Origin of the sequence: Staphylococcus sp. FSL W8-1207, assembly GCF_038003745.1 — a bacterium.
In the GTDB taxonomy this organism is placed as follows: Bacteria; Bacillota; Bacilli; order Staphylococcales; family Staphylococcaceae; genus Staphylococcus; species Staphylococcus equorum.
In genome coordinates, this window is sequence record NZ_JBBOPU010000002.1 from 230,686 (window position 1) to 288,356 (window position 57,671).

The following is a 57,671-nucleotide window of genomic DNA, read 5'->3' on the forward strand; positions in this document are numbered from 1 at the left end:
ATAACGCTGTTGCAGCAGCAATTTTGGGACAATCAGAAGTATTTATTTCGTTGAAAAAGGAACTTGCTCATATTCCAAGTCAACGTCTTTATACTTTAACTGCTTCAGCAATGTCTACCGTGTCTGCATCTATTATCGGTGCTTACTTCGCGTTAATTGAACCACGTTTTGTTGTTACAGCAGTCGTGTTAAACCTCTTCGGTGGTTTCATTATTGCTTCTATCATCAACCCTTACAAAGTTGATCCAAAAGAAGATAAATTAATTCTTGAAGAAAGTGAAACAAATAAGCAATCCTTCTTCGAAATGTTAGGGGAATACATTTTAGATGGGTTTAAAGTAGCAGTCATCGTAGGCGCAATGTTAATTGGTTATATTGCTATTATTGCTTTACTAAATGGCTTAGTTAGTGCCATTTTCACTGGTATTTCAGGTGGTAGTATTACTTGGGACTTCCAAACACTAATCGGTTTCGTATTTGCACCATTCGCATTCTTTGTAGGTGTGCCATGGAATGAAGCTGTACAAGCTGGTTCTATTATGGCAACGAAATTATTATCAAATGAATTTGTAGCAATGCAAAGTCTAAGTGAAGTTAAAAACATGAGTGAACACGCAAAAGGTGTTATCTCAGTATTCGTAGTATCATTCGCAAACTTTAGTTCTATCGGTATTATCTCTGGCGCAATCAAATCGCTTAACAACGAAAAAGGCGATGTAGTAGCACGATTCGGTATAAAATTATTATTCGGTGCTACTTTAGTTTCATTTATTTCTGCAGCCATTGCAGGGTTCTTTATTTAAAATTTAATATAAAAAAGAGCGATAAGGTATCAACACCTTATCGCTCTTTTTTATACTTTTTCAATTACGGTCGGTTTAACAATCGCTTCAATGAAGTATTGTGTGACTCTATAATCATCCGTTAATTCAGGATGAAATGAAACTCCTAAATAACAGCCTTGTTGAACAGCTACAATTTTGTCACCCTCTGTGCTAAGTACACTAGCCTCACCATGCACACTTTCTATATGAGGAGCTCTAATAAATACACCTTCAATATCTTTGGCAATTCCTTTCACATCTAACTCACTTTCAAAGCTATCAACTTGTCGGCCAAAAGAATTCCTTTGAACAGTAATATTCAGTTTATCTAAATAACCTTCTTCGCCAACAATATTCGCTGCTAAGATAATTAAGCCAGCGCAAGTACCAAACATAGGTAATGTGGATTGTTGCAAAGCATCTTTGAATCCATATAGATTCATTAAGCGTCGTAAGGTAGTAGATTCTCCGCCTGGTATAATCAATCCATCAATGTCATCCAACTGTTCGATACGCTTAACTGCTACACCTTCATGACCACTTAGTGCAATATGACGTATATGTTCTCTCACAGCGCCTTGTAAGGCTAAAACACCAATTTTCATATTACCATCCACGCTCTTGCATACGCTCTTCTAATGATAACTCATTGATATCTAAGCCTTTCATTGCTGTGCCTAATTCTTTAGCTAGACGTCCAATTAGTTCGTAGTCTTGGTAATGTGTAGTTGCTTGTACAATTGCTTTAGCAAATTTTTCTGGATCTTCTGATTTAAAAATACCAGATCCTACAAATACTCCGTCTGCACCTAATTCCATCATTAAAGCAGCATCTTGAGGCGTTGCTACACCACCAGCTGCAAAATTAACTACTGGTAATTTACCATTTTCTTTAATAGATTTTAAAATTTCGTATGGTGCACCAATATTTTTAGCCTCAGTCATAATCTCATCGTCATGCATAACTGTTAAACGACTCACTTCTGAATTGACCTGACGCATATGTCTAACTGCTTCTACGATGTTCCCAGTACCTGGCTCACCTTTAGTACGTAACATTGCAGCACCTTCACCAACACGGCGTGCAGCTTCACCTAAGTTACGGCAACCACATACAAATGGTACAGTGAATGTATCTTTACGTAAATGATACTCTTCATCAGCTGGTGTTAATACTTCAGATTCATCGATATAGTCAACACCCATAGATTCTAATACACGAGCTTCAGTTATATGACCAATACGTCCTTTAGCCATAACTGGTATAGAAACAGCATTCATAACTTCTTCTACAATTTTAGGATTAGCCATACGTGCCACGCCACCTGCAGCTCTAATGTCAGAAGGCACGCGCTCTAATGCCATTACTGCAACAGCACCTGCATCCTCAGCTATCTTAGCTTGTTCAGCATTTACAACGTCCATAATGACGCCGCCCTTTTGCATTTCCGCCATTCCTCTTTTAACTCTTTCAGATCCAATTACTTTAGACATATTTACTTAACCCCTTTACTTAGTTGATTAAATTCATTTTAAAAGATAAACTGGTATTTAAAAAGGGACAATTATAGATTAATTTAGGAGGTCAGTTGTAATGACAAAAGAGCATTTATACATCAATCTATACGAGAATCTAAAAAAACAAATCATTGAAGGCCAATATAAATCAGGAGATAAATTTCCTTCAAAACGCGCGTTAGGGCAACATTTATCTGTAAGCAATACAACAATCGAACATGCTTATCAAATCCTATCAGATGAGGGGTACATATTCGCCAAGCCACGATCAGGCTATTTTGTATCTGACGTTGAAACTTTACCAATTATTACCAGAGAAATACATGCATCAAACACACATCATGAACAAAATAACGACAATCAAACTCAACAAACATATGAATTTGCCTTTAACTTATCAGAAATAGATGCAGAATACTTTCCTATGCAACAATTCAGAAAATATGCGCGCGATGCTTTTGAAGATAGCCAATTAAACTTACTACAACATGCAAATCCCAAAGGAGAATGGACATTACGCCAAGAAATAGCGCATTATTTATTTAATAGTAGAGGCGTAGCATGTCATCCAGAACAAATCATTATTGGTTCTTCTACAGAACAACTTATTAATTTAGTGACTGATATATTGAATAAAGGCCGCTTTTTAATTGAAAATCCTAGCTATCCACCCATCAAACAAGTTTTAGACAAAAAACAAATTACTTATCTTCAAGTACCTGTGAACAATACAGGAATTGAACTAGAATATTTCAACGAATCTAATAATAATATTGCTTATGTTACACCTTCTCATCAGTTCCCTACCGGCTATGTGATGAATTTAAAAAAGCGTACTCAACTTATTCATTGGGCACAGCAATTTGAAAATAGATACATTATTGAAGATGATTATGATTCGGAATTCCGTTACTTTGGAAAGCCTATTCCTGCATTACAAAGTTTAGATACAAAAGATAAAGTCATATATATTAGTACATTCTCAAAATCTTTATTCCCAAGTTGCAGAGTTGCCTACCTAGTATTACCTAAAAAATTGTTAAAATTATATAATACACTAGAAAATAAAGAAGGTAATACAGTGCCTTCACATATACAAAAAATGGTGGCAAGCTTCATGCAGTCAGGTAGTTTTGAGAGACATTTAAATAAAATGAGAAATGTTTATAGAGACAAACTTAAATTTATATTAGATGCACTCAAACCCTATGAAGAACAATTAGAAATTGATGGTACATTAGCAGGCATGCACTTTACACTAACTGTAAAAAATGGCTTGACTATGACGCAATGTTTAAAAAATGCAGAAGAAAACAAATTGAAAATTATTCCTTTTAGTAAATATGATAAATCACAACAATCTGTAAAATTCATTTTAGGTTTTGGTGGTATACCTTTTTCACAACTAGAAGGACATACCAATGCACTAATTCGTTCTCTGACAATTTTAAAGCATGACTAATATCTAAAGCACTATTTTCTTGCCAGCAAGATTAGTAGTGCTTATGCAAGTAAAGTATCATTTTTTAATTTATAAAGAACCACTTTTTCGCTTGCGAAATTAGTAGTTCTTATACAAGAGCACCAGCTTTTGTAATCCTTAAATTAAACTCATCTCTATCGGACCATCCTCTCTTTTTTGCGCATAAAAAAAGAGACCTCTCGGTCTCGGCTCATCGCATCCTATAATGCTGCCTGTAAAGCCCCACTTCTCAATTTATTGAGTCTAGTGAGACTTACAAATGAGTTAAAACTCATTTGTCTCTTTACCTACTCTTGCGAAACGTAAGTCGGCTACCATCGACGCTAAGAAGCTTTAAAGCACTACTTTCTTGCCTGCAAGATTAGTAGTGCTTATGCAAGAGCCACAGCTCTTGTAAACACTTAATATTTCCCTTACTCACTTACCGCTTGTAAGCTCGTCTCGTCTTTCGCTCAGTTCGTCAGCTTCTAAAGAACTACTTCTCAAAATCATTGGGATTAGTAGTTCTTACACATGAGCTTCAGCTTATGTGCTCATGGCTTAAACCAGCTATTTTTGGAAGTTAAGCTCCTTTTGCGCACAAAAAAAGAGACCTCTCGGTCTCGGCTCATCGCATCCTAAATGCTGCCTGGCAACGTCCTACTCTTGCGGAACGTAAGTCCGACTACCATCGGCGCTAAGGAGCTTAACTACTGTGTTCGGCATGGGAACAGGTGTGACCTCCTTGCCATTGTCACCAGACAATGAACTGTATAAAAAATTATACATTCAAAACTAGATAGTAAGTAAAATTTGATAATGCCAAACAAAACACTTTTAAATTTGATTAAGTCTTCGATCGATTAGTATTCGTCAGCTCCACATATCGCTATGCTTCCACCTCGAACCTATTAACCTCATCATCTTTGAGGGATCTTATAACCGAAGTTGGGAAATCTCATCTTGAGGGGGGCTTCATGCTTAGATGCTTTCAGCACTTATCCCGTCCATACATAGCTACCCAGCGATGCCGTTGGCACGACAACTGGTACACCAGAGGTATGTCCATCCCGGTCCTCTCGTACTAAGGACAGCTCCTCTCAAATTTCCTGCGCCCACGACGGATAGGGACCGAACTGTCTCACGACGTTCTGAACCCAGCTCGCGTACCGCTTTAATGGGCGAACAGCCCAACCCTTGGGACCGACTACAGCCCCAGGATGCGATGAGCCGACATCGAGGTGCCAAACCTCCCCGTCGATGTGAACTCTTGGGGGAGATAAGCCTGTTATCCCCGGGGTAGCTTTTATCCGTTGAGCGATGGCCCTTCCATGCGGAACCACCGGATCACTAAGTCCGTCTTTCGACCCTGCTCGACTTGTAAGTCTCGCAGTCAAGCTTCCTTATGCCTTTACACTCTATGAATGATTTCCAACCATTCTGAGGAAACCTTTGAGCGCCTCCGTTACTCTTTAGGAGGCGACCGCCCCAGTCAAACTGTCCATCTGACACTGTCTCCCACCATGATAAATGGTGCGGGTTAGAAATCCAACACAGCAAGGGTAGTATCCCACCAACGCCTCGACGTAAGCTGGCGCTCACGTTTCAAAGGCTCCTACCTATCCTGTACAAGTTGTACCGAATTTCAATATCAGACTACAGTAAAGCTCCACGGGGTCTTTCCGTCCTGTCGCGGGTAACCTGCATCTTCACAGGTACTATGATTTCACCGAGTCTCTCGTTGAGACAGTGCCCAAATCGTTACGCCTTTCGTGCGGGTCGGAACTTACCCGACAAGGAATTTCGCTACCTTAGGACCGTTATAGTTACGGCCGCCGTTTACTGGGGCTTCGATTCGTAGCTTCGCCGAAGCTAACCACTCCTCTTAACCTTCCAGCACCGGGCAGGCGTCAGCCCCTATACATCACCTTACGGTTTAGCAGAGACCTGTGTTTTTGATAAACAGTCGCTTGGGCCTATTCACTGCGGCTCTCCTGGGCGTTAACCCTAAAGAGCACCCCTTCTCCCGAAGTTACGGGGTCATTTTGCCGAGTTCCTTAACGAGAGTTCGCTCGCTCACCTTAGAATTCTCATCTTGACTACCTGTGTCGGTTTGCGGTACGGGCACCAAAATTCTAGCTAGAGGCTTTTCTTGGCAGTGTGAAATCAACGACTCGAGGAAACAATTTCCTCTCCCCATCACAACTTGACCTTAAGAGTGCCGGATTTGCCTAACACTCAGTCTCATTGCTTGGACGTACAATCCAATAGTACGCTTCGCCTATCCTACTGCGTCCCCCCATCGCTTAAAACGAAATTTGGTGGTACAGGAATATCAACCTGTTATCCATCGCCTACGCCTATCGGCCTCAGCTTAGGACCCGACTAACCCAGAGCGGACGAGCCTTCCTCTGGAAACCTTAGTCAATCGGTGGACGGGATTCTCACCCGTCTTTCGCTACTCACACCGGCATTCTCACTTCTAAGCGCTCCACATGTCCTTGCGATCATGCTTCAACGCCCTTAGAACGCTCTCCTACCACTGTCCTTACGGACAATCCACAGCTTCGGTAATATGTTTAGCCCCGGTACATTTTCGGCGCAGTGTCACTCGACTAGTGAGCTATTACGCACTCTTTAAATGATGGCTGCTTCTAAGCCAACATACTAGTTGTCTGGGCAACGCCACATCCTTTTCCACTTAACATATATTTTGGGACCTTAGCTGGTGGTCTGGGCTGTTTCCCTTTCGAACACGGACCTTATCACCCGCGTTCTAACTCCTAAGATAAAATTGATTGGCATTCGGAGTTTGTCTGAATTCGGTAACCCGATAAGGGCCCCTCGTCCAAACAGTGCTCTACCTCCAATAATCATTACTTAAGGCTAGCCCTAAAGCTATTTCGGAGAGAACCAGCTATCTCCAGGTTCGATTGGAATTTCTCCGCTACCCACAACTCATCCGCTCACTTTTCAACGTAAGTCGGTTCGGCCCTCCATTCAGTGTTACCTGAACTTCAGCCTGGTCATGGGTAGATCACCTGGTTTCGGGTCTACGACCAAATACTCAACGCCCTATTCAGACTCGCTTTCGCTACGGCTCCACATTAACTGCTTAACCTTGCATCAAATCGTAACTCGCCGGTTCATTCTACAAAAGGCACGCCATCACCCATTAACGGGCTCTGACTACTTGTAAGCACACGGTTTCAAGTTCTATTTCACTCCCCTTCCGGGGTACTTTTCACCTTTCCCTCACGGTACTGGTTCACTATCGGTCACTAGAGAGTATTTAGCCTTGGGAGATGGTCCTCCCGGATTCCGACGGAATTTCTCGTGTTCCGTCGTACTCAGGATCCACTCAAGAGTGAACAAACTTTCGACTACAGGATTATTACCTTCTTTGATTCATCTTTCCAGATGATTCGTCTAATTTGTTCTTTTGTAACTCCGTATAGAGTGTCCTACAACCCCAACAAGCAAGCTCGTTGGTTTGGGCTCTTCCCGTTTCGCTCGCCGCTACTCAGGGAATCGATTTTTCTTTCTCTTCCTGCGGGTACTAAGATGTTTCAGTTCCCCGCGTCTGCCTTCAGATATGCTATGTATTCACATATCGATAACACGACATAACTCGTGTTGGGTTTCCCCATTCGGAAATCTCTGGATCAAAGCTTACTTACAGCTCCCCAAAGCATATCGTCGTTAGTAACGTCCTTCGTAGGCTTCTAGTGCCAAGGCATCCACCGTGCGCCCTTAATAACTTAATCTTTTCGACCTTCAACACGATAAAATCGGTTGAAAACCTAAAATGTTATTAATCTGTGAGTGTTCTTTCGAACACTAGCGATTATTTCTATTTTTTTGAATTCAAGCTTTTTAAAACTCTAATTCACTCGGTTTTGCTTGGTAAAATCATAAATTTTACTTACATATCTAGTTTTCAATGTACAAATAAAAAATGGTGGGCCTAAGTGGACTCGAACCACCGACCTCACGCTTATCAGGCGTGCGCTCTAACCAGCTGAGCTATAGGCCCATTCATTTATAGAATACTCTAATGAGCATTCAAAACTGAATGCAATATGTCAATATCATTCCTCTTCATCTTCTCAAGGAAGATGTTCCGAATATATCCTTAGAAAGGAGGTGATCCAGCCGCACCTTCCGATACGGCTACCTTGTTACGACTTCACCCCAATCATTTGTCCCACCTTCGACGGCTAGCTCCATAAATGGTTACTCCACCGGCTTCGGGTGTTACAAACTCTCGTGGTGTGACGGGCGGTGTGTACAAGACCCGGGAACGTATTCACCGTAGCATGCTGATCTACGATTACTAGCGATTCCAGCTTCATGTAGTCGAGTTGCAGACTACAATCCGAACTGAGAACAACTTTATGGGATTTGCATGACCTCGCGGTTTAGCTGCCCTTTGTATTGTCCATTGTAGCACGTGTGTAGCCCAAATCATAAGGGGCATGATGATTTGACGTCATCCCCACCTTCCTCCGGTTTGTCACCGGCAGTCAACCTAGAGTGCCCAACTAAATGCTGGCAACTAAGTTTAAGGGTTGCGCTCGTTGCGGGACTTAACCCAACATCTCACGACACGAGCTGACGACAACCATGCACCACCTGTCACTTTGTCCCCCGAAGGGGAAGGCTCTATCTCTAGAGTTTTCAAAGGATGTCAAGATTTGGTAAGGTTCTTCGCGTTGCTTCGAATTAAACCACATGCTCCACCGCTTGTGCGGGTCCCCGTCAATTCCTTTGAGTTTCAACCTTGCGGTCGTACTCCCCAGGCGGAGTGCTTAATGCGTTAGCTGCAGCACTAAGGGGCGGAAACCCCCTAACACTTAGCACTCATCGTTTACGGCGTGGACTACCAGGGTATCTAATCCTGTTTGATCCCCACGCTTTCGCACATCAGCGTCAGTTACAGACCAGAAAGTCGCCTTCGCCACTGGTGTTCCTCCATATCTCTGCGCATTTCACCGCTACACATGGAATTCCACTTTCCTCTTCTGTACTCAAGTTTCCCAGTTTCCAATGACCCTCCACGGTTGAGCCGTGGGCTTTCACATCAGACTTAAGAAACCGCCTACGCGCGCTTTACGCCCAATAATTCCGGATAACGCTTGCCACCTACGTATTACCGCGGCTGCTGGCACGTAGTTAGCCGTGGCTTTCTGATTAGGTACCGTCAAGATGTGCACAGTTACTTACACATTTGTTCTTCCCTAATAACAGAGTTTTACGATCCGAAAACCTTCATCACTCACGCGGCGTTGCTCCGTCAGACTTTCGTCCATTGCGGAAGATTCCCTACTGCTGCCTCCCGTAGGAGTCTGGACCGTGTCTCAGTTCCAGTGTGGCCGATCACCCTCTCAGGTCGGCTACGTATCGTTGCCTTGGTAAGCCGTTACCTTACCAACTAGCTAATACGGCGCGGGTCCATCTATAAGTGATAGCAAAACCATCTTTTACTTTAGAACCATGCGGTTCCAAATGTTATCCGGCATTAGCTCCGGTTTCCCGAAGTTATTCCAGTCTTATAGGTAGGTTACCCACGTGTTACTCACCCGTCCGCCGCTAACTTCAAAGGAGCAAGCTCCTTATCCGTTCGCTCGACTTGCATGTATTAGGCACGCCGCCAGCGTTCATCCTGAGCCAGGATCAAACTCTCCATAAATGAATTATGATGTTTGATTAGCTCATAAAATACTAATTTGTGTGTTATCTCTAACACGTTTGAACCAACAATTTAATGTTGTGTTCGGAATTAACGTTGACATATTGCAATTCAGTTTTCAATGTTCATTTCTTAATCACAAGACTTAATTCTACAGGTTATGACTTAAAAAGTCAATAACTTTTCGAAATTAATTTTTGTTTTCTTTAATACTTCCATAAAAAAACGACCCAAAGGTCAAAATGGAATTGCCTGGCAACGTCCTACTCTTGCGGAACGTAAGTCCGACTACCATCGGCGCTAAGGAGCTTAACTACTGTGTTCGGCATGGGAACAGGTGTGACCTCCTTGCCATTGTCACCAGACAATGAACTGTATAAAAAATTATACATTCAAAACTAGATAGTAAGTAAAATTTGATAATGCCAAACAAAACACTTTTAAATTTGATTAAGTCTTCGATCGATTAGTATTCGTCAGCTCCACATATCGCTATGCTTCCACCTCGAACCTATTAACCTCATCATCTTTGAGGGATCTTATAACCGAAGTTGGGAAATCTCATCTTGAGGGGGGCTTCATGCTTAGATGCTTTCAGCACTTATCCCGTCCATACATAGCTACCCAGCGATGCCGTTGGCACGACAACTGGTACACCAGAGGTATGTCCATCCCGGTCCTCTCGTACTAAGGACAGCTCCTCTCAAATTTCCTGCGCCCACGACGGATAGGGACCGAACTGTCTCACGACGTTCTGAACCCAGCTCGCGTACCGCTTTAATGGGCGAACAGCCCAACCCTTGGGACCGACTACAGCCCCAGGATGCGATGAGCCGACATCGAGGTGCCAAACCTCCCCGTCGATGTGAACTCTTGGGGGAGATAAGCCTGTTATCCCCGGGGTAGCTTTTATCCGTTGAGCGATGGCCCTTCCATGCGGAACCACCGGATCACTAAGTCCGTCTTTCGACCCTGCTCGACTTGTAAGTCTCGCAGTCAAGCTTCCTTATGCCTTTACACTCTATGAATGATTTCCAACCATTCTGAGGAAACCTTTGAGCGCCTCCGTTACTCTTTAGGAGGCGACCGCCCCAGTCAAACTGTCCATCTGACACTGTCTCCCACCATGATAAATGGTGCGGGTTAGAAATCCAACACAGCAAGGGTAGTATCCCACCAACGCCTCGACGTAAGCTGGCGCTCACGTTTCAAAGGCTCCTACCTATCCTGTACAAGTTGTACCGAATTTCAATATCAGACTACAGTAAAGCTCCACGGGGTCTTTCCGTCCTGTCGCGGGTAACCTGCATCTTCACAGGTACTATGATTTCACCGAGTCTCTCGTTGAGACAGTGCCCAAATCGTTACGCCTTTCGTGCGGGTCGGAACTTACCCGACAAGGAATTTCGCTACCTTAGGACCGTTATAGTTACGGCCGCCGTTTACTGGGGCTTCGATTCGTAGCTTCGCCGAAGCTAACCACTCCTCTTAACCTTCCAGCACCGGGCAGGCGTCAGCCCCTATACATCACCTTACGGTTTAGCAGAGACCTGTGTTTTTGATAAACAGTCGCTTGGGCCTATTCACTGCGGCTCTCCTGGGCGTTAACCCTAAAGAGCACCCCTTCTCCCGAAGTTACGGGGTCATTTTGCCGAGTTCCTTAACGAGAGTTCGCTCGCTCACCTTAGAATTCTCATCTTGACTACCTGTGTCGGTTTGCGGTACGGGCACCAAAATTCTAGCTAGAGGCTTTTCTTGGCAGTGTGAAATCAACGACTCGAGGAAACAATTTCCTCTCCCCATCACAACTTGACCTTAAGAGTGCCGGATTTGCCTAACACTCAGTCTCATTGCTTGGACGTACAATCCAATAGTACGCTTCGCCTATCCTACTGCGTCCCCCCATCGCTTAAAACGAAATTTGGTGGTACAGGAATATCAACCTGTTATCCATCGCCTACGCCTATCGGCCTCAGCTTAGGACCCGACTAACCCAGAGCGGACGAGCCTTCCTCTGGAAACCTTAGTCAATCGGTGGACGGGATTCTCACCCGTCTTTCGCTACTCACACCGGCATTCTCACTTCTAAGCGCTCCACATGTCCTTGCGATCATGCTTCAACGCCCTTAGAACGCTCTCCTACCACTGTCCTTACGGACAATCCACAGCTTCGGTAATATGTTTAGCCCCGGTACATTTTCGGCGCAGTGTCACTCGACTAGTGAGCTATTACGCACTCTTTAAATGATGGCTGCTTCTAAGCCAACATACTAGTTGTCTGGGCAACGCCACATCCTTTTCCACTTAACATATATTTTGGGACCTTAGCTGGTGGTCTGGGCTGTTTCCCTTTCGAACACGGACCTTATCACCCGCGTTCTAACTCCTAAGATAAAATTGATTGGCATTCGGAGTTTGTCTGAATTCGGTAACCCGATAAGGGCCCCTCGTCCAAACAGTGCTCTACCTCCAATAATCATTACTTAAGGCTAGCCCTAAAGCTATTTCGGAGAGAACCAGCTATCTCCAGGTTCGATTGGAATTTCTCCGCTACCCACAACTCATCCGCTCACTTTTCAACGTAAGTCGGTTCGGCCCTCCATTCAGTGTTACCTGAACTTCAGCCTGGTCATGGGTAGATCACCTGGTTTCGGGTCTACGACCAAATACTCAACGCCCTATTCAGACTCGCTTTCGCTACGGCTCCACATTAACTGCTTAACCTTGCATCAAATCGTAACTCGCCGGTTCATTCTACAAAAGGCACGCCATCACCCATTAACGGGCTCTGACTACTTGTAAGCACACGGTTTCAAGTTCTATTTCACTCCCCTTCCGGGGTACTTTTCACCTTTCCCTCACGGTACTGGTTCACTATCGGTCACTAGAGAGTATTTAGCCTTGGGAGATGGTCCTCCCGGATTCCGACGGAATTTCTCGTGTTCCGTCGTACTCAGGATCCACTCAAGAGTGAACAAACTTTCGACTACAGGATTATTACCTTCTTTGATTCATCTTTCCAGATGATTCGTCTAATTTGTTCTTTTGTAACTCCGTATAGAGTGTCCTACAACCCCAACAAGCAAGCTCGTTGGTTTGGGCTCTTCCCGTTTCGCTCGCCGCTACTCAGGGAATCGATTTTTCTTTCTCTTCCTGCGGGTACTAAGATGTTTCAGTTCCCCGCGTCTGCCTTCAGATATGCTATGTATTCACATATCGATAACACGACATAACTCGTGTTGGGTTTCCCCATTCGGAAATCTCTGGATCAAAGCTTACTTACAGCTCCCCAAAGCATATCGTCGTTAGTAACGTCCTTCGTAGGCTTCTAGTGCCAAGGCATCCACCGTGCGCCCTTAATAACTTAATCTTTTCGACCTTCAACACGATAAAATCGGTTGAAAACCTAAAATGTTATTAATCTGTGAGTGTTCTTTCGAACACTAGCGATTATTTCTATTTTTTTGAATTCAAGCTTTTTAAAACTCTAATTCACTCGGTTTTGCTTGGTAAAATCATAAATTTTACTTACATATCTAGTTTTCAATGTACAAAATAACGCAATGAATACTCGTAATGAGCATTCAAAACTGAATGCAATATGTCAATATCATTCCTCTTCATCTTCTCAAGGAAGATGTTCCGAATATATCCTTAGAAAGGAGGTGATCCAGCCGCACCTTCCGATACGGCTACCTTGTTACGACTTCACCCCAATCATTTGTCCCACCTTCGACGGCTAGCTCCATAAATGGTTACTCCACCGGCTTCGGGTGTTACAAACTCTCGTGGTGTGACGGGCGGTGTGTACAAGACCCGGGAACGTATTCACCGTAGCATGCTGATCTACGATTACTAGCGATTCCAGCTTCATGTAGTCGAGTTGCAGACTACAATCCGAACTGAGAACAACTTTATGGGATTTGCATGACCTCGCGGTTTAGCTGCCCTTTGTATTGTCCATTGTAGCACGTGTGTAGCCCAAATCATAAGGGGCATGATGATTTGACGTCATCCCCACCTTCCTCCGGTTTGTCACCGGCAGTCAACCTAGAGTGCCCAACTAAATGCTGGCAACTAAGTTTAAGGGTTGCGCTCGTTGCGGGACTTAACCCAACATCTCACGACACGAGCTGACGACAACCATGCACCACCTGTCACTTTGTCCCCCGAAGGGGAAGGCTCTATCTCTAGAGTTTTCAAAGGATGTCAAGATTTGGTAAGGTTCTTCGCGTTGCTTCGAATTAAACCACATGCTCCACCGCTTGTGCGGGTCCCCGTCAATTCCTTTGAGTTTCAACCTTGCGGTCGTACTCCCCAGGCGGAGTGCTTAATGCGTTAGCTGCAGCACTAAGGGGCGGAAACCCCCTAACACTTAGCACTCATCGTTTACGGCGTGGACTACCAGGGTATCTAATCCTGTTTGATCCCCACGCTTTCGCACATCAGCGTCAGTTACAGACCAGAAAGTCGCCTTCGCCACTGGTGTTCCTCCATATCTCTGCGCATTTCACCGCTACACATGGAATTCCACTTTCCTCTTCTGTACTCAAGTTTCCCAGTTTCCAATGACCCTCCACGGTTGAGCCGTGGGCTTTCACATCAGACTTAAGAAACCGCCTACGCGCGCTTTACGCCCAATAATTCCGGATAACGCTTGCCACCTACGTATTACCGCGGCTGCTGGCACGTAGTTAGCCGTGGCTTTCTGATTAGGTACCGTCAAGATGTGCACAGTTACTTACACATTTGTTCTTCCCTAATAACAGAGTTTTACGATCCGAAAACCTTCATCACTCACGCGGCGTTGCTCCGTCAGACTTTCGTCCATTGCGGAAGATTCCCTACTGCTGCCTCCCGTAGGAGTCTGGACCGTGTCTCAGTTCCAGTGTGGCCGATCACCCTCTCAGGTCGGCTACGTATCGTTGCCTTGGTAAGCCGTTACCTTACCAACTAGCTAATACGGCGCGGGTCCATCTATAAGTGATAGCAAAACCATCTTTTACTTTAGAACCATGCGGTTCCAAATGTTATCCGGCATTAGCTCCGGTTTCCCGAAGTTATTCCAGTCTTATAGGTAGGTTACCCACGTGTTACTCACCCGTCCGCCGCTAACTTCAAAGGAGCAAGCTCCTTATCCGTTCGCTCGACTTGCATGTATTAGGCACGCCGCCAGCGTTCATCCTGAGCCAGGATCAAACTCTCCATAAATGAATTATGATGTTTGATTAGCTCATAAAATACTAATTTGTGTGTTATCTCTAACACGTTTGAACCAACAATTTAATGTTGTGTTCGGAATTAACGTTGACATATTGCAATTCAGTTTTCAATGTTCATTTAAATAATATGGTGGAGACTAGCGGGATCGAACCGCTGACCTCCTGCGTGCAAAGCAGGCGCTCTCCCATCTGAGCTAAGCCCCCATATAAATTTTAAAGAGTCGGGAAGACAGGATTCGAACCTGCGACCCCTTGGTCCCAAACCAAGTGCTCTACCAAGCTGAGCTACTTCCCGTACATAATTTAATTGATTAACACTTTTAAAGATGGTGCGCCCGACAGGGGTCGAACCTGTAACCTCTTGATTCGTAGTCAAGTACTCTATCCAGTTGAGCTACGGGCGCTATATTAAAAATGATGGTGCCGAGGACCGGAATCGAACCGGTACGGTGATCTCTCACCGCAGGATTTTAAGTCCTGTGCGTCTGCCAGTTCCGCCACCCCGGCAAAAATAATGGAGCAGAAGACGGGATTCGAACCCGCGACCCCGACCTTGGCAAGGTCGTATTCTACCGCTGAACTACTTCTGCAAATGAAACTGTATGAGCCATAGTGGGCTCGAACCACTGACCCTCTGATTAAAAGTCAGATGCTCTACCAACTGAGCTAATGGCTCATGAAATGGTGCCGGCCAGAGGACTTGAACCCCCAACCTACTGATTACAAGTCAGTTGCTCTACCAGTTGAGCTAGGCCGGCTATCATGAAGTGATGGAGAATGACGGGTTCGAACCGCCGACCCTCTGCTTGTAAGGCAGATGCTCTCCCAGCTGAGCTAATTCTCCACATAATTTTTAATAAAAGCCTGGCAACGTCCTACTCTTGCGGAACGTAAGTCCGACTACCATCGGCGCTAAAGAGCTTAACTACTGTGTTCGGCATGGGAACAGGTGTGACCTCTTTGCTATTGCCACCAGACAAATTAACTTACTCAATTAATAATACATTGTTTGTTAATCTTTTGCAATAGTCAATTTTACACTATCTTAAAGATTTGTTTACAAGACTTTTACTTGAGTTATGTATATAGTGCTTGTCGTTTTTGACGACTTTTATATATTAATTCATTTTCACTTTAATGTCAATGCTTTTCGAATATTTCTCGAAAAGAAATATTTTAAATGCTTATATATGTCTTGTTTCGTTTCCTTAACTCGACTTGAATAATCTTATCACATAGAATCTATCTTTACCATACCTTTTTTAGTATATTATTATATTTTAATAGCATTATAATACTTAATTGTATCTTATTACTAATTTAATTAATTTATTTAGTACTTAAACCCTCTATTCTCTCTTATTTTTAGTATCTCTATAGAGATACTAAAACAAAAAACAGACCATATATTACGTCTCACCAGTGTGAAATCGTAACATATGATCTAGTTTAAATGATTAAATCAATTATCTCTTAGTTTAAACCAAGCTTTAAATAATCTATTTTTGTTTCATATAAGGGAATAACAATACATCACGGATAGAAGCAGAATCAGTAAGTAACATTACTAATCTATCAATACCAATACCTAAACCACCTGTTGGAGGCATTCCGTACTCTAATGCTTCAATGAAATCTTCATCCATTTCGTGCGCTTCATCATTACCTTCTTCTTTTTCTACTAATTGCGCTTCAAATCTTGCTCTTTGATCAATAGGATCATTTAATTCTGTGAATGCATTACCGTGTTCTCTACCTACTATGAATAATTCAAAGCGATCCGTAAATCTTGGGTCCTCTGGATTTTTCTTAGCTAGTGGTGAGATTTCGATTGGGTGTCCATAAATAAACGTTGGTTGAATTAATGTTTCTTCAACTTTTTGCTCAAAGAACTCATTTAAGATATGACCATATTTCATATTATCTGTTATTTCAATGCCATGTTCTTTAGCTAATGATTTAGCTTCTTCATCAGTTTGCACCTCGAAGAAGTCCACACCTGTTTCTTCTTTAACAGCATCAGCCATATGAACTCGTTTCCAATCAGATTCTAAATCTATAATTTCTTCGCCATAGTTTACTTTAGCAGTACCAAGTACTTTTTCAGAAATATGTCTAATCATATTCTCAGTTATATCCATGATATCGTGATAGTCAGCATACGCTTCATATAATTCAATCATAGTGAATTCTGGATTATGTCTTGTTGATACGCCTTCGTTTCTAAAAACACGTCCAATTTCATAAACTTTTTCTAATCCACCTACGATTAAACGTTTCAAATGTAATTCAATTGCAATTCGCATATATAGTGTTGCGTCTAAAGCATTATGATGTGTTTCGAAAGGACGCGCAGCAGCTCCACCAGGAATTTGGTGCATCATAGGTGTTTCTACTTCTAAAAATCCTCTTTGATTTAAGTAATTACGCATTTCTTGTAATATCTTACTGCGGTTAATAAATGTTTGCGTGCTATCTTGATTTGTAATTAAGTCAAGGTAACGTTGACGATAACGCTGTTCGATATCTTGTAAACCGTGGAATTTATCAGGTAATGGACGTAATGCTTTAGTCAACAACGTGAATGTTTTAGCTTTAACAGACAATTCACCTGTATTCGTTTTGAACATTACACCTTCTATACCTACAATGTCTCCTAAGTCTGCAGAATTCCAAACTTCAAATTGTTCGTCTCCTACTTGGTCTTTTCTTACGTAAATTTGTATTTGACCAGTTAAATCTTGAACATGAGCAAATCCAGCTTTACCTTTTCCACGTTTAGTCATTAGACGACCGGCGATACTTACGTTGCTTTCATCTTCTTTGTCATGTAATTCTTCTTTTGTATATGCGTCCCAATCTTCATGCAATGGGGCAGCCGTAGAAGTACGTTCAAATTTTTGACCAAAAGGATCGATACCTAAATCGTATAATTCTTGTAATTTTTGGCGGCGGACTTGCATTTGGTCGTTCATTTCTTCTGACATTACTTTCTCTCCTTTATGCTTCTTGTTCTAATTTTTATTATTCTTTAGCTTCAATCTTCACTTGGAACGTTTGATAGTTATCTATCATTTGTTGTTCTGTTTATTTCAAAGCTTTTCTAGTCTTACCATATAGATACAGCACACATTAAACCCACACCCATTTTTAACTGTACGTTTAAATGTAACGTTATCTACATTAGCCATAGGAGCAAGAATTACTCTATTATATATCTATACGACTCCCGTTTTCCACATATTTTATAACTATAAACCTTTATACTCTTTGACTGAATCGTCTGCCGTTACTATACTTCCAATTTTTTTATTGGAATGAGGTTCTACACAATCTGATGCTATATCATTTAACGGTATAAGTACAAATGCACGCTCTAGCATACGTGGATGCGGAACGTTCAGATTTTCTTCATCAATAATATGATTACCAAACAATAAAATATCAACATCTAAAGTTCTAGGGCCCCAACGTATATCTCTTACTCGGTGTAACTGCTGTTCAGTATGGAGACACTCTTTTAATAAATCTTGTGGAGTTAAGGATGTATAAATTTCAATACATTGATTTAAAAATTGTGGTTGGTCGACATAACCTACTGGCTCTGTTTCATATATCGGGGATTTTTGCGTTACTTGAATGCCATCTGTATTATCTAATATACGGATTGCTTCATCAAGTTGTGACGCTCTTTCTCCAACATTACTTCCTAATCCTAAATAAGCATATTCCATTAGAGATTCTCCCTCACTATTTCAACGCCTACACCATCATAATGGCCAGGTATAGGTGGATTTTCTTTAGTGATTCTAACTTTCGTTTCCATTACACGATTATAGTGTGAATTTATACGTTTTGCAATACGTTCAGCTAGATGCTCTAATAAATTTACAGGCTTGCCTTCCATGATTGCTTTTACTTCTTCAAAAACTTCACCATAATGGACTGTATCTGTAACCTCATCAGATTGCCCAGCCATACTCAAATCAACTTTCATTGTGACATCGACAATAAATATTTGTCCAATTTCATTTTCAGCTGGCAGCGCACCATGATAACTATAGAATCTCATACCATTAAGAAATATTGTGTCGCTCATCGTCATTCTCCTTTAAATAGTCCATGCTTTGTCCTAATCGAACATTTAATGCGACATTATGAACTCTTACCGCTTTTACGCCTTTCATTATACCATACGCAGTAGTAGCTGCCGTACTTTCATCACGTTCGGTAGGCGTTGTTTCTGTACCTATCATTTCTTTTATGAACCTTTTTCTACTTGTTGCTAATAGCACTGGATAACCTGTAGCTACCAATTCATCTAAACGTGACATAACTTCTTTTTCTTCTTCACGTGTTTTGGCAAAGCCAATTCCTGGATCAATCCATACTTTATGTTGAGGTATACCTGCCATTTCCGCTTTATTTGCTTGTTTTAATAAATACAGCAACATCTCATCCACTACCGGTTCTGTTCTTTGACCATCTCCATTGTGCATGAGTACGATCTCACCATTGTATTTCGCTACTACATTGAAAATACGTTCATCATAGTGTCCTGCCCATTGATCATTAATCATCGTGGCACCTAATTTCATTGCAGCTTCTGCCACTTCACTTCGATAGGTATCTATAGATAGTTGTACATCTAATTCAGCCAACGCACTTACAACAGGGACAACGCGCTCCAACTCTTCCTCAACGCTTATCTCTTCAAAACCTGGACGGGTAGATATCCCACCAACATCTATAATATCTACACCTTCATCCATCATTTCTTTTGCTCTCTTAATCGCTTTTTCAACTGTATTATATTTACCACCATCAGAAAAAGAGTCAGGAGTTACATTTAATATGCCCATAATTTTTGTATGCGTCATAATTATTCTTCTTCCTTTCACTTTATAAATGATTTCTCTTATGTATTATATTTACTATTCTATAATAACGTTAATTTTCAATTTTTTCAGTAATCAAAACTTGAAATCACATATGCTAGTGTATTGTTTTTACTTTGCTTACTTATGTTTCTTTATGTATACACAAAAAAAACCGACTCACATGAATATGTGGCCGGTAATTGTTAAATATATATCATTTAGTCATCAAATGAATATAACGGTGTAGAAAGATAACGCTCACCATTACTTGGTAATACAGTAACAACTGTTTTACCTTTACCTAATGATTTTGCTTTTTCAATCGCTGCAACAATCGCAGCACCTGAAGAAATACCACCTAAGATGCCTTCTTCTTTAGCAACTCTACGTGACATATCCATAGCAACTTCATTACCTACTTTGATAATTTCATCGTATATGTTTGTATCTAAAGTATCTGGTACAAATCCTGCACCTAAACCTTGTAATTTATGTGGACCTGGTTCGCCGCCACTTAAGATAGCTGAGTCTTCTGGTTCAATCGCTACAAGATTAATGTCTGGGTATTTTTCTTTTAATACTTTACCCGCGCCACTAAGTGTTCCACCAGTACCTACACCAGCTAAGAATGAATCAATCGTTTTGCCTTCAAATTGTTCAACTAATTCTGGTCCAGTTGTTAATTCGTGTACACGAGGGTTTGCTGGGTTTTCGAATTGTTGCGGCTCATAATAACCGAATTCTTCTTTTAATTCTTTAGCTTTTTTGATCGCACCTTTCATTGCTTCTGATCCAGGTGTTAATACTAATTCTGCGCCGTATGCTTTTAACAAGTTACGACGTTCTTGACTCATTGTTTCAGGCATCGTAAATACTGCTTTATAACCTTTAGCTGCACAAACAAAAGCTAAGCCAATTCCTGTGTTACCACTTGTCGGTTCAACAATTGTATCACCTGGTTTAATTTTACCTGCTTGTTCAGCTTCTTCAATCATTGCTAATGCAATACGGTCTTTCACAGAGCCACCTGGATTTTGATATTCAAGTTTCACATATACGTCTGCAGCATCTTCCCCCACAACGTTGTTTAACTTAACAACAGGTGTATTGCCAATTGCTTTTACGATATTATCTACTGGTTTATTTGTCATTTAGTATTGCTCCTTTTCATTAAAAAGTTTAAAACCTACTTTTTCTCTCGGATATACTTTATATTTTATCAGATTTTTCAGCAAATACAACTATGAAGATTTAATATACCAACTTTTTTATTCAATAGCCTAGTTCAATACCTAGTGTAAACCTTTTAGTTACTTTTTTCTATTAATCCATGTAACTCATCTTCTGAAAAATTATATTTATTTCTACAGAAATGGCATTCAACTTCTGCACCATGGTCTTTATCAATCATATCTTGAATTTCAGCTTCGCCTAAACCTTTAATAGCAGTTAAGAATTTTTCATGCCCACAATTACAATCGAATTGTGTAGGAAGATTTTCTAATAGTTGTACGTTTTCTTCCCCTAGTATTTCGAAAAGAATTTCTTCAGGCGTTAAACCTTGGTCAATCAGTTTCGAAACTGGTGTCATTTGATTGATTGCAGCTTCGAGTTTATCAACTGTTTCATCGTCTGCACCTGGCATAACTTGTATTATAAAGCCACCTGCAGCTTTAATTGAATTGTCAGGGTTTACTAATACGCCTAAACCTACTGATGATGGTACTTGTTCACTTTTAGCAAAGTAATAAGTGAAGTCATCTCCTAATTCACCAGAAACGAGTTCACTAGAACCAGAAAAGAAATCTTTCATTCCAATATCTTTTACAACTGTCAATGCACCTTCTGAACCAACTGCACGGCTAACATCTAATTTACCAGCATCATTTAAAGGGAAATGTGTCTGAGGATTCGTAACATAGCCTCTTATATTCCCTTTAGCATCAGCGTCAGCAATTATTTTACCAATTGGGCCTTTTCCATCAACTGTAACTGTTAATTTTTGATCGCCTTTGAGCATTGCACCCATCATCACTGTTGCTGTCATCGTACGTCCAAGTGCTGCTGAAGCAGTTGGCCACGTATAATGTCTTGTTTGTGCTTCTTGAACACTTTCAGTTGTTAACGCACTATAAGCGCGAATTTGTCCTCCAAAAGCTAATGCTTTAACTATATAATCGTTCGTCATTTTGTTTATTTCTCCTTTAATATCATCTAGTTTTGAAAATGTTTTTCTATCTTTACTCTAAGATTGTTTTTACACTTTTTATCAATGCAATTTATTGTAATCGTTCGAGGTAAAAATTGCGAAACATCTGTTTATAAATTATTCTGTTATATTTTGCTACGCCGATTGTAAAATTAAGCTAGACACATAAGAAAAGCCACTCGTGATACACTCAAAATGAATTTCCAACCAAAGAAATCATAGGAGTGATCACGAATGACCTACACCCATCTTAGCACGGATGAATTGATAATAATAGAAGCCTATTTCCATCAAAATAGCTCTGTCACAAAGATTTCAAGACAGATGGGCCGGGCCCGTCAAACAGTGCACAATGTGGTGACTTTTCTGAAAGACGGGCACACGGCACTGGATTATTACAAGCGCTATAAGCAGAACAAGAAACGCTGTGGTAGAAAACAGACTGTACTACCCGCCGATCAACATCTCTATGTTGAAGAAAAAGTCGCTCAGGGCTGGACCCCCGATGTGATTACTGGTCGCGAGGAACACCCAATTAATTGTTCGGGACGGACACTGTACCGGCTATTCAAACGTCAGCAGTTTGATATTTCTACACTGCCGATGAAAGGCAAGCGAAAACCAAACGGTCATAAGGAACGCCGGGGCAGACAGACATTCAAACGGAACATTTCTGAAAGAGAGACGGATTATCCGGCATTCAACGAAGAATTTGGTCATCTTGAAGGCGACACGATTGTCGGTGTCCACCATAAAAGTGCCATCATTACATTGGTTGAACGCCTGTCAAAAGCCATCATCACGCTAAAACCCGAAGGCAGAACAGCGAAGGATATCGAAACCACGCTCAACACATGGTGTCATCAGGTGCCCAGAAACCTGTTCAAATCCATTACATTCGATTGTGGCAAAGAATTCTCGAATTGGCGGTCAATCAGTAATCAGAATGATCTTTCCATCTATTTCGCTGATCCGGGCACCCCTTCCCAGCGCGGGTTGAATGAACATTCCAATGGGTTATTGCGGACAGATGGATTGCCTAAGGGGATGGATTTCAATCAGGTGGACCAGCGGTTTGTTTCCTCCGTCTCTACCAGAAGGAACCATATCCCCAGAAAGTCATTGAATTATCAAACCCCGTTGGAAGTATTTATGAGTTACATGGATGTAGGTAAACTGTCTAGCTTATTTTGACAAACGAAGCTATTAAAAAAGCTTCCTTCTACTATCAATATGATAGCAGAAAGAAGCTTTAAGTTCAGTTATTAATTTCTATTGCTTGGATCATTCGGATCGTTCGGATTGCTAGGTTTATCGATATTAGGTGCTTGTTCATGACCTGTTTCTTCAGTGTCATTGTTGTCTTGTTGTTCATTTTCTTTATCGTTATCCTGTGTTTCATCATCTGAATCTAGTTGTTCTCTACGAACGTCCTCGTAAGATTTACCGTATTTTCCTTCTTCAAAGTCATCATCTTTATGTTCCACAACTTTGGCACTATCATAATCTACTTCTGGTAAGACACCATCGTTAAATAATGATTGGATTTGTTCGGCAACTAATGTTTCTTCAGTTAATAATGATTCAGCTATTAAATCTAACTGTGATTTATGCTCTAACAAGATAGCCTTACAACGCTCGTATTGTTCTTTAATAATACGTTGCACTTCTTTATCAATTTCGTATGCAATTTGTCCTGAAAACTCAGTGTCGCCTTGCATTTCTTTTCCTAAGAAGACTTGGCCACCGTTGCTATTTGTGAATTGAACCGTTCCGATTTTTTCACTCATACCATATTCAGTAACCATTTGACGTGCAATTTGTGTCGCACGTTCAAAGTCATTAGATGCACCTGTAGATACTTCATTAAAGGTAATATCCTCAGATACACGTCCACCAAGTAGACCACAGATTTTATCTAATAATTCTTTTTCTGTCATTAAGAAGCGATCTTGTTTAGGTAACATCATTGCATAACCGCCGGCTTGTCCACGAGGTACGATTGTAACTTTGTGAACAACTTCAGCTTCATCAAGTACCATACCAATAATTGTATGACCAGCTTCATGGTGCGCTACAATATTACGTTCTTTTTCTGAGATTACGCGAGATTTCTTAGCTGGACCAGCGATAACACGGTCTGTCGCTTCTTCAATATCACGCATATCGATTTTTTTCTTACCTTCACGTACAGCAACTAATGATGCTTCGTTTAATAAGTTTTCTAAATCTGCACCAGAGAAACCAGGTGTTCTTTCTGAAACTGCTTTTAAGTCAACTGTTTCATCAAATGGTTTGTCTTTCGCATGAACATGAAGAATTGCTTCACGGCCTTTCACATCCGGACGACCTACTTGAATTTGTCTGTCGAAACGACCTGGACGTAATAACGCTGGGTCTAAAATGTCTGGACGGTTTGTAGCAGCTATCATAATGATACCTTCATTATCACCAAATCCATCCATTTCAACTAGTAATTGGTTCAATGTTTGCTCACGCTCATCATGGCCACCACCTACACCGGCACCACGTTGACGACCAACTGCATCGATTTCATCAATAAAGATGATACAAGGCGCGTTTTTCTTAGCATTTTCGAACAAGTCACGTACACGACTTGCACCAACACCCACAAACATCTCAACGAAGTCTGAACCACTGATTGAGAAGAACGGCGTGCCGGCTTCACCAGCAACTGCACGAGCTAATAATGTTTTACCTGTACCAGGAGGGCCAACTAAAAGAACACCTTTAGGAATTCTAGAACCCATTTGTTTGAATTGTTTATTGTCTTTTAAGAAATCGACTATTTCAATTAATTCTTGTTTCTCTTCATCTGCACCAGCTACATCAGTGAAGCGTACACGTTTTTGTTGATTATCGTACGTTTTCGCTTTGGATTTACCAAAGTTCATCATACGATTACCACCGCCACCGCCGCCACCTTGGGCTTGGCTAAGGAAGAATATAAATAAAAGTGCGATAATTAATACAGGAATTAATGTTGTTAATATACTTACAAATACACTTTGCTTTTCTTCTTCTTTAACTGTAAATTTCAATCCATCTTGACTTTGTGCTTTATCAGTTATTTTTTCTAGCTCTTTATCGTTGTTATATAAAATAGTTGAAGAATACTCTTCATCTTTATCTGTTTTACCACTTACCATATATACGTTTTGTTCAGGTTGTATTTCCAGTGATTTTAACTCACCTTTATCTAACTGCTTAACAAATTGATTATATGTAAGCTGCTTTGGCATATTCCCATTTCCGTTAAGCCACGAAAACAAGCCAAAAATAATAACGCCAATGATTGCGATAACTAGCACGTTACGAAAGGCTTTCTGCATGCGTCGTTTCCTCCTACTTCAATTATAAAACTAACAAAAATTGTAACACAACACTCGAGTTTTCGGCTACTATTTCAACTTTTGCGTTATGTTTACAATTCTTATTGTTTTACCCTTTAGTTTTATTTTTCTATTATGCTTAAAGTTAAATGAATATTATATATTGTCACGTACCCTCAAGTTTATGTATTAAATTTCAAATGATTTAAGTGTAACCCTACTTTTCACATTCACCAACTTAATTCGACTGTAACTTACAGTATATAACAACTTTTTCCGCGAATAAATTGTACTGCTTATTTTGAATAGATTTCTGGTTTCAATGTACCAATATAAGGTAAATTTCTATAATGTTCAGCGTAATCTAAACCATAGCCTACTACAAATTCGTCAGGTATCTTTTTACCTACGTATTTTGCTTCAATGTTTGCTTTACGACGGTTTGGTTTATCAAGTAGCGTAACAATTTCAAGTGAATTAACACGACGTGATTCAAGTAATTCAGTAATTGATTTTAATGTAGTACCAGTTTCTAGAATGTCTTCAATAATTAAAACATCTTTATTTTCAATAGATCCACTTAAGTCTTTCAAGATTTTTACTTCTCCTGTTGACTCGGTGCCTCCGTGATAACTAGAAACATCCATAAAGTCGATAGCTAAATGCGTATCAATGTATTTAATTAAATCTGCCATGAACATAACAGACCCTTTTAATATCCCAATACAAACAAGTGGCTTCCCTTTGTATTCCTCTGTTATTTTCTTACCTAGCTCTTCACAAATTTGATGTATATCTTCCTCTGACAATAAAATGTCTTTTAAATCATCTCGCATGTTTTCATTCCTCTCCCATATTTCGTATAAAAATTGATTGATTGTATCTATTTTTTAAATATAATGTGCCAACAGCAATAATCTCATTATATGCATTAACTATAACTGGCATTTGGTTACGTTCAGTTTGCATAACCTTTTCATCAATAAGCAGTCTACTTATCTTTTTATGCCCTTTCATACCATTCAGTTCAAATTTGTCGCCGTCTTTTCTTGTACGGATAACTATAGGATACTCGAATGTAGGAAATTCGTTAGTAATATCAATGCTATAGCGACCATAGTTGTATACACCTGGTTGATCAATCTTAGTCGGAGCTAGTTTTTCTTTACAATTTGCCATTATTATAAATTTATCATAAGCGATGTGAATTATCCATTCATGTGTCGCATATAATGTGCATTGTGTTACATTTTCAGTAAGTTGCTGAAACCATTCATCGTAAGTTTTCTCAGTAATCGACTTATCTAATGGTAATTCAGCAAAAAGTTTATCCAAGACTGCCATTTTGACACTATGTCGTAAATTTAAAAATTGTTTTCTCGAAAAAGTAACTTCATTGTCATCATTACAAAAATCAACGAATGCCGAGATAAATGTTGTAGCTTCGTTTCGCACAACTTCTAATTGTTCATCATGCCAGTCTTTTAATTTTAGCAATTGTTCTGTAGATAAGTGTTTATTACTTTCAATGTCAGGTAATATACGATTACGAATATCATTTCTGACGTAATGATTTTCTGTATTTGATTCATCTTCATAATATGGAACGTTATGTTTTGTTTGATAATTACGTATTTCTGATTTCGTGGCTTCTAAAAAGGGTTTACATAAATTATAGTGACCTCTTGAAGAAAGATATGTCATACCCAAGCTACTTCTCGTAGAGCGTCCAGTCATGAGTCGATAAAATATCGTTTCAATTTGGTCATCTTGATGGTGTGCCGTAAGTAATACATCTGCCTTTAACTCGGTCATCATATCATCAAACCAATGATAACGTTCAGCTCTCGCTGCACTTTCAATACTATTACCTTTTTCAATCACAGCAGACAAGTCTAGATGTTGTACATGCAATGGAATCTGATGCTTGTCACAATACCCTTTAATAAATTGTTCTTCTGCTGCTGCAGCAGGACGAATATTGTGATTTACATGTAGACAAGTCAACTTAGTATATGAATCAGCTAAATGCGTAATCAATTGATGCAATAGCACCATGCTATCCACACCTGTAGAAACTGCCAATACAATGTGATTACTTTTATTCCAGCCTTCAGTATTTACTCTCAACTTATCTACCTCCTTGACCATAATGTTACCTTAACGATGCAAATGCTCGTAATATTATGACTTATATACAACAAAAAAAAGAGACTGTTTCCTAAAGTAAGAAAACAGTCTTAGATTGTTACGATCAAACTTAATTTTGGAAAAATTATTGTACTTTGTTTTCAAGTCGTTAAATTAATTCCTATTTCAACAGTCTTATGATATATATTTATTAACGTTTCGCGCCTTTTCCACCACGTCTAGATTCTGTTTGACGTTTAATGGATGTTAATTTATCTTCACTATCTTTCAAGAAATCTGTTAATTTCTTTTCAAAGTCCTCACCTTTTGGTTGAGGTTTTTTATAATTGGGTTTACTTTGAGGTCTACGTGGACGATCTTTTGCTTTTTTAATTGATAAACTAATTTTACCATCATCAGCAATTGAAAGCACTTTAACTTCAACTACATCTCCAACAGATAAATGATCTTCTACGTTTTCCACGTAATTATCTGCAACTTCACTTATGTGAACTAAGCCACTCTTTCCTTCAGGAAGTTCGACGAAAGCGCCAAACTTTTTAATACCAGTGACTTTACCTTTAAGCTTGTTTCCTACTTCGATTGACATATTGTAAATAAATCCTCCCGATTTGTTTCGATTTTAACCCTATTATATGCCTGTTTGCATAAATTAACAATGGTATTGTTACTTAAATGATAAATTTCACTATTTATCCTCTTTTGATGATTTAGATTTCTCTTCAGATTTCTCACCAGGCAACTTGAAAATCACTTCTCCATCATTACTCAAATAATAATCATCTCGCGCAACTTTCTCTATATAACTTTTATCATTAAGATTGTTTAATTGTTCTTTTAATGCGAGTTCTTCATCTTGTTGCTTTTGATATTGTTGTTCTTTTTCTTGACGCTCAGCTGCGTCGTCTATATTACTTTGTTTTTGAGTGACAAGCATTACAGTTAAAATAATAATGAGGATAAGTAATATGCCACCAAATAAAGTAATACGTTTTCGTACGACTCTTCTTCTCATTTTTTGCTGTTGTTTCTTTTTATTTTCAGCAGAAGTGAACGTATTCCCTATGTTCTCAACTTTTTTACTCATTGCTTGTCACCTCCTTTTCTAGTCTCCACTAACCTTTTCTTCTTTGACTAATTCATACATACCTTTCGCATTTTCCTTAGTCGCATGTTCACTTAAACCAGTAACTTCAATTGTAATCACTTTTTGTCCAAATCGGATTACAAGTTCATCTGTTACTTTTACGTCAGTGCCTGCTTTTGCTACTGAACCATTCACAGTAATACGTCCTTGATCACTAATTTCTTTAGCTAAAGTACGACGTTTTACTAACCGTGATACTTTGAGATATTTATCTAATCTCATGATTTGTTTCCTCCTTGCTCTAAAATTTTTCTTAAAGCATCTGCGTCTAATGACATATTTTTTGTTTTATCATACAACTTCAAGAAATGCTCTGCAAATACTTTTTCAAATTTAACACGTTTCGTTTTACCTTCTTTTGCTTTTGCTTCTGACCATATCTGTTTTAAATCTTCTTCGTTTTCCGCTTCGGCGTCACCAAAAATGTGGGGATGTCTACGTATCATTTTTTCTGAAAGACTTTGAACCACTTCATTTATATCAAGGAATCCATCTTTTTTGCCAATACTTGTATGCAATAGTACTTGTAAAAGTATGTCCCCCAACTCTTCAATAATATGCCAATCGTCTTCGTTATCTATTGCTTCAAACAATTCAAATGTTTCTTCTAATAGATAACGTTTTAATGTGTGATGTGTTTGAACTTTATCCCAAGGACAGCCTGTTTCGTCATCAACAAGCTGGTCTATTATGCTCGCAGCAAAATAAAAATCACTATAATATGATTCTTCTTTTTCTACTTTCGGAATGAATACACTTGTCAAATTACTGAAAATAGATGCATGATGGTCTAATTCATAAAGCGGTGTTTCTATTACATTTGCAGCATTATTTTGTGCGCCATCGACGATAAACACTGTTTGCTCATCATGGTAACGTTCCATCAATGTCACTTTTAAATCGCCTGCAGTCATAGGACTATAGACTTGAGTAATGAGCGTATGGGTACGAATATTTAACTGCTCTTTTGTTATAGCTGTCGCATCGAGTAATGTGAACCCGTCGTTAGGATCTATCTTCACCGCTTCAAATATATCATCGATAAAGCTTTTGCCTCCCAAAACTTCAACCTGAAGATCATTATGTTCTTGCGCATGAGCTTCTAATTTCACAGTTGTCGTTTCAGCTACACGTGGATGTCCAGGCACTGTATAAATGACATCATCACTATGGGCCGCTTCAATGAGTTGCGACACGATACGTTCATAGACGCCCTCGAATGATGCTTGTGCCTCGTATTCACTATCAAAACTTTTGAATTGTATATTTTCTGCAGTTAATTCTTTAATTACAGGATGATCCAATGTACGCGTGTAAACCATTGTTTGTTTTTTAAGAAATTTGTAGATACCTAAAGGTAAATCATCAATACCGTAGTTACCTAAGCCAACAATTGTTATTTTACCTGACATTAATGTTTCCCTCTTTTCATATGATAAAGTTTATCGCCCAATGGTAAATGTTTTAATTCTCTATAACTCAATAAATGCATACGTACAATAGCGAAAATAATTACTAATACGCCAATAATTGCTGCGACGACTAATTCAATCAAACCTGTGATTCTACTTTGTGTAGGTACGAGCCACATTCCTAGTTGAACAGCCACTGATAGCATCACCATCGTAGCACCCAATTTAATCACGAATTTTTTCATCATCTGGAATTTATAGTGTTTTAGTACGTGATAATGTAGAACGAGCGTAAATATAATGAGTGAAATAACCGTACTGATACTGCCACCTAGCATTAATAATTGTGGTATTAACATCACATTGAGAATTACTTTACTGACCACACCAGTGATAAATGCAAATAGCACAGGACGCACTTGGTTTTTCACTTGTAATAAAGCAATGTCCATCATTATGAGCGAGACGCATATAACTGTAAGCATATAGAGAGATAATGTACCAGTCAGACTATCGTTTTTAAAAAACACACTATTCATGACTGGCAGTAAATTAATTAATCCAATACCAGCTGCCACACTAAACATCACTGTAATCTTGATAGAGGCATTCGCATATCTATTAATCAGAATGTTGTTGCGTGCTTTAATCGCATCGGTAAGCATCGGTATAAGCACAAAACAAAATGTCGTTGTCACAATTAAACCCATTTGTATAAATGAAGCACCACGATCAAAGATACCTTTTTGTGTGGTTGCTTCTTGAAAATTTAAGCCTGCATTCTGAAGTGCATGTATAACCGTAAAGCTATCTATCACTTGCCAAACGATGACAATAAGCTGGCTTACAGCAAAGATGATAATAGCCATTGATAACTTTTTCCACTCTACTATTGTCTTGTCATTTGGTTTCTTCGCTTGCTTGAGCTTAAAAGGCTTGCCTTGCATTAGGAATATACTAGATGCTAAAAAACCTACTGCTGAACCGATAATAGCTACTGTACCAGCAGTGTAAACAGACCATTGTTGTGTCATAAATAATACAATAGCAATGATGATGATTACAACACGTATCACTTGCTCTATGACTTGTGATATCGCTGGAACAGTCATATGTTGATGCGCTTGGTAGTAGCCTCTATACACTCCTAATATACCAACAAACAAGAAACTAAAACTTGCTGCTCTTAACATTGGTGTGAGGTTAGTGTCACCCATTAGGAGTGCCACCCACTTAGCACCTATAAAAACAACCAAGAAAAATGCAGTACTAATGAGTTGTAACCTAAGCAATACTTTAGTGTAATGTCTTGATTCCCCATGTGTGCCAAACGTTTGAGTGACAGCACTAGGAATTGCATTCATTGTTAAAATAACACCTAAAGCAACAATCGGATATATTTGTTGATAAGCATATAATCCTTCGTCTCCAAGTATATTTTGATACGGGACACGATAAATTGCGCTTAGTATTTTAACAATAACAAGTGCAATTGTAAGAACAACTACGCCGTTGAAGGCCGTATTCTTATCGTCCTTAGATTTCATCTGATATAACCATACTTTCTTCTAGACATTTCGCTAAGAATTTCAAACTATCTAACCAGTTACTTACTTTATTTAAAGTCACTTTCATTTTACCATCTTGAACGCCAACTTTCATTGCACGGCCTAATGGTTGCGTTTGTTTAAATAACGTTTCTCCATTAATATCTGTCGTTCCCTTTTCAGACAGATAAACTTCTACCTTTTTGCCTACATCTTTAATAAGTGCCACTCCAGCGTTTAAAGCATGAACTTTTATCTCCATCATATCCAACAGTCTTTCCACTTCTATTGGGTAATCATTGAAACGATCAATTAATTCATCTTTAACATCCATGAGTTGTGCTTCAGTTTCAATCTTACGTAATTTTTTATAGATTTCTATTTTAGACTGTTCATTTGGAATATATTCAGCAGGTAAATAAGCATCAATATTGAGTTCAATTTCAATTTCAGGTGCATCTTGTTTCTCATCTTTAACACCACGTTTTTCATTCACTGCTTCTTCTAACATTTGTGAATAAAGGTCGAATCCAACAGAATCAATAAATCCGTGTTGTTGTTTACCCAAGAGATTACCTGCGCCTCGAATATTTAAATCACGCATAGCAATTTTAAAGCCTGAGCCTAACTCAGTAAATTCCTTAATTGCTTGCAAACGGTCTTCAGCTGTTTCTGACAATACTTTATTCGTAGGGTGTAAGAAATAAGCATAGCCAATACGGCTTGAACGTCCAACACGACCTCTCAATTGGTATAACTGGCTGAGTCCGAAACGATCCGCATCTTCGATAATAAGTGTGTTGGCGTTTGGAACATCAACTCCCGTTTCAATGATTGTAGTCGTTACGAGAATGTCGTATTCATGATTAATAAAACTTAGCATTGTTTCTTCTAAGTCTCCTTCTTTCATCTGTCCATGTGCAATACCAATATTCGCTTCTGGCATTAACATTTGTAATTGCTCTCGTTTTTCATAAATAGATTGCACTTTATTATATAAATAAAAGACTTGTCCTTCTCTAGATAATTCTCTTTCTAGTGCTTCTTTAATAAAATTCGTATTCTGTTCTAATACGTAAGTTTGTACTGGAAAACGATTTTCTGGTGGTGTTTCAATCACTGATAAATCACGAACGCCCAACATACTCATGTGTAATGTACGTGGGATAGGCGTTGCCGTCAGTGTTAAAACGTCCACATTTGTTTTCAATGATTTGATTCTTTCTTTATGACGCACACCAAATCGTTGTTCTTCATCCACAATTAATAAGCCTAAATCTTTATAATGAATATCTTTACTTAATAGTTTATGAGTACCTACGACGATATCAACGAAGCCTGATTTTAATTTTTCTTTTGTTTCTTTAACTTCTTTTGTACTTCTAAAGCGACTAATGAGTTGAACTTCGATTGGAAAGTCCTGCATACGCTCAATTAATGTTTCATAATGTTGTTGAGCTAAAATTGTCGTTGGAACTAAGAAGGCAACCTGCTTTCCTTCCATAACAGCTTTAAACGCTGCACGTACTGCAACTTCTGTCTTACCATAACCTACATCACCACATAGCAATCGATCCATTGGACGTTCAATTTCCATATCCTGTTTAATTTCTTCGATTGATTTACCTTGGTCAGGCGTAAGTTCGTAAGGGAAATCTATTTCAAATTCGTTTTGTTCTGCCGTATCTGGGCCATATTTATAACCTACAGACATTTCACGTTCTTTATATAGTTCAATTAATTCATCAGCCATATCTTCAACGCTTTGTTGTACTTTAGCTTTTGTTTTTTTCCATTCTGTACCACCAAGTTTATTTAACCTAGGTGTCTTATCCTCTGATGCTACATATTTTTGAACTTGATCCATCTGATCAACTGGTACAAATAATTGGTCTGTCCCTTTATATTGAAGTTTAATATAATCTTTATGTACGCCACCGACTTCAAGTGTTTCAACACCTAAATATCTACCGACACCGTGGTGCACATGTACGACATAATCTCCTACTTTTAAATCTTGGTATGATTTAATTTTTTCAGCGTTTGTTAGTGTTTTTTGTTGTTTTGGTTTTTTCTTTTGTTTAGATTTGAATAGTTCGCGTTCCGTCACGACAACAAGTTGCATATAAGGTAGCTCAAATCCTTCTGACAAACTACCCTCTGTAATGATCGCATTGCCCCCATCGTTTCGTTGACTTGGCGTATCGATAAATGTTGGGATATGCATTTCATTAAGCATAGATTGAATACGTTCTTTTCTCACTTCAGTTTCAGCAAGAACAACGACAGTATAATCATTTTGGATGAAGCGCTGAAATTCTGAACGCATAATATCGTATTGACCATAAAATTGCTGTACTGGCTTACATGAAAACTTGATAATTTCATTGAGTTGAACAGGCATTGTCGCCGTGAATAATGTGAAATACGTCACTGGATAATGTTTCAATAACGCTTCAAACCCATCATATTGTAAGAAGTTTTGATCAATAAATCCTTTACCACTTTCTATCAGGTTTTGCATAAATTCATCAACTTCAGTAATAAGTGTTTGCTCAGTTTCTTTAATTCTATTATGTTCATCAACTGCAACAATAGCGTCATCTTTAAAATAATCCATAATAGTCGCTGGTTGTTCATACATAAACGACACAAGTCGACGCAATACTTGATGATCAAACATCGTTGATTCAAAAAGTTCGAAACTTTCGTAAGTTTCTTTTAAATCATTACGTGCTGATTTTTCAATTTTGGGGCGTGTATTTTCATAAGCCTCTTTTAATTTTAATTTTGTATGTTTAAGCACATCGTCGGTGATAATATAATCACTTGCTGTCGTAATATTGACTTCTTCGATGTTCTCTTTTGATCTTTGTGTCTCCACATCAAAATCACGAATCGAATCCACTTCAGTATCGAATAGTTCAATTCTTACTGGCTTCCCAATTAACGGGTAAATATCAACAATGCCCCCGCGTAATGAAAATTCACCTATATGTGACACTACACTTTCCCTACGGTAGCCCATATTTACTAATTTATTTAAAAATTCATCAATTTCAATATCGTCACCAACAGATAGTGTTAACTGATGAGATTTCCACATTTCAACTGGAGTGAGCCATTTTTTCAAACCGTTTAATGGTACGATAAATAACCCTCTCTTTTCTTGAGCAAGTGCCGTTAGTGTACGTACACGCTCGCTCATAAATTGAGGGCTTTGTGTTGAGAATTCTTCTGTCATGATATCTTGCATTGGATATTTGTAGACTTCGTCTGCATCTACAAATTGCAGCAAATCACTTTCCAATTTATCTGCTTGATATAAATTATTTGTAACAACTAATAATTGTTTAGTACTGTGCAAATATTTTTCGGCTATAATTGTTGATTTAGCTGCTCCAGATAAGCCAGTTACTAGTACATTTTCTTTACCAAATACGTCGTTTAATTCTTGGTATCTTTTGTCTTCATTTATATATTGTGTAATTATTGATTTCACTTGACTTCACCATTGTATTCATTCATCACACGATCAAAGCGAGAACTTTCTATATAAGCCTCAACTGCACGTGCAGAATGTTCTATTACTTTATTCATTATTTGCATTTCCTGTTTTGAAAATTTTTGTAACACATAATCGACAATTGACATACCATTTGACGGTCTATCTACACCGATTCTAATACGTTTGAATTGGTCTGTACCTAGTACTTGAATCATTGATTTGATACCATTATGGCCACCAGCGCTGCCTTTTTGTCTTAGACGAATCTCCCCTTGTGGTAAATCTAAATCATCATATAAAACGACTAAATCATCTATATCTATGTCATAATATTTCATTAACGGGCCTACCGCTTCGCCTGACAAATTCATCATTGTTAGTGGTTCAATAAACATGACTTTTTCTCCACCGATGCGTTCAATCGTATAGGCACCTTTAAATTTTTGTTTATCTAATGAGAATTGATTTTGATCTAACATGTAGTCTATAACTTCAAAACCAATATTATGTTTTGTTTGTTCAAAACGTTTACCTATATTGCCTAGGCCTACAATACATTTCATTATGTTACCTCCAATTGTTGTTGTCACTTAACTATATATATCATTTTCATGTATTTGAATTAATAAACAATTAAAAATTATTTTTTCATATCATTCACTATAATAACATAAAAAAGCACCTGCTTAACGTATTAAGCACGGTGCTTTTTATAAGATATTACAATGTTGGTATCATCAACTTATGTTGACAATGAAGCGTGAAGTATATTATTTTTCTTCTTCGTCTTCTTTATCTTCGCCTACAACTTCTGGCTCTTCAGTTTGTGCTTCGCCTTCCATTGCTTCGATTTCTTCTTCAGTTGGTTCTTCAGTCGGAGCTACTACTGTAACTACTGAATCAGTAGCTTCGTTTTCAATAGTAAAGTCGCCTGACACTTTAATATCTTCAACTGAAATAGTATCACCGATTGCCAATTCACTGATTTCAACTTCGATTGCTTCAGGAATATTGTCTGGAGTAGCTGTAACTTCAAGGTCGAATAATGGTTGTTCAACCACGCCACCTTCTTTAGCACCTGCTGCTTCACCAATTAAGTGAACAGGTACTTCAACAGTACGTTCTTCAGTCATATTGATTGCTAAGAAGTCAATGTGAGTGATTTGGTTTTTAAGTGGGTCGAATTGGTAGTCTGAAACCATTACTTTAATTGTTTTAGAACCTACGCCTAATTCGATAACACCGTTACGTCCAACTTCACGGATAACTTTAATAAATTCTACTTCGTCTACTTTAACAGAAGTATTTTTTGTACCATAACCGTAAACGATTGCAGGTACTTTACCAGTATTTCTTAGTGTTTTAAGGTCTGAACGTGTTTGTTTACCTTGACGAATAATTGACTTTAATGCAGTCATATTCATTTTCCACCTTTCGTTTTGCTCTAATATGAGCCCCTCACTTGCCCATCAACATAATGTTGCTTGCAAGCGTTTATTTTGCTCGTGAATTCACGAACGAAACCATTATACATTTATCTAATATTTTAGTCAAATAGCACACTAACAGATTCGCGTTCATAAACACGGATAATTGCTTGTGCTAATAAACCAGCTACAGATAACTCTTTCGTATTGCTTGGTTTACGTGTTTCATCTAATTGAATTGAATTTGTTACGATTAGTTCTTTGATTGCTGAATTTTCGATACGCTCTTTAGCTGGACCTGATAATACAGGATGTGTACAACAAGCATATACATCTTTAGCACCTTTATCTTTTAGTGCTTGTGCTGCCAATGTGATTGTTCCTGCTGTATCAATGATATCATCAATAATAATAGCCGTACGTCCTTCTATTTCACCAACAATGTTCATCACTTCTGCAACATTGGGTTTTGGACGACGTTTATCAATAATAGCAATTGGTGATTTAAGTATATCTGCAAGTTTACGCGCCCTTGTTACGCCACCGTGGTCTGGAGAGACTACAACACACTCTTCAAGATCAATACCTGACTCATTCTTGAAGTATTCTGCTAAGATTGGCACACCCATTAAGTGGTCAATTGGCATATCGAAGAAACCTTGGATTTGAGGTGCGTGTAAATCTAACGCTATCATACGATCTGCGCCTGCAGTTTCAATTAAGTTTGCTACAAGTTTAGCTGTGATTGGTTCACGACTACGTGCTTTTCTGTCTTGACGCGCATAACCATAATATGGAACAACTATATTAATATTAGCTGCTGATGCACGTCTACAAGCATCAACCATAATTAATAATTCCATTAAGTGTAAATTTACAGGATTCGACGTTGGTTGAATAATAAATACATCACAACCACGAATACTTTCCTCTATATTGATTTGAATTTCTCCATCGCTGAAACGTTTTACGGAACATTTTCCTAGTTCAATTCCAACATGATCTGCTACTTCTTGGGCTAAAGGTTCGTTACCTTTTAAAGAAAATATTTTCAAAGCAGAATTCTTATACTCATTGTTTAACATTTATAGTCCTCCAATTAATTCATTCAATTAGTTTTCATTTAAAGACAAGCGCAAACTTACATTGTTTATCAATATAAAGCATTTTGTGGCTAACAACTTACTCAATTACATTAAGTTTAACAGTTCAAGCATGCATGTCTAAACATATACCTTTTATTTTTTTAAATAACCTTCTTTGGTTGTTTGTCTAGCTCTCGCTAATGCTAAACTGTCTTCTGGTACACTATCAGTAATTGTAGAGCCAGCAGCAATTAGAGAACGCTCGCCTAACGTAATAGGTGCTACCAAATTCGTATTGCACCCTATAAACGAATCATTACCAATAATCGTCTTGAATTTGTTAATACCATCATAGTTTACTGTGATTGAACCACAGCCAAGATTCACACGTTCACCTATTTCTGCGTCACCAATATAACTCAAGTGAGGTAATTTAGCTCCTGCTTTTACGACTGATTTCTTAACTTCAACAAAGTTGCCGACTTTCACTTTTTTGCCTAAGTCTGTACCTGGACGAAGTTGCGCAAATGGTCCAATTATCGCATAATCATCAACCATTGCTTCATTGATCACTGAATGTTTAATTGTAACATTATCACCTATTTTACTATTCGTGATTTCTGTATATTGTCCTACAACTGTATCTTCTCCAATTTCACTATGTCCTGAAAGTTTAACTCCAGGTTCTATAATTGTGTCTTCTCCAATAGTTACATCTGCACCGATATAAGTATTGGATGGATCTACAATTGTCACACCATTTTTCATATGAAATTGGTTGATACGTTTTCTATATGCTTTTTCTGCTTCGCTTAACATCACTCGATCATTTACACCCATAATTTCTTCAAAATCATTCGTATGGTAAATGCCGACTGTGCCTTTATCTTCTAAAATTAATGAAAGTACATCAGGCAAGTAGTATTCGCCTTGCACATTATTGTTGTTCACTAACTCTAACTTTTCAAATAGCATTTGATTATCAAATGCGAAAATACCTGAACTAATTTCATTAATTTGTTGTTCTGCATCTGTTGCATCTTTTTGTTCGACTATTTTAACTAATTGATTGTCTGCATCACGTATAATTCTGCCATAACCATATGGGTTCGTTGCTGTAGCTGTTAATACGGTAGCTAGTGATTGGTTATTTTCGTGATGTTCAATTAAAGATTTAAGTGTTTCTGTCGTAATTAATGGTGTGTCTCCACAAACTACTAACGTTGTACCTTGTTTATCATTTAAATGTTCACTAGCCATTTTAACGGCATGAGCAGTACCTAATTGTTCTTCTTGAAAACTATAAAGAGATGCATCGCCTAACTTTTCTTTCACGCTTTCTGCGCCATGACCTACGATTGTTACAAGCTGTTCTACGCCAGATTGTTTAACGTTATCCACGACATGTTCAATCATTGATTTGCCAGCGACATCATGTAGTACTTTGTATTTCTTTGATTTCATACGTGTACCCTTACCAGCTGCGAGTACTATTGCATGTCTTTGCATGTATGTTAACCCTCCATTAAAATATACACTTCTTTATTATTATAATTTAACGCTAGTCACACTTTCAAGGCTCAAAGTGCCAATGTTTTTTATTAAAGCGTTTTTTATTACGATTGTTAAAAATAAAGTGCATAGTATTTGTCATCTATTTAGGTTTTGTAAACCGCTTCATTTCCTGAAGTAGTTTTTCTTATTATCGATAATTTTCAACATATTATTATGAACGAAACATACGCTATCACTTCTTTATGTAATTGTTTCATTCATAATAATATAGTTAAGTAAAACGATGTAAGTTTGAGTTATTTATTATAAATTTCAAAATTATAATTTTTGTCACCTTTACATTTTATAAATAATTTTAATATTTTATATTTTAGTCACGCTTACATAAATAAAGAAGATTGAATTCCCCAATTTTAGAAATTCAATCTTCTTTAAAACGATATTAAATTCACTATAATAATCTCAAATAATTAAATTAAGCTTCCTCATTAGTATCTTCTGATGATTGAGCATTTTTATCAGGGATGACCTCATCAGTTTCTTCATATACTTTCATCACAGCATCCTGTATTTCTTGTCTCATCTCTGAATTGATCGGATGCGCGATATCTCGGAATTCACCATCTGGTGTACGTTTACTTGGCATTGCGACGAATAGACCTGTGTTGCCTTCAATAACGCGTAAATCATGTACCACAAATGATTCATCTAAAGTGATTGAAACAAGCGCTTTCATTCTACCGTCTGTTTGTATTTTTCTAAGTCTTACATCTGTCACTTTCATGTAGTGAGCCCCCCATAGTATCTCTTTGTTAGAAGCTTAACAATTTTATTAAAAATTATAAATCCTTACTTCACTTGTGCAATTACTTCTATTTCTACTTTAACATCTTTAGGTAGTCTCGCTACCTCAACACAACTTCTAGCCGGTTGATGATGATTAAAATATTTGCCATAAACTTCATTTATATTTTGAAATTCATTCATATCAGCAATAAAAATAGTAGCTTTTATAACCGAATCTATATCCGATCCAGCTTGGTCTAGTACAACTTTTAAATTTTCTAAGACTTGTGTCGTCTGTTCTTTTACATCATCGCTAACAATCTCTCCATTTAAATTTAATGGGATTTGTCCAGATGTGAATACTAGACCATTTATTTCTGTTGCATGTGAGTATGGCCCTAACGCTTCCGGTGCTTTGGTTGTATTAATCGTTTTCATGATGTCGTAATCGCTCCTTTAAGAAAATTTAGTTAAACTGTTGCCTTTCTCCACTTTAAATTCCTGATTGTATTCATCTACATCAGATAATCTAACTAAGGAAGTATAATCTTCAATTAATCTTTGTTTAACTTCTTTTGATTCTACTAGTACCGATACCCCTTTCACATGTGCTTTAAACTCGTTCATTAAATTCATCACACCATTGATGGATCCGCCTGCGCGCATAAAATCATCTACTACAAGGACATTAGAATTCTCTGGTAATGTTCTCTTAGATAACACCATTGTTTCAATTTTTCGGGAAGATCCTGACACATAATTGATAGATACCGTAGAACCTTCAGTCACTTTGTTATCTTTTCGAATGACAACTACCGGTAAATTCAATACGTTCGCTACTGAATTAGCAAGAGAGATACCTTTCGTAGCAATCGTAACGATTGCATCTAATTCTTCGTCCATATAAAGTGTAGCAATCAGTTTTCCGACACGGTTAAGTAACGTCGGATCCCCCATTAAATCAGATAAGAATAAATACCCTCCTGGTAGCAAACGATTCTTCTCTTGGAGTTGTGCGATAACGTCATCGATGACTTCACTCGCTTCTTCTTTACTCATTTCTGGTTTATACGTCACACCGCCACTTGCCCCAGCTGTGGTAATCACTGTCCCTAATTTTTCTTTTTGGAATGTGGTTTTAATAATTTGAACATCTTCACTTATAGATGATTTCGCTTGTTTAAATTTTTGTACGAAATAAGTTAATGGTATCAATTTATTAGGGTTATTCATCAAGTATTGTGTCATATAAACAATTCGTTCGCTTCTTTTATAGCGCATTTAACTCATCCCTTCTCACTAGCCTAATAATCTTACTATATACACTTCATTACAACAGCCATTGACTGCATTGTAAACATGTCTTGCCTGGCGTTCTTTTTGTGTTAGTCCATAAACAGATGGGCCGCTTCCACTCATAACAGCACCATCCGCACCATTCTCTAACATATTTTCTTTTATTTTTAAAATCTCACTATGCATTTTACCCGAAACAGGTTCCAATCGGTTTGAAAGACTTTTGCAAAGTAATTCATAATCTCCTGAAATTAAAGCTGATTTACAAGCTGTTGTATCCACATGATGTGACTGATTTAAGTCTAATTTTTTGAAGATACTCGGAGAAGATATACCTAAATTTGGTTTTGCCACCACAACCCATGCTGATGGAGGTTTATTCAGAAACGTAATATGTTCACCTTTACCTCTGCATAATGCTGTTTTACCAAAAATACAAAAAGGGATATCTGTACCTATCTTAATACCAAGCTCACACAACTCGTTTAACGGTCTATTTAGCTCATACAGGCGATTCATCCCTCTCATCGTAGCTGCAGCGTCAGTAGAGCCTCCTGCAAGCCCTGCTGACACCGGTATGTTCTTATCTATAGTGATTGTAATACCTTGCTTTAGATTATAAGTTCTTTTCATCAATTCTGCAGCTTTATACGCTAAGTTTTTATTATCGGAGGGAACATAAGTTTGCTCTACATCAACAACAATTTTTTTGTCATTGCGTAGTTCAAATGACAAGCGATCATTTAAATCAATCGTCGTCATAATCATTTCAACTTCATGAAAACCATCATCTCGTTTAAAGAGTGTATCCAGCGTTAAATTAATCTTAGCCGGAGCCGTTTCATAGATCATATTCCCACCCTCTTCCAATTCGATATGGTAATAAAATGATTTTAACATATTGTTATAGTTGCATTGGCTGTTTTCAAAAACTTATTTTCGATATTTTGATAAATATTTTTATAAATATACATTTAACTATATTGGACAATAAATCATTTCTTAATTTACTATTCTACAATATAGTACGTCTCTATTAAAATTATATCCATTCCCTGCATCCTAAATTGTGACACAGAAAAAGGTATGTTGGCGAAGTTACACCAACATACCTTTTTCATTTAATGATCTTAATATTAAAGTTTAAATTAAAAAGTATGGCTCCTAAGAGACAAACTTTATTTAAATCACTTTTATTTAGTGTGCAATTGCTTCTTGCTGATTATCATCTTCAAAAGAAACTTGTACGTTTTCAGTTAAAACGTCAGCGTATGTATAAGATACACGCTCAAAGTTGTAAATTTCTTGATCTAGCTCAACAATGAAAACAGAAGGGTACGTTTCTTTTAACACACCACTACGCTCAATTGTTTTCTTACGACCACCATTCGCTTTAAGTACGATTCGGTTTCCTAATTGACAATCAAGTGAATTTTTGATGTCTCCAATAGATTTTGGCATATTGCTCCACCTCGCTACAAGTTGTATAATAACACAAATAGCGCGCTTTTGTCAAACAAAACATCAATTTTAGCAATGTAACTCAAGCTTGTCAATAATTTAAAATGCTAATTCTGTGAAATTTTTCAATTCATTGTATAATTTTGCAAATTCTTTTATTGAAAGCGTTTCTCCACGTCTTCTTGGATCTATACCACTTGTTTCTAACCATTTTTTAATAATTTCTTTGTTCGCTTTACCATCTACAAACAAACTTTGATAGTTATTGCTAATTGTTTTTCGTCTTTGGCTAAATGCAGCTTTTGTCATTTTGAAAAATTTATCTTCGTTATCTATATCTACTTCCGGTGTCTGACGCTTCATCAATTTTACAACAATTGAATCTACATTTGGCGGTGGCAAGAAGACAGTCTTCGGCACTGTTAACACTTTACTGGTTTCAGTATAATATTGGGTAACTATTGAAAGTGATCCATAAGCTTTTGTACCTACTTGTGCATTCAATCTTTCACCGACTTCTTTCTGCATCATAACTACGTAGCCATCGATAGGTAAAGTTTGTTGCATTAGATTCAATAATATCGGTGTTGTAATATAATATGGTAAGTTAGCGACCACCATGATATTGTCACAATCTGCTAAATGCTCTGTAACATAATGTGCAATATCAGCTTTTAATATATCTTCATTTATAATTTCCACGTTATCATAAGGTCCCATTGTATCTTTCAACACTGGTATCAAACGTTGATCAATTTCAAATGCAACAACTTTCTTTGCGTTTTTAGCTAATTGTTCCGTGAGCGAACCCATACCAGGCCCTATTTCTATAATACCTGTATTTTCACCTATGTCGCTGGCATCGATAATTTTTTGTATAATGTTAACGTCAATCAAGAAGTTTTGTCCTAAACTTTTTTTGAAATTAAAACCATATTGATTGAGCAATGCTTTTGTACGCGATGGTGTTGCAACATCTTTAATATCCACTTATCATTCACTTCCTTCATTATCACTTAATGCATTCCTAACATCTTCTTCAGTATAGCCAAACGCATTGAGCTTATTTATTAATTGTTTGCCGTTAGAATGTCCTATATGTAGCTTACGTCCAATTATTTCTCTTTTTTTGCGTGCATCTTTCCCAATTATTAATCCTAAATCAATTAACACTGATTTACTTATTGTTTCGTGTCCTTCTTCGAATGGTGTACTCACATTTATTAAGGCATCTTTAATATCTTCAAGTTGTGCATGTTCTACACCAATCTTGCCTCGTTTACTTTTGGCTTTTTCTCTATCGATATATGCGTGTTTAACGCCTGGTACATGTTTTTGAATTGTATTACGTATTTTATCACCCGGGAAATCAGGATCTGTTAATACAATGACACCTCTTGTTTCAAATGCTTGTGCTATAACACTTAGCGTTTGCTCGTTAATCGCACTCCCATTTGTTTCAATCGTATCACATTCTACCGCTCTTTTAACGCGTTCCGTATCGTCTCTACCTTCTACTACAATAAATTCGTTAATCTTCATTTATTGTTACACCTTTCATCTCTTTAATTCGATTTTAGATAAAAATAAAAAAGGTATCGTCGCAAATAATGGTTACTACTTAGCATTTACTCTATGAACTAAGCCCTATTTCAGACCGATACCTTTTTTGTAATGTGTCTATCCTTTTAATTTAAACAATTGTTCTGCATTTTCAGTTGTTTGCTTGCATACTTCCTCATAGCTCACACCGCGTAATTCAGCAATTTGTTCTGCAACCAATGTCACACGAACAGGTTCATTTCTTTTGCCTCTATAAGGATGTGGTGATAAGAATGGTGCATCCGTTTCAACTAATAATCGATCAAATGGAACATGCTTTGCTACTTCTTTAGGTTGTTTCGCATTTTTAAAAGTGACTGGACCACCTAAAGATACATAGAAATTCAATTTATTAATTACATCATCCGCAATTTCAGGAGAAGCGCTGAAACTGTGCATGATACCACCAATTTCTTCCGCATGTTCCTCTTTAAGAATATCTATACAATCTTGCGTTGCTTCCCTATTGTGAATAATAATTGGTAAATTGACGCGTTTAGCCAATGCGATTTGTTTTCTAAATAATGCTTGTTGTACATCTTTCGGCGACTTGTCCCAATGATAATCTAATCCCGTCTCACCTATGCCAATCACTTTAGGGTGTTCTGCAAGCTTTTCTATCCATTCTAACCGTTCTTCTGTGCAATCAACCGCATCTACAGGGTGCCATCCAATAATGCCATAGATAAATTCGTATTGGTCAATCAGTTCCATCGTACGTTCGACTGTTGGTGTATCAAATCCAACAACAAACATTCGATCTACACCGTTGTCTCTTGCACGTTCAATGACCGCTTCTAAATCTTCATCATATTGTTCTGCATTTAAATGAACATGTGTATCAATAAGCATGTTATACCGCTCCCTTAATTTGTGATTACTTAATTATTGCACCATTTGGAATTGCGCTTGGTAAACTTACAAGTGTCAGTACACCATCTTTTTCAGCAGATAAAATCATACCTTCTGATTTTCTACCCATCAATTTAGCAGGTTTTAAATTTGTTACAACTGCAACTTTTTTACCTATAATATCTTCTGGTTGATAGTATTTTGCAATACCAGAGACGATTTGACGGTGTTCACTATCTAAATCAACTTGGATTTTCAATAATTTATCAGATTTTTTAACTTGCTCAGCATCTGTAATCGTAGCAGCTTTAATTTCTACTTTATCAAAATCTTTGATATCGATTGGCGACTTACTAGGTACTTCTTCTTCAGTTTCTTCTGAAACTTCTGCCGCTTTTTCTGGCTGCATAGATTGTTTAATATAATCGATTTCTGCATCACTATCTAAACGCGGGAAGATTGGTTGTGGTTTATCACTAACAACGATTGGCGCAGTTAAGGCACCATATTGTTTCACGCTATCAAATTCATATAATTCAGGTGAATTAATATTCAACTGTTCAAAAATTTGTTTTGGTGCGTGCGTAAGGAATGGTCTTAATAACACTGCTACAATGCGAATGTTTTCTACTAAATGCGCCATTACATTACTTAGCATGTCTTTTTGATTTTCATCTTTAGCTAATACCCACGGCGATGTTTCGTCAATATATTTATTAGTACGGCTGATTAACTTCCAAACCGTTGAAAGTGCTACTGAGAATTGTAAATCGTCCATATTTTCATGGAATGTATTCACTGTGTCTATCGCCATTTGTTCCATATCTTCATCCAACTCGTGTTTTGGACCTTGATATGCTGGTAATTCGCCATCAAAATATTTATTGACCATAGAAATTGTACGATTCACTAAATTACCTAAGTCATTTGCTAAATCATAATTTGTACGTTCAACAAAACCTTCAGGCGTGAAGACACCATCTGAACCAAATGGTAATTCGCGCATTAAATAATAACGCGTAGCATCTAGACCATAACGATCTATAAGTACATTAGGATCGACCACGTTACCTTTAGATTTACTCATTTTGCCATCTTTCATAAGTATCCAGCCATGCGCAAAGACTTTCTTAGGAAGTGGAACATCTAATGCCATCAACAAGATTGGCCAGATAATTGAGTGGAAACGCACAATTTCCTTCGCCATGATATGAATATCTGCTGGCCAATATTTTTTGAATAAGCTATCATCATCTGATAAGTAACCTAGTGAAGAAATATAGTTCACAAGCGCATCAATCCACACGTAAACGACGTGTTTAGGATTTGATTTCACATGAATACCCCAATCGAATGACGTACGTGAAACTGCTAAATCTTCTAATCCTGGTTTGATGAAATTGTTAATCATTTCATTTTTACGTGAAGGTGGTTGAATAAAATCAGGGTTTTCATCGTAAAATTCTAATAAACGGTCTGTATATTTAGATAAATTGAAGAAATAACTTTCCTCTTTAACTAATTCTACTTCGTGACCAGAGTCTGGACTTTTACCGCCAACGATTTCACCATTTTCAAATACCGGATCCACTAATTGCGTCTCAGTATAATAAGTTTCATCTGGTACAGAATACCAACCTTCATATTCGCCAAGATAAATATCCTCTTGCTTTAATAAACGTTCAAATATTTGTTGCACCACTTCTTTATGTCGCGCTTCTGTTGTACGAATAAAATCATCGTTTGAGACTTCTAATTTATTCCATAAATCTTTAATTCCAGCAATCATTTCATCCAAATATTCTAATTCAGATTTCCCAGCTTTTTGTGCTTTTTCCTGTATTTTTTGACCATGTTCATCCGTACCTGTTAAATATCGAACATCATAGCCTTGCATTCTTTTATAACGTGCGATTACATCACCAGCTGTTGTTGTATATGCGTGACCGATATGTAAATTCCCACTTGGATAATATATTGGTGTAGTGATATAAAATGTTTCTTTCGCCATCAATGTTCCTCCTCGTTTCCTACGCTTTAAATATATCTAAATTCATTTTTCCCTCAATGAAACAGATGTATGTTTTATATTTCATTTTCTAATTTAGCCACTTTTATAATGATATGATTAGATTACTATTCATATCGAACTTTTCATGACTTAATTCTTCTGAAATTTTAATATGATTAATAATCTCTATCTTGTCTACATTACCATAAATCACGCGTGTTATGGGAGTTTTTCAACTCATTTTTCTTGATTAAACGTGATTTCATCCTATGAAAGTTCTTCACTTTACCTTAGAAGCTTTATCTTAAGAATTATCAATCCAACCTGGATTAATTATTGGAAACCTCATGATAAATATCATAAACTTCGCCAGTCTTCATATGACGCATTTCAGCAACTTGTTTAATTGCAGCTTTAGGTTTCATATTTTCGTTTATATAATAATCCACATGTGCTTGTATCGACATATCTTCAAACCACGACGTATCTTCTTCAGCTATTGCACCTTCGATGACTATGACAAATTCACCCTTAGTTGGAATACGATTTTCATTAAGTTGGTTTAGTAATTCTCCAACTTCTCCTGTGACAATTTGCTCAAACTTTTTAGTTAATTCTCTACCTAGTGAAACTTTTCGCGTTTCATCTACTTTTTGAATTGTTTTCAACGTCTCCTTCACACGATGTGGGGACTCATAAATAATCAGTGTACTATCTTCAAACATCCGTTGCTCTAAAATATCTAATTTTTGCTTTTCTTTTCGTGGCAAAAACCCTAAAAATGTATAAGTAAATGATGGTAACCCACTCGCCATCAGTGCCGTCAATCCAGCATTAGGGCCTGGCACCGTTTCAACTCTGATTTCACTTGCCCTCGCTGCCACGACAAGCTCGTAACCGGGATCGCTAATCAATGGCAATCCTGCATCTGATACAAGTGCGATGCTAACATCCTGCTGCAGTTGTTCTATTAGGTAATCCGTTTGTTGTTCCTTATTGTGATCATGATAGGACTTCAGGGGTGCTTGTATATCATAATGTGCACATAACTTTTTAGTCACTCTTGTATCTTCACAAGCAATCAAATCCACCGATCTTAAAATGTCTACAGCTCTATATGTAATATCTGCTAAATTTCCTATAGGTGTTCCTACTAAATATAATGTCGCCATGAGTTATCCCTCGCTTATTAATACTAATTTTTGTTGCCTAGAATAGGTTTTTATTTCGTATTCTCGTTTTAAAGCTTCTGACTTCGTATCAAACATTTCTTGATAAACTAACTCTACCGGACGTCTTATTTTAGTATATTTGGCGCCTTGTCCTTTATTATGCTTTTCTACCCTTTTTTCTATGTCTTTTGCATAACCAGTATATAAACTTCCATCTTTACACTTAACAATGTATATATAATGTTTATCCATAATATATTTCTCTCATTTCTTTAGTATACGTTCCATCATTATTATATATGTAAAATGGTGTTTGAATGTCTAACCCTTGATTACCGCCTTTTCTACCTTCAACAACAATTGTTTGCGCCACTTTACCCTGCTTACTATAGATGAAATGAAGTTTCTTGGGTTCAATCTGGTATGCTCTCATATAGGTTAAGACATCCATAAGACGTTCTGCTCGATGTACCATCACAAAACGTCCGCCTTGTTTCAGTAAATGTCTGGCTGCAAAACAACAATCCTCTAGTGTACACATGATCTCATGTCGTGCGATCTTATGTGCTTCCTTCTGATGTTGGAACGCTTGATTCGCTTTAAAATAAGGCGGATTACAAGTAATAAGGCTATATTTTGCAGGACTAAACTGTTTGTGCGCCTCTTTCAAATCCATATGATGCATCTGTATTCTATTTTCTAAATGGTTATGTACGATACTACGTTGTGCCATATCTACAAGTTGTTGCTGTATTTCGATTCCATCTATAGCTTGCTGTCCTTTATCAGAAAGTAATAAAGGTATCACACCATTACCCGAACACAAATCCATAATCGTATCTTGTTTTTTTACTTTTGTGAAATGTGCAAGTAGTAAAGCATCTGTTGAAAAAGAAAACACATCATCATTTTGAATAATTTCTAGTTTTTCTTTAATTAAAAAATCTAACCTTTCATTTTCCATATGCATATTCATTATATCCTCCAAAAAAAAGACGAGACTGCGATGCTTAATAACCAAGCCTATCGCTACATCTCATCCTCAATCACATTTCATCCATATTGTTTTATAGGCAATTTCGTTCTTTAATTATTCACTCAGCACTTCTAAACAAAATAAACAGTCGTCACCTTTTCTATGTTTTCCGAATAACTCACCATTACAAATATGAAAACCCTCTTTATAAAGCATTGCTAAATTATCTTTACTGCGAAGTGGTCGCTTATATTGTGCTTTATGACCGCTTTCTATTTTTTTAGGTTTTTCTTCTTTATCTATTAAAGTTTTCAGATTTTCATTCTCTATTTGTAAGGCTACATTTTCTTCTATGAGTTCGACAGTAAGATTTTTCAAATTAACCATATCACCGTTGATTTGATTAATATTTTCTTCTAAATGTGCTAACTTTTCAAATATCTCGCTTCGATTCAATGTTGTAACGGCCTCCTAATTAAACGTTTCTAATTCTTCCATCTTATATTCAAGTGGTTGCTCTAGGCCTTCCACTTTAATTTGCATGGAAATGTCTAAAATATTTAACCCTATCACTTTACCGTTACCTTCTGGTGTTTCAATCGGATCACCAACATCAGGTAATTGTGCACGTGCCTCTTCATAATAATCATTTTCATACTTGAGACAACACATCAAACGTCCACAGGCTCCCGAAATTTTAGTTGGATTTAAAGATAAGTTTTGATCCTTAGCCATTTTTATAGATACTGGTTCAAAATCACCTAAAAATGTTGAACAACATAAAGAACGTCCACATGGCCCAATGCCACCCAATAATTTTGCTTCGTCTCTAACACCTATCTGTCTTAATTCAATACGTGTTTTTAACTTCTGTGCCAAGACTTTTACGAGTTTTCTAAAATCAACTCGTTCATCTGAAGTAAAATTAAATATTACTTTTGATTTATCTAATGTGAATTCACAGTTAACCAAACGCATTTCTAATTGTTGTTGCTGTATTGTATCTTTACACAATTGCAAAGCTTCTTTTGCAGCTTGCTCATTTTGTTCATATCTGATTAAATCTTCTTCAGTTGAAATACGTACAATTTCTTTTAATGGTAGTGTTACATCTTGATCCGCAACATTTAAAGGTTCGTATTTTACACGACCCATCTCTAACCCTCTTTTAGACTCTACAACTACCCAGTCTCCTACAGTTAAATTAAAGTGTTGAGGCGAATAATATTCCATTTTCCCTGATTTTTGAAAATCAATACCTACTACATTTTGCATAACTAATTCACCCCTTTTATTACGATTTGCTCAAACACTAAAGTTGGATTCACATTTTGATTCAACTTTTTATGTGCTTCTGTTATTTGATCATACATCAAAATAATTTGATTATATGTTAGTTTTTCCGTATATTCTTGTACATCGACTTGTAAATCTTGATATATCATATCATCAGTCATCCCTACTTTAGCATGCATAACATCTTGAAAGAAACCATTAACTGCAGCTAATGTGACCATTTGTAGCCTTCTATTTTTAGCCTGTTTCAATAAATCGACAATAGCAATCAATGCCATAGGTCGATTTGTTAAAAGTAATTGGCACCATTTAATGACACTTTTACGTAGCGCCATTAAATCTGCTTCTTCGTTTAGCGTAACTGCCGTTTCAATTTGCGTAGTATATGTACTTAATAATTCAGCTACTGGACGAGAAATATCACGTTCTACTAATCTATTTATAAAATTAGCTTTATTAATAGGTTTAAAATAAACATGCTGACATCTCGAATGGATTGTGTCTAAAATTTGTTCAGGCTTCGTAGTTAATAAGATGGCGATAGTATTTTCAGGAGGTTCCTCTAAAAATTTCAAAATGCTATTTTCACCTTGAATGGTTAACTTTTCAAAGGATTCAATAATATATACTTTATAGTCACCTTCTATTGGTAATTGATTCATATGATGTAATAACTGTTCTATTTGATCTTTCTTTATTGTATTCTCTTCAGAGGATATATACATAAAATCAGGATGATTAAATGTTTCTACCTTTAACTGACATTGATTGTCTTGATCACATAAAATCAGCTTCGTAAAATCAATAGCGACTTGTTGCATTGTCTGACCATCATCACCCTCAAATAAATAAGCATGTGACAATTTATTTGATTGATAGGCTTTCGTCAGTCTTTCTCGTTCGTCCATTATAAAGTTACTCCTTTATATAAAAAGGCTGCTTATATATAGTTACTCTACAAAAAACATTCCAAAAGATTACCATAGGCACATCTTTTTAGCTAAAATGTAATTTGAGAGGCTACTATATTAAGCAACCATGATTTTAGAATTGATGGAAAGTTTCAACAGGCATTACAAATACCGTTGCTCCTCCAACTTCTACTTCAACCGGATACGGTATATAAGAATCTGCACTACCACCCATCGGTGTAATAGGTGATACAAGCTGCTCTCTGTTACCACAAGTATCATTGATAACTTTCAACATCTCATCCACGCGATCATCTTCAACACCAGATAAGAACGTAGTATTCCCAGCTCTTAAAAATCCACCAGTGGTTGCAAGTTTTGTTGCTCTAAAATTATGTTTAACAAGTTTGTCCGACAGTTCTTGACTATCCTGATCTTGTACAATTGCTATAATCATTTTCATACTAAACACCTCTTCCAAATATTATATCACAATTTTTCTAAGTATTTGTTGATAGATTCATACGTCGCATTTACTACTTCTTCTATACTTCGATTTGCATCAATCACAATAAAACGTTTAGACTCATTATGAATAATTTTCTTATAACCTTCAACTACTTTTTCATGAAATATTACATCTTCTTGATCTAAACGATTCTGATTTCGCTGATTTTTTTGTATACGGTCACGACCTACCTCTACGCTCACATCAAGGTAAATGGTTCTATCTGGATATAAACCATTAATAGCAAATTCATTAATAGATTTCACTTCTTCTATTCCTATACCCCGTGCATAACCTTGATAAGCTAATGAACTATCTATATAACGATCACATAATACTATCTTTCCCTCATCTAATGATGGTATAACTTTACCAACAAGATGTTCACGTCTTGAGGCCGCAAATAATAAGGCTTCTGTGCGCTCATCCATATCGTCGCCTTCAAGTAATACTTCACGTATTTGCTCTCCAGTTTTAACACCACCAGGTTCTCTAGTGAGTACAACATCATACTCTGTTTCTAACCTTTCTGCCACTTGTTGAATGACTGTAGTTTTACCTGAACCTTCTGGGCCCTCAAAAGTTATAAAAGCTGACATTTTATTCATCCTTAATTTCTATTTTATAATTTTTAATTCCTTCTACTCTTATATTATTATCATACCAATAATTCATTAATTCTATCATATTTTCTGTAATTTTTTCTCCTTTAAACATAACAGGAATGCCAGGAGGATATGGAACGATATTTGTTGCTAAAACTTTAGATCCAGCATGACTAATATCGATACTTTTTGTATCAACTATATCACCCGCTTGGTATGTACCTTCTTCAGTCCTAAACGCTGACTGATCAGGTGTTTGTGTGTCTCTCTCTTCCAACTCAATCTGTCGTATTCTTTCAATTAATAAATCAAATGGATAGGTATCCCCCTTATGCCATAAAGGCAAAACGAATAATACCTGATGTTCATCAGCAAGTTCAACGTAAATATCTTTAGTTTCAAAATACTTTTGTAATTCAAAACCAGTATAACCATTACAACGTATATTCAATTTCAGAGGATCTTCAACCTTAACGACTTCAGCGCCAATTTCTTTTAACGCTTGAATTAATTGGTCTCTTTTTTTAAAAAAGAGTTTACTATTATAATCTTTATAAAATTGATGTGCTAATTCCAAACTCATCATCAATAAATAGGACGGGCTTGAAGATTGAAAATAGGACAAATATTTAATAACCTTTTCTCTTCTCGGTGCATTCTTATGAATAAATATAATAGAACTCATTGTTAGTGATGGTAATGACTTATGATACGATTGCACCACATAATCCGCCCCCATATTTAAAGTAGAATTGGGAAAACCTTCCAAATCAAAATGGGCACCATGTGCTTCATCTATTAATACAGGTATATTGTGCTCTTTTAGATCTTTGATAGCAATAGATACATCAAAGCACTCACCATAATAATTAGGATATGTAAGAATTGCTAATTTAGTTTGTTCTATTTGAGAAAGCAATGTATCCAAATTCGGCCCTAAATATTGGTTCGTTTTTTTGCTCATTGTCATTTCCAATAGTTGACACTGTTCTGATGTTAAATCCAAAGCATGAAATACAGATTTATGTGCATTTCGAACTATAGAATAATGTCCATGTTGCCCTGAAAACCCTTGGACTACTGATAAAATACCAGATGTAGTCCCATTGACTAAATAATACGCATCATAATCAGGATGTTTCTCTATACCTTCCATACTTTCTGCTATCACTTCTTCAGGATGATGCAAATCATCTAATTCTGTAATCTCAGTCATATCCATTTTAAAATTTAGTTGCTCTAAATAACCAATTGTCATATTTTTATGTCCAGGTACATGCATCGAAATCGAATTTCTATTTAGTATATTTTTAAGTTTATTAGTTAATGGTAATGTCATATGCATCCTCGCTTTTCAAGCAGTAATTTCAACTCTCATATCTCATAGTTCATTATATTTTAACATATAGGCAGTAGGAGATGTATTTGTCCATGCCTGCCTCTATTTCCAAATGTACTGCATATAAAAGACTTTGTCTTTAAACAGGCTTCACTAATTTTCTCACGCATAAAAAAAGAGACCTTTCTAGGTCCCTAATTGCCTGTAAAGTGCTCCTTATTCTAATATTTCCCTTACTCACTTACCGCTTGTAAGCTCGTCTCGTCTTTCGCTCAGTTCGTCAGCTTCTAAAGAACTACTTCTCAAAATCATTGGGATTAGTAGTTCTTACACATGAGCTTCAGCTTATGTGCTCATGGCTTAAACCAGCTATTTTTGGAAGTTAAGCTCCTTTTGCGCACAAAAAAAGAGACCTCTCGGTCTCGGCTCATCGCATCCTAAATGCTGCCTGGCAACGTCCTACTCTTGCGGAACGTAAGTCCGACTACCATCGGCGCTAAGGAGCTTAACTACTGTGTTCGGCATGGGAACAGGTGTGACCTCCTTGCCATTGTCACCAGACAATGAACTGTATAAAAAATTATACATTCAAAACTAGATAGTAAGTAAAATTTGATAATGCCAAACAAAACACTTTTAAATTTGATTAAGTCTTCGATCGATTAGTATTCGTCAGCTCCACATATCGCTATGCTTCCACCTCGAACCTATTAACCTCATCATCTTTGAGGGATCTTATAACCGAAGTTGGGAAATCTCATCTTGAGGGGGGCTTCATGCTTAGATGCTTTCAGCACTTATCCCGTCCATACATAGCTACCCAGCGATGCCGTTGGCACGACAACTGGTACACCAGAGGTATGTCCATCCCGGTCCTCTCGTACTAAGGACAGCTCCTCTCAAATTTCCTGCGCCCACGACGGATAGGGACCGAACTGTCTCACGACGTTCTGAACCCAGCTCGCGTACCGCTTTAATGGGCGAACAGCCCAACCCTTGGGACCGACTACAGCCCCAGGATGCGATGAGCCGACATCGAGGTGCCAAACCTCCCCGTCGATGTGAACTCTTGGGGGAGATAAGCCTGTTATCCCCGGGGTAGCTTTTATCCGTTGAGCGATGGCCCTTCCATGCGGAACCACCGGATCACTAAGTCCGTCTTTCGACCCTGCTCGACTTGTAAGTCTCGCAGTCAAGCTTCCTTATGCCTTTACACTCTATGAATGATTTCCAACCATTCTGAGGAAACCTTTGAGCGCCTCCGTTACTCTTTAGGAGGCGACCGCCCCAGTCAAACTGTCCATCTGACACTGTCTCCCACCATGATAAATGGTGCGGGTTAGAAATCCAACACAGCAAGGGTAGTATCCCACCAACGCCTCGACGTAAGCTGGCGCTCACGTTTCAAAGGCTCCTACCTATCCTGTACAAGTTGTACCGAATTTCAATATCAGACTACAGTAAAGCTCCACGGGGTCTTTCCGTCCTGTCGCGGGTAACCTGCATCTTCACAGGTACTATGATTTCACCGAGTCTCTCGTTGAGACAGTGCCCAAATCGTTACGCCTTTCGTGCGGGTCGGAACTTACCCGACAAGGAATTTCGCTACCTTAGGACCGTTATAGTTACGGCCGCCGTTTACTGGGGCTTCGATTCGTAGCTTCGCCGAAGCTAACCACTCCTCTTAACCTTCCAGCACCGGGCAGGCGTCAGCCCCTATACATCACCTTACGGTTTAGCAGAGACCTGTGTTTTTGATAAACAGTCGCTTGGGCCTATTCACTGCGGCTCTCCTGGGCGTTAACCCTAAAGAGCACCCCTTCTCCCGAAGTTACGGGGTCATTTTGCCGAGTTCCTTAACGAGAGTTCGCTCGCTCACCTTAGAATTCTCATCTTGACTACCTGTGTCGGTTTGCGGTACGGGCACCAAAATTCTAGCTAGAGGCTTTTCTTGGCAGTGTGAAATCAACGACTCGAGGAAACAATTTCCTCTCCCCATCACAACTTGACCTTAAGAGTGCCGGATTTGCCTAACACTCAGTCTCATTGCTTGGACGTACAATCCAATAGTACGCTTCGCCTATCCTACTGCGTCCCCCCATCGCTTAAAACGAAATTTGGTGGTACAGGAATATCAACCTGTTATCCATCGCCTACGCCTATCGGCCTCAGCTTAGGACCCGACTAACCCAGAGCGGACGAGCCTTCCTCTGGAAACCTTAGTCAATCGGTGGACGGGATTCTCACCCGTCTTTCGCTACTCACACCGGCATTCTCACTTCTAAGCGCTCCACATGTCCTTGCGATCATGCTTCAACGCCCTTAGAACGCTCTCCTACCACTGTCCTTACGGACAATCCACAGCTTCGGTAATATGTTTAGCCCCGGTACATTTTCGGCGCAGTGTCACTCGACTAGTGAGCTATTACGCACTCTTTAAATGATGGCTGCTTCTAAGCCAACATACTAGTTGTCTGGGCAACGCCACATCCTTTTCCACTTAACATATATTTTGGGACCTTAGCTGGTGGTCTGGGCTGTTTCCCTTTCGAACACGGACCTTATCACCCGCGTTCTAACTCCTAAGATAAAATTGATTGGCATTCGGAGTTTGTCTGAATTCGGTAACCCGATAAGGGCCCCTCGTCCAAACAGTGCTCTACCTCCAATAATCATTACTTAAGGCTAGCCCTAAAGCTATTTCGGAGAGAACCAGCTATCTCCAGGTTCGATTGGAATTTCTCCGCTACCCACAACTCATCCGCTCACTTTTCAACGTAAGTCGGTTCGGCCCTCCATTCAGTGTTACCTGAACTTCAGCCTGGTCATGGGTAGATCACCTGGTTTCGGGTCTACGACCAAATACTCAACGCCCTATTCAGACTCGCTTTCGCTACGGCTCCACATTAACTGCTTAACCTTGCATCAAATCGTAACTCGCCGGTTCATTCTACAAAAGGCACGCCATCACCCATTAACGGGCTCTGACTACTTGTAAGCACACGGTTTCAAGTTCTATTTCACTCCCCTTCCGGGGTACTTTTCACCTTTCCCTCACGGTACTGGTTCACTATCGGTCACTAGAGAGTATTTAGCCTTGGGAGATGGTCCTCCCGGATTCCGACGGAATTTCTCGTGTTCCGTCGTACTCAGGATCCACTCAAGAGTGAACAAACTTTCGACTACAGGATTATTACCTTCTTTGATTCATCTTTCCAGATGATTCGTCTAATTTGTTCTTTTGTAACTCCGTATAGAGTGTCCTACAACCCCAACAAGCAAGCTCGTTGGTTTGGGCTCTTCCCGTTTCGCTCGCCGCTACTCAGGGAATCGATTTTTCTTTCTCTTCCTGCGGGTACTAAGATGTTTCAGTTCCCCGCGTCTGCCTTCAGATATGCTATGTATTCACATATCGATAACACGACATAACTCGTGTTGGGTTTCCCCATTCGGAAATCTCTGGATCAAAGCTTACTTACAGCTCCCCAAAGCATATCGTCGTTAGTAACGTCCTTCGTAGGCTTCTAGTGCCAAGGCATCCACCGTGCGCCCTTAATAACTTAATCTTTTCGACCTTCAACACGATAAAATCGGTTGAAAACCTAAAATGTTATTAATCTGTGAGTGTTCTTTCGAACACTAGCGATTATTTCTATTTTTTTGAATTCAAGCTTTTTAAAACTCTAATTCACTCGGTTTTGCTTGGTAAAATCATAAATTTTACTTACATATCTAGTTTTCAATGTACAAAATAACGCAATGAATACTCGTAATGAGCATTCAAAACTGAATGCAATATGTCAATGTCGTTCCTCTTCATCTTCTCAAGGAAGATGTTCCGAATATATCCTTAGAAAGGAGGTGATCCAGCCGCACCTTCCGATACGGCTACCTTGTTACGACT

General features: G+C 38.1%; 42 protein-coding genes, 9 tRNA genes and 10 rRNA genes (2 of these 61 only partly in view). 3 read left to right on the forward strand and 58 right to left on the reverse strand.

Annotated elements, in window-relative coordinates:
- Positions 1 to 803, forward strand: partial view of a NupC/NupG family nucleoside CNT transporter gene (locus NSR03_RS10770; protein WP_002511348.1) — the 3' portion only. Its footprint begins 412 nt before the window's first position; 803 of the gene's 1,215 nt are visible here — the last part of the coding sequence; its start codon lies beyond the left edge, outside the window; the stop codon is at positions 801 to 803.
- Between the two features lie 50 nt (positions 804 to 853).
- Here the strand turns inward: NSR03_RS10770 and pdxT are convergent, their stop codons facing one another.
- Positions 854 to 1,429, reverse strand: coding sequence for a pyridoxal 5'-phosphate synthase glutaminase subunit PdxT (gene pdxT / locus NSR03_RS10775; RefSeq protein ID WP_046464993.1), 576 nt, complete (start codon positions 1,427 to 1,429; stop codon positions 854 to 856).
- 1 nt (position 1,430) lies between these two features.
- Positions 1,431 to 2,318, reverse strand: a complete 888-nt coding sequence (pdxS, locus tag NSR03_RS10780) for a pyridoxal 5'-phosphate synthase lyase subunit PdxS (RefSeq protein ID WP_002511346.1) — start codon at positions 2,316 to 2,318, stop codon at positions 1,431 to 1,433.
- Between the two features lie 100 nt (positions 2,319 to 2,418).
- Between pdxS and pdxR the strand changes: the two genes are divergently transcribed.
- Positions 2,419 to 3,804, forward strand: a complete 1,386-nt coding sequence (gene pdxR, locus NSR03_RS10785; protein ID WP_021340032.1) for a MocR-like pyridoxine biosynthesis transcription factor PdxR — start codon at positions 2,419 to 2,421, stop codon at positions 3,802 to 3,804.
- 647 nt (positions 3,805 to 4,451) lie between these two features.
- Here the strand turns inward: pdxR and rrf (NSR03_RS10790) are convergent.
- The 22 genes from rrf (NSR03_RS10790) to hslO form a co-directional block, all read right to left on the reverse strand.
- Positions 4,452 to 4,566 (reverse strand): 5S ribosomal RNA (gene rrf / locus NSR03_RS10790).
- An 81-nt stretch (positions 4,567 to 4,647) separates the two neighbouring features.
- Positions 4,648 to 7,571, reverse strand: a 23S ribosomal RNA gene (locus NSR03_RS10795).
- 192 nt (positions 7,572 to 7,763) lie between these two features.
- A tRNA-Ile gene (locus NSR03_RS10800) sits at positions 7,764 to 7,840 on the reverse strand.
- A 103-nt stretch (positions 7,841 to 7,943) separates the two neighbouring features.
- Positions 7,944 to 9,496, reverse strand: a 16S ribosomal RNA gene (locus tag NSR03_RS10805).
- 250 nt (positions 9,497 to 9,746) lie between these two features.
- A 5S ribosomal RNA gene (rrf, locus tag NSR03_RS10810) occupies positions 9,747 to 9,861 on the reverse strand.
- An 81-nt stretch (positions 9,862 to 9,942) separates the two neighbouring features.
- Positions 9,943 to 12,866: ribosomal RNA gene (locus NSR03_RS10815) — 23S ribosomal RNA — on the reverse strand.
- Positions 12,867 to 13,154: 288 nt separating this feature from the next.
- Positions 13,155 to 14,707: ribosomal RNA gene (locus tag NSR03_RS10820) — 16S ribosomal RNA — on the reverse strand.
- A 139-nt stretch (positions 14,708 to 14,846) separates the two neighbouring features.
- Positions 14,847 to 14,922, reverse strand: a tRNA-Ala gene (locus tag NSR03_RS10825).
- Positions 14,923 to 14,939: 17 nt separating this feature from the next.
- Positions 14,940 to 15,013 (reverse strand) — tRNA-Pro (locus NSR03_RS10830).
- 32 nt (positions 15,014 to 15,045) lie between these two features.
- Positions 15,046 to 15,122, reverse strand: a tRNA-Arg gene (locus tag NSR03_RS10835).
- 14 nt (positions 15,123 to 15,136) lie between these two features.
- Positions 15,137 to 15,225: transfer RNA gene (locus tag NSR03_RS10840), tRNA-Leu, on the reverse strand.
- A gap of 8 nt (positions 15,226 to 15,233) precedes the next feature.
- A tRNA-Gly gene (locus NSR03_RS10845) sits at positions 15,234 to 15,308 on the reverse strand.
- Between the two features lie 13 nt (positions 15,309 to 15,321).
- A tRNA-Lys gene (locus NSR03_RS10850) sits at positions 15,322 to 15,394 on the reverse strand.
- Between the two features lie 6 nt (positions 15,395 to 15,400).
- Positions 15,401 to 15,476 (reverse strand) — tRNA-Thr (locus NSR03_RS10855).
- 13 nt (positions 15,477 to 15,489) lie between these two features.
- Positions 15,490 to 15,562, reverse strand: a tRNA-Val gene (locus NSR03_RS10860).
- Between the two features lie 18 nt (positions 15,563 to 15,580).
- Positions 15,581 to 15,695: ribosomal RNA gene (rrf, locus tag NSR03_RS10865) — 5S ribosomal RNA — on the reverse strand.
- The 16S, 23S and 5S rRNA genes sit together here with 9 tRNA genes alongside, the layout of an rRNA operon.
- 522 nt (positions 15,696 to 16,217) lie before the next feature.
- On the reverse strand, positions 16,218 to 17,705 hold the full coding sequence (gene lysS / locus NSR03_RS10870) for a lysine--tRNA ligase (RefSeq protein WP_002508760.1): 1,488 nt from the start codon (positions 17,703 to 17,705) through the stop codon (positions 16,218 to 16,220).
- Between the two features lie 264 nt (positions 17,706 to 17,969).
- Positions 17,970 to 18,452: a 2-amino-4-hydroxy-6-hydroxymethyldihydropteridine diphosphokinase gene (gene folK / locus NSR03_RS10875; protein WP_002508759.1), complete on the reverse strand. Its 483-nt coding sequence runs from the start codon at positions 18,450 to 18,452 to the stop codon at positions 17,970 to 17,972.
- A complete protein-coding gene (folB, locus tag NSR03_RS10880; RefSeq protein WP_021339905.1) occupies positions 18,452 to 18,817 on the reverse strand; it encodes a dihydroneopterin aldolase in 366 nt (121 codons plus the stop codon). The genes folK and folB overlap by 1 nt, the downstream gene beginning before the upstream one ends.
- Positions 18,795 to 19,598 carry a dihydropteroate synthase gene (gene folP, locus NSR03_RS10885; protein WP_002512522.1) on the reverse strand — a complete coding sequence of 268 codons (804 nt, stop codon included), beginning with the start codon at positions 19,596 to 19,598 and terminating at the stop codon, positions 18,795 to 18,797. Before folP ends, folB begins: the two co-directional genes overlap by 23 nt.
- Positions 19,599 to 19,816: 218 nt before the next feature.
- Complete coding sequence (gene cysK, locus NSR03_RS10890) at positions 19,817 to 20,749, reverse strand: cysteine synthase A (protein WP_002512523.1); 933 nt, start codon at positions 20,747 to 20,749, stop codon at positions 19,817 to 19,819.
- Between the two features lie 155 nt (positions 20,750 to 20,904).
- Positions 20,905 to 21,786: an Hsp33 family molecular chaperone HslO gene (hslO, locus tag NSR03_RS10895; protein ID WP_002512524.1), complete on the reverse strand. Its 882-nt coding sequence runs from the start codon at positions 21,784 to 21,786 to the stop codon at positions 20,905 to 20,907.
- Between the two features lie 255 nt (positions 21,787 to 22,041).
- On the opposite strand from hslO, the gene NSR03_RS10900 reads away from it, so the two are divergent.
- The gene (locus tag NSR03_RS10900; protein WP_040762886.1) at positions 22,042 to 23,001 is read left to right on the forward strand and encodes an IS30 family transposase; all 960 of its coding nucleotides are present in this window, start codon (positions 22,042 to 22,044) and stop codon (positions 22,999 to 23,001) included.
- Between the two features lie 71 nt (positions 23,002 to 23,072).
- Here the strand turns inward: NSR03_RS10900 and ftsH are convergent, their stop codons facing one another.
- From ftsH to NSR03_RS11070, 34 genes are all read right to left on the reverse strand, one after another.
- The gene (gene ftsH / locus NSR03_RS10905) at positions 23,073 to 25,160 is read right to left on the reverse strand and encodes an ATP-dependent zinc metalloprotease FtsH (protein ID WP_002508754.1); all 2,088 of its coding nucleotides are present in this window, start codon (positions 25,158 to 25,160) and stop codon (positions 23,073 to 23,075) included.
- Between the two features lie 296 nt (positions 25,161 to 25,456).
- Entirely contained in the window at positions 25,457 to 25,996 is a 540-nt protein-coding gene (hpt, locus tag NSR03_RS10910; protein WP_002508753.1) for a hypoxanthine phosphoribosyltransferase, read from the reverse strand.
- Positions 25,997 to 26,000: 4 nt separating this feature from the next.
- Positions 26,001 to 27,290, reverse strand: coding sequence for a tRNA lysidine(34) synthetase TilS (gene tilS / locus NSR03_RS10915; RefSeq protein ID WP_002512527.1), 1,290 nt, complete (start codon positions 27,288 to 27,290; stop codon positions 26,001 to 26,003).
- A 211-nt stretch (positions 27,291 to 27,501) separates the two neighbouring features.
- Positions 27,502 to 27,900 carry a S1 domain-containing RNA-binding protein gene (locus NSR03_RS10920; RefSeq protein ID WP_002508751.1) on the reverse strand — a complete coding sequence of 133 codons (399 nt, stop codon included), beginning with the start codon at positions 27,898 to 27,900 and terminating at the stop codon, positions 27,502 to 27,504.
- Positions 27,901 to 27,999: 99 nt separating this feature from the next.
- Complete coding sequence (locus NSR03_RS10925; RefSeq protein WP_002508750.1) at positions 28,000 to 28,398, reverse strand: septum formation initiator family protein; 399 nt, start codon at positions 28,396 to 28,398, stop codon at positions 28,000 to 28,002.
- Between the two features lie 18 nt (positions 28,399 to 28,416).
- Positions 28,417 to 28,680: an RNA-binding S4 domain-containing protein gene (locus tag NSR03_RS10930; protein WP_002508749.1), complete on the reverse strand. Its 264-nt coding sequence runs from the start codon at positions 28,678 to 28,680 to the stop codon at positions 28,417 to 28,419.
- The gene (locus NSR03_RS10935; RefSeq protein WP_002512528.1) at positions 28,677 to 29,870 is read right to left on the reverse strand and encodes a MazG nucleotide pyrophosphohydrolase domain-containing protein; all 1,194 of its coding nucleotides are present in this window, start codon (positions 29,868 to 29,870) and stop codon (positions 28,677 to 28,679) included. Before NSR03_RS10935 ends, NSR03_RS10930 begins: the two co-directional genes overlap by 4 nt.
- Complete coding sequence (locus NSR03_RS10940) at positions 29,870 to 31,417, reverse strand: polysaccharide biosynthesis protein (protein ID WP_002512529.1); 1,548 nt, start codon at positions 31,415 to 31,417, stop codon at positions 29,870 to 29,872. The genes NSR03_RS10935 and NSR03_RS10940 overlap by 1 nt, the downstream gene beginning before the upstream one ends.
- Positions 31,407 to 34,919, reverse strand: coding sequence for a transcription-repair coupling factor (gene mfd / locus NSR03_RS10945; protein WP_065367311.1), 3,513 nt, complete (start codon positions 34,917 to 34,919; stop codon positions 31,407 to 31,409). The genes NSR03_RS10940 and mfd overlap by 11 nt, the downstream gene beginning before the upstream one ends.
- Positions 34,916 to 35,488 carry an aminoacyl-tRNA hydrolase gene (gene pth / locus NSR03_RS10950; RefSeq protein ID WP_002508745.1) on the reverse strand — a complete coding sequence of 191 codons (573 nt, stop codon included), beginning with the start codon at positions 35,486 to 35,488 and terminating at the stop codon, positions 34,916 to 34,918. The genes mfd and pth overlap by 4 nt, the downstream gene beginning before the upstream one ends.
- A gap of 207 nt (positions 35,489 to 35,695) precedes the next feature.
- A complete protein-coding gene (locus tag NSR03_RS10955) occupies positions 35,696 to 36,343 on the reverse strand; it encodes a 50S ribosomal protein L25/general stress protein Ctc (RefSeq protein WP_002508744.1) in 648 nt (215 codons plus the stop codon).
- A 128-nt stretch (positions 36,344 to 36,471) separates the two neighbouring features.
- On the reverse strand, positions 36,472 to 37,437 hold the full coding sequence (locus tag NSR03_RS10960) for a ribose-phosphate diphosphokinase (protein ID WP_002508743.1): 966 nt from the start codon (positions 37,435 to 37,437) through the stop codon (positions 36,472 to 36,474).
- A 153-nt stretch (positions 37,438 to 37,590) separates the two neighbouring features.
- Positions 37,591 to 38,946 carry a bifunctional UDP-N-acetylglucosamine diphosphorylase/glucosamine-1-phosphate N-acetyltransferase GlmU gene (glmU, locus tag NSR03_RS10965; RefSeq protein ID WP_021339906.1) on the reverse strand — a complete coding sequence of 452 codons (1,356 nt, stop codon included), beginning with the start codon at positions 38,944 to 38,946 and terminating at the stop codon, positions 37,591 to 37,593.
- A 481-nt stretch (positions 38,947 to 39,427) separates the two neighbouring features.
- Positions 39,428 to 39,736: a septation regulator SpoVG gene (gene spoVG, locus NSR03_RS10970; RefSeq protein ID WP_002508741.1), complete on the reverse strand. Its 309-nt coding sequence runs from the start codon at positions 39,734 to 39,736 to the stop codon at positions 39,428 to 39,430.
- 65 nt (positions 39,737 to 39,801) lie between these two features.
- Positions 39,802 to 40,176, reverse strand: a complete 375-nt coding sequence (locus tag NSR03_RS10975; RefSeq protein ID WP_002508740.1) for a RidA family protein — start codon at positions 40,174 to 40,176, stop codon at positions 39,802 to 39,804.
- Between the two features lie 18 nt (positions 40,177 to 40,194).
- Entirely contained in the window at positions 40,195 to 41,019 is an 825-nt protein-coding gene (purR, locus tag NSR03_RS10980; RefSeq protein ID WP_002508739.1) for a pur operon repressor, read from the reverse strand.
- Between the two features lie 18 nt (positions 41,020 to 41,037).
- On the reverse strand, positions 41,038 to 41,886 hold the full coding sequence (ispE, locus tag NSR03_RS10985; RefSeq protein ID WP_002512532.1) for a 4-(cytidine 5'-diphospho)-2-C-methyl-D-erythritol kinase: 849 nt from the start codon (positions 41,884 to 41,886) through the stop codon (positions 41,038 to 41,040).
- Between the two features lie 345 nt (positions 41,887 to 42,231).
- A complete protein-coding gene (veg, locus tag NSR03_RS10990) occupies positions 42,232 to 42,495 on the reverse strand; it encodes a biofilm formation stimulator Veg (RefSeq protein ID WP_002508737.1) in 264 nt (87 codons plus the stop codon).
- 99 nt (positions 42,496 to 42,594) lie between these two features.
- Positions 42,595 to 43,485: a 16S rRNA (adenine(1518)-N(6)/adenine(1519)-N(6))-dimethyltransferase RsmA gene (rsmA, locus tag NSR03_RS10995; protein ID WP_021339907.1), complete on the reverse strand. Its 891-nt coding sequence runs from the start codon at positions 43,483 to 43,485 to the stop codon at positions 42,595 to 42,597.
- A 3-nt stretch (positions 43,486 to 43,488) separates the two neighbouring features.
- Complete coding sequence (gene rnmV / locus NSR03_RS11000; protein WP_002508735.1) at positions 43,489 to 44,037, reverse strand: ribonuclease M5; 549 nt, start codon at positions 44,035 to 44,037, stop codon at positions 43,489 to 43,491.
- A 138-nt stretch (positions 44,038 to 44,175) separates the two neighbouring features.
- Positions 44,176 to 44,949: a TatD family hydrolase gene (locus NSR03_RS11005; RefSeq protein ID WP_002508734.1), complete on the reverse strand. Its 774-nt coding sequence runs from the start codon at positions 44,947 to 44,949 to the stop codon at positions 44,176 to 44,178.
- 25 nt (positions 44,950 to 44,974) lie between these two features.
- The gene (gene metG, locus NSR03_RS11010; protein ID WP_021339908.1) at positions 44,975 to 46,960 is read right to left on the reverse strand and encodes a methionine--tRNA ligase; all 1,986 of its coding nucleotides are present in this window, start codon (positions 46,958 to 46,960) and stop codon (positions 44,975 to 44,977) included.
- Positions 46,961 to 47,289: 329 nt separating this feature from the next.
- Positions 47,290 to 48,132, reverse strand: coding sequence for a 16S rRNA (cytidine(1402)-2'-O)-methyltransferase (rsmI, locus tag NSR03_RS11015; RefSeq protein WP_002508732.1), 843 nt, complete (start codon positions 48,130 to 48,132; stop codon positions 47,290 to 47,292).
- A 3-nt stretch (positions 48,133 to 48,135) separates the two neighbouring features.
- Positions 48,136 to 48,384 carry a GIY-YIG nuclease family protein gene (locus NSR03_RS11020; protein WP_002508731.1) on the reverse strand — a complete coding sequence of 83 codons (249 nt, stop codon included), beginning with the start codon at positions 48,382 to 48,384 and terminating at the stop codon, positions 48,136 to 48,138.
- Positions 48,377 to 49,102: a tRNA1(Val) (adenine(37)-N6)-methyltransferase gene (locus tag NSR03_RS11025; RefSeq protein ID WP_002512535.1), complete on the reverse strand. Its 726-nt coding sequence runs from the start codon at positions 49,100 to 49,102 to the stop codon at positions 48,377 to 48,379. Before NSR03_RS11025 ends, NSR03_RS11020 begins: the two co-directional genes overlap by 8 nt.
- Before the next feature lie 120 nt (positions 49,103 to 49,222).
- Entirely contained in the window at positions 49,223 to 49,564 is a 342-nt protein-coding gene (yabA, locus tag NSR03_RS11030) for a DNA replication initiation control protein YabA (protein ID WP_002508729.1), read from the reverse strand.
- Between the two features lie 15 nt (positions 49,565 to 49,579).
- Positions 49,580 to 50,383: a PSP1 domain-containing protein gene (locus NSR03_RS11035; RefSeq protein ID WP_002512536.1), complete on the reverse strand. Its 804-nt coding sequence runs from the start codon at positions 50,381 to 50,383 to the stop codon at positions 49,580 to 49,582.
- 2 nt (positions 50,384 to 50,385) lie between these two features.
- On the reverse strand, positions 50,386 to 51,312 hold the full coding sequence (locus NSR03_RS11040) for a DNA polymerase III subunit delta' C-terminal domain-containing protein (RefSeq protein ID WP_021339910.1): 927 nt from the start codon (positions 51,310 to 51,312) through the stop codon (positions 50,386 to 50,388).
- 136 nt (positions 51,313 to 51,448) lie between these two features.
- Entirely contained in the window at positions 51,449 to 51,778 is a 330-nt protein-coding gene (locus tag NSR03_RS11045) for a cyclic-di-AMP receptor (protein WP_002508726.1), read from the reverse strand.
- 26 nt (positions 51,779 to 51,804) lie between these two features.
- Positions 51,805 to 52,422: a dTMP kinase gene (tmk, locus tag NSR03_RS11050; RefSeq protein WP_021339911.1), complete on the reverse strand. Its 618-nt coding sequence runs from the start codon at positions 52,420 to 52,422 to the stop codon at positions 51,805 to 51,807.
- Position 52,423: 1 nt separating this feature from the next.
- Positions 52,424 to 53,767, reverse strand: coding sequence for an Orn/Lys/Arg family decarboxylase (locus tag NSR03_RS11055; protein ID WP_021339912.1), 1,344 nt, complete (start codon positions 53,765 to 53,767; stop codon positions 52,424 to 52,426).
- A 446-nt stretch (positions 53,768 to 54,213) separates the two neighbouring features.
- Positions 54,214 to 54,328: ribosomal RNA gene (gene rrf / locus NSR03_RS11060) — 5S ribosomal RNA — on the reverse strand.
- An 81-nt stretch (positions 54,329 to 54,409) separates the two neighbouring features.
- Positions 54,410 to 57,333: ribosomal RNA gene (locus tag NSR03_RS11065) — 23S ribosomal RNA — on the reverse strand.
- Between the two features lie 288 nt (positions 57,334 to 57,621).
- A 16S ribosomal RNA gene (locus NSR03_RS11070) occupies positions 57,622 to 57,671 on the reverse strand; it runs 1,503 nt beyond the window's last position.

Bases quoted from the DNA above. Each gene is read 5' to 3' on its own strand.
- NSR03_RS10975 (WP_002508740.1), bottom strand. From the start codon at position 40,176: ATGAAAACGATTAATACAACCAAAGCACCGGAAGCGTTAGGGCCATAC.
- NSR03_RS10940 (WP_002512529.1), bottom strand. From the start codon at position 31,417: ATGAAATCTAAGGACGATAAGAATACGGCCTTCAACGGCGTAGTTGTT.
- tmk (WP_021339911.1), bottom strand. From the start codon at position 52,422: ATGTCAGCTTTTATAACTTTTGAGGGCCCAGAAGGTTCAGGTAAAACT.
- pdxS (WP_002511346.1), bottom strand. From the start codon at position 2,318: ATGTCTAAAGTAATTGGATCTGAAAGAGTTAAAAGAGGAATGGCGGAA.
- folB (WP_021339905.1), bottom strand. From the start codon at position 18,817: ATGAGCGACACAATATTTCTTAATGGTATGAGATTCTATAGTTATCAT.
- pth (WP_002508745.1), bottom strand. From the start codon at position 35,488: ATGAAATGTATTGTAGGCCTAGGCAATATAGGTAAACGTTTTGAACAA.
- rnmV (WP_002508735.1), bottom strand. From the start codon at position 44,037: ATGAAGATTAACGAATTTATTGTAGTAGAAGGTAGAGACGATACGGAA.
- NSR03_RS10930 (WP_002508749.1), bottom strand. From the start codon at position 28,680: ATGAGATTAGATAAATATCTCAAAGTATCACGGTTAGTAAAACGTCGT.
- veg (WP_002508737.1), bottom strand. From the start codon at position 42,495: ATGCCAAAATCTATTGGAGACATCAAAAATTCACTTGATTGTCAATTA.
- pdxT (WP_046464993.1), bottom strand. From the start codon at position 1,429: ATGAAAATTGGTGTTTTAGCCTTACAAGGCGCTGTGAGAGAACATATA.
- NSR03_RS10900 (WP_040762886.1), top strand. From the start codon at position 22,042: ATGACCTACACCCATCTTAGCACGGATGAATTGATAATAATAGAAGCC.
- pdxR (WP_021340032.1), top strand. From the start codon at position 2,419: ATGACAAAAGAGCATTTATACATCAATCTATACGAGAATCTAAAAAAA.
- NSR03_RS10960 (WP_002508743.1), bottom strand. From the start codon at position 37,437: ATGTTAAACAATGAGTATAAGAATTCTGCTTTGAAAATATTTTCTTTA.
- NSR03_RS10935 (WP_002512528.1), bottom strand. From the start codon at position 29,870: ATGTCAGGTAAAATAACAATTGTTGGCTTAGGTAACTACGGTATTGAT.
- lysS (WP_002508760.1), bottom strand. From the start codon at position 17,705: ATGTCAGAAGAAATGAACGACCAAATGCAAGTCCGCCGCCAAAAATTA.
- NSR03_RS11035 (WP_002512536.1), bottom strand. From the start codon at position 50,383: ATGCAAAATGTAGTAGGTATTGATTTTCAAAAATCAGGGAAAATGGAA.
- NSR03_RS10920 (WP_002508751.1), bottom strand. From the start codon at position 27,900: ATGTCAATCGAAGTAGGAAACAAGCTTAAAGGTAAAGTCACTGGTATT.
- hslO (WP_002512524.1), bottom strand. From the start codon at position 21,786: ATGACGAACGATTATATAGTTAAAGCATTAGCTTTTGGAGGACAAATT.
- NSR03_RS10955 (WP_002508744.1), bottom strand. From the start codon at position 36,343: ATGACTGCATTAAAGTCAATTATTCGTCAAGGTAAACAAACACGTTCA.
- folK (WP_002508759.1), bottom strand. From the start codon at position 18,452: ATGGAATATGCTTATTTAGGATTAGGAAGTAATGTTGGAGAAAGAGCG.
- rsmI (WP_002508732.1), bottom strand. From the start codon at position 48,132: ATGGCGACATTATATTTAGTAGGAACACCTATAGGAAATTTAGCAGAT.
- purR (WP_002508739.1), bottom strand. From the start codon at position 41,019: ATGCGCTATAAAAGAAGCGAACGAATTGTTTATATGACACAATACTTG.
- ftsH (WP_002508754.1), bottom strand. From the start codon at position 25,160: ATGCAGAAAGCCTTTCGTAACGTGCTAGTTATCGCAATCATTGGCGTT.
- metG (WP_021339908.1), bottom strand. From the start codon at position 46,960: ATGGCGAAAGAAACATTTTATATCACTACACCAATATATTATCCAAGT.
- hpt (WP_002508753.1), bottom strand. From the start codon at position 25,996: ATGCGAGATGATTTAAAAGACATTTTATTGTCAGAGGAAGATATACAT.
- spoVG (WP_002508741.1), bottom strand. From the start codon at position 39,736: ATGAAAGTGACAGATGTAAGACTTAGAAAAATACAAACAGACGGTAGA.
- NSR03_RS11025 (WP_002512535.1), bottom strand. From the start codon at position 49,102: ATGCATATGGAAAATGAAAGGTTAGATTTTTTAATTAAAGAAAAACTA.
- NSR03_RS11045 (WP_002508726.1), bottom strand. From the start codon at position 51,778: ATGAAAATGATTATAGCAATTGTACAAGATCAGGATAGTCAAGAACTG.
- NSR03_RS11020 (WP_002508731.1), bottom strand. From the start codon at position 48,384: ATGGATAAACATTATATATACATTGTTAAGTGTAAAGATGGAAGTTTA.
- NSR03_RS11040 (WP_021339910.1), bottom strand. From the start codon at position 51,312: ATGGACGAACGAGAAAGACTGACGAAAGCCTATCAATCAAATAAATTG.
- glmU (WP_021339906.1), bottom strand. From the start codon at position 38,946: ATGCAAAGACATGCAATAGTACTCGCAGCTGGTAAGGGTACACGTATG.
- folP (WP_002512522.1), bottom strand. From the start codon at position 19,598: ATGACGCATACAAAAATTATGGGCATATTAAATGTAACTCCTGACTCT.
- NSR03_RS10925 (WP_002508750.1), bottom strand. From the start codon at position 28,398: ATGAGTAAAAAAGTTGAGAACATAGGGAATACGTTCACTTCTGCTGAA.
- cysK (WP_002512523.1), bottom strand. From the start codon at position 20,749: ATGACAAATAAACCAGTAGATAATATCGTAAAAGCAATTGGCAATACA.
- NSR03_RS11055 (WP_021339912.1), bottom strand. From the start codon at position 53,767: ATGACATTACCATTAACTAATAAACTTAAAAATATACTAAATAGAAAT.
- NSR03_RS11005 (WP_002508734.1), bottom strand. From the start codon at position 44,949: ATGCTTATTGATACACATGTTCATTTAAATGCAGAACAATATGATGAA.
- ispE (WP_002512532.1), bottom strand. From the start codon at position 41,886: ATGATCTATGAAACGGCTCCGGCTAAGATTAATTTAACGCTGGATACA.